The sequence below is a fragment of the Amycolatopsis sp. NPDC023774 genome, from assembly GCF_040639695.1.
In the GTDB taxonomy this organism is placed as follows: domain Bacteria; phylum Actinomycetota; class Actinomycetes; order Mycobacteriales; family Pseudonocardiaceae; genus Amycolatopsis.
Genome location: NZ_JBFAAJ010000025.1, coordinates 1 through 56,519, shown reverse-complemented (window position 1 = coordinate 56,519; position 56,519 = coordinate 1). Strand labels below are relative to the sequence as shown.

53 protein-coding genes and 3 pseudogenes (1 of these 56 running past the window's edge) are annotated in these 56,519 nt (G+C 70.3%); 29 read left to right on the top strand and 27 right to left on the bottom strand.

The features are described 5' to 3' along the window. Window positions 1-1,322: the 5' portion of a nitrilase-related carbon-nitrogen hydrolase gene (locus tag AB0F91_RS35500; protein WP_360604811.1), read on the bottom strand. The gene continues 121 nt to the left of window position 1, outside the view; only the first 1,322 of its 1,443 coding nucleotides appear in the window; it begins with the start codon at window positions 1,320-1,322; its stop codon lies beyond the left edge, outside the window. 323 nt (window positions 1,323-1,645) lie between these two features. Here AB0F91_RS35500 and AB0F91_RS35495 point away from each other — a divergent pair, with 323 nt between their 5' ends. Continuing rightward, the gene (locus tag AB0F91_RS35495; RefSeq protein ID WP_360604809.1) at window positions 1,646-2,776 is read left to right on the top strand and encodes an inorganic phosphate transporter; all 1,131 of its coding nucleotides are present in this window, start codon (window positions 1,646-1,648) and stop codon (window positions 2,774-2,776) included. A gap of 10 nt (window positions 2,777-2,786) precedes the next feature. Beyond that, entirely contained in the window at window positions 2,787-3,008 is a 222-nt protein-coding gene (locus AB0F91_RS35490; RefSeq protein ID WP_360604807.1) for a hypothetical protein, read from the top strand. Here the strand turns inward: AB0F91_RS35490 and AB0F91_RS35485 are convergent. Further along, window positions 2,990-3,718 carry a hypothetical protein gene (locus AB0F91_RS35485; RefSeq protein ID WP_360604805.1) on the bottom strand — a complete coding sequence of 243 codons (729 nt, stop codon included), beginning with the start codon at window positions 3,716-3,718 and terminating at the stop codon, window positions 2,990-2,992. The genes AB0F91_RS35490 and AB0F91_RS35485 overlap by 19 nt on opposite strands. Further along, window positions 3,715-3,924 carry a hypothetical protein gene (locus AB0F91_RS35480; protein ID WP_360604803.1) on the bottom strand — a complete coding sequence of 70 codons (210 nt, stop codon included), beginning with the start codon at window positions 3,922-3,924 and terminating at the stop codon, window positions 3,715-3,717. The genes AB0F91_RS35485 and AB0F91_RS35480 overlap by 4 nt, the downstream gene beginning before the upstream one ends. 213 nt (window positions 3,925-4,137) lie before the next feature. On the opposite strand from AB0F91_RS35480, the gene AB0F91_RS35475 reads away from it, so the two are divergent. After that, the gene (locus AB0F91_RS35475; RefSeq protein WP_360604801.1) at window positions 4,138-5,562 is read left to right on the top strand and encodes a histidine kinase; all 1,425 of its coding nucleotides are present in this window, start codon (window positions 4,138-4,140) and stop codon (window positions 5,560-5,562) included. Continuing rightward, on the top strand, window positions 5,559-6,233 hold the full coding sequence (locus AB0F91_RS35470; protein WP_360604799.1) for a response regulator transcription factor: 675 nt from the start codon (window positions 5,559-5,561) through the stop codon (window positions 6,231-6,233). Before AB0F91_RS35475 ends, AB0F91_RS35470 begins: the two co-directional genes overlap by 4 nt. Window positions 6,234-6,438: 205 nt before the next feature. On the opposite strand, the gene AB0F91_RS35465 is transcribed toward AB0F91_RS35470, so the two are convergent. Then, window positions 6,439-7,584 (bottom strand): FAD-dependent oxidoreductase, encoded by a 1,146-nt coding sequence (locus AB0F91_RS35465; RefSeq protein ID WP_360604797.1) that lies wholly within the window; start codon window positions 7,582-7,584, stop codon window positions 6,439-6,441. 50 nt (window positions 7,585-7,634) lie between these two features. Between AB0F91_RS35465 and AB0F91_RS35460 the strand changes: the two genes are divergently transcribed. Further along, entirely contained in the window at window positions 7,635-8,189 is a 555-nt protein-coding gene (locus AB0F91_RS35460; protein ID WP_360604795.1) for a TetR/AcrR family transcriptional regulator, read from the top strand. Between the two features lie 48 nt (window positions 8,190-8,237). Here the strand turns inward: AB0F91_RS35460 and AB0F91_RS35455 are convergent, their stop codons facing one another. The 4 genes from AB0F91_RS35455 to AB0F91_RS35440 all read right to left on the bottom strand — a co-directional run bounded on the left by AB0F91_RS35455 (window position 8,238) and on the right by AB0F91_RS35440 (window position 13,296). Continuing rightward, on the bottom strand, window positions 8,238-9,029 hold the full coding sequence (locus AB0F91_RS35455; protein ID WP_360604793.1) for an ABC transporter permease: 792 nt from the start codon (window positions 9,027-9,029) through the stop codon (window positions 8,238-8,240). Beyond that, entirely contained in the window at window positions 9,026-9,940 is a 915-nt protein-coding gene (locus tag AB0F91_RS35450; RefSeq protein ID WP_360604791.1) for an ATP-binding cassette domain-containing protein, read from the bottom strand. Before AB0F91_RS35450 ends, AB0F91_RS35455 begins: the two co-directional genes overlap by 4 nt. Window positions 9,941-10,045: 105 nt before the next feature. Continuing rightward, a complete protein-coding gene (gene hrpB / locus AB0F91_RS35445) occupies window positions 10,046-12,469 on the bottom strand; it encodes an ATP-dependent helicase HrpB (RefSeq protein ID WP_360604789.1) in 2,424 nt (807 codons plus the stop codon). Beyond that, window positions 12,466-13,296, bottom strand: coding sequence for a glutamate ABC transporter substrate-binding protein (locus tag AB0F91_RS35440; RefSeq protein ID WP_360604787.1), 831 nt, complete (start codon window positions 13,294-13,296; stop codon window positions 12,466-12,468). The genes hrpB and AB0F91_RS35440 overlap by 4 nt, the downstream gene beginning before the upstream one ends. 88 nt (window positions 13,297-13,384) lie before the next feature. Between AB0F91_RS35440 and AB0F91_RS35435 the strand changes: the two genes are divergently transcribed. From AB0F91_RS35435 to AB0F91_RS35425, 3 genes and pseudogenes are all read left to right on the top strand, one after another. Next, entirely contained in the window at window positions 13,385-13,921 is a 537-nt protein-coding gene (locus AB0F91_RS35435) for a MauE/DoxX family redox-associated membrane protein (protein WP_360604919.1), read from the top strand. A 5-nt stretch (window positions 13,922-13,926) separates the two neighbouring features. Continuing rightward, window positions 13,927-14,727 carry a thioredoxin domain-containing protein gene (locus AB0F91_RS35430; RefSeq protein WP_360604785.1) on the top strand — a complete coding sequence of 267 codons (801 nt, stop codon included), beginning with the start codon at window positions 13,927-13,929 and terminating at the stop codon, window positions 14,725-14,727. An 81-nt stretch (window positions 14,728-14,808) separates the two neighbouring features. Continuing rightward, window positions 14,809-14,988 (top strand): annotated as a pseudogene (locus AB0F91_RS35425) (hypothetical protein); the annotation flags it as partial. Between the two features lie 91 nt (window positions 14,989-15,079). Here AB0F91_RS35425 and AB0F91_RS35420 read toward each other — a convergent pair. Beyond that, window positions 15,080-15,874 (bottom strand): hypothetical protein, encoded by a 795-nt coding sequence (locus tag AB0F91_RS35420; RefSeq protein WP_360604925.1) that lies wholly within the window; start codon window positions 15,872-15,874, stop codon window positions 15,080-15,082. Window positions 15,875-16,041: 167 nt separating this feature from the next. Between AB0F91_RS35420 and AB0F91_RS35415 the strand changes: the two genes are divergently transcribed. Both AB0F91_RS35415 and AB0F91_RS35410 read left to right on the top strand, forming a co-directional pair. Next, on the top strand, window positions 16,042-17,886 hold the full coding sequence (locus AB0F91_RS35415) for a glycoside hydrolase family 3 N-terminal domain-containing protein (protein ID WP_360604917.1): 1,845 nt from the start codon (window positions 16,042-16,044) through the stop codon (window positions 17,884-17,886). Window positions 17,887-17,939: 53 nt separating this feature from the next. Then, entirely contained in the window at window positions 17,940-19,244 is a 1,305-nt protein-coding gene (locus tag AB0F91_RS35410) for an RICIN domain-containing protein (protein WP_360604783.1), read from the top strand. Window positions 19,245-19,330: 86 nt separating this feature from the next. On the opposite strand, the gene AB0F91_RS35405 is transcribed toward AB0F91_RS35410, so the two are convergent. The 5 genes from AB0F91_RS35405 to AB0F91_RS35385 form a co-directional block, all read right to left on the bottom strand. Next, on the bottom strand, window positions 19,331-19,570 hold the full coding sequence (locus tag AB0F91_RS35405; protein WP_360604781.1) for a hypothetical protein: 240 nt from the start codon (window positions 19,568-19,570) through the stop codon (window positions 19,331-19,333). Between the two features lie 242 nt (window positions 19,571-19,812). Continuing rightward, complete coding sequence (locus AB0F91_RS35400; RefSeq protein WP_360604779.1) at window positions 19,813-20,289, bottom strand: hypothetical protein; 477 nt, start codon at window positions 20,287-20,289, stop codon at window positions 19,813-19,815. A gap of 507 nt (window positions 20,290-20,796) precedes the next feature. Continuing rightward, a complete protein-coding gene (locus AB0F91_RS35395) occupies window positions 20,797-21,141 on the bottom strand; it encodes a helix-turn-helix transcriptional regulator (RefSeq protein ID WP_360604777.1) in 345 nt (114 codons plus the stop codon). A gap of 101 nt (window positions 21,142-21,242) precedes the next feature. After that, window positions 21,243-25,034 (bottom strand): DNA topoisomerase (ATP-hydrolyzing), encoded by a 3,792-nt coding sequence (locus AB0F91_RS35390; RefSeq protein ID WP_360604775.1) that lies wholly within the window; start codon window positions 25,032-25,034, stop codon window positions 21,243-21,245. A 28-nt stretch (window positions 25,035-25,062) separates the two neighbouring features. After that, on the bottom strand, window positions 25,063-27,114 hold the full coding sequence (locus AB0F91_RS35385; protein WP_360604773.1) for a DNA topoisomerase IV subunit B: 2,052 nt from the start codon (window positions 27,112-27,114) through the stop codon (window positions 25,063-25,065). A gap of 303 nt (window positions 27,115-27,417) precedes the next feature. Here AB0F91_RS35385 and AB0F91_RS35380 point away from each other — a divergent pair, with 303 nt between their 5' ends. Both AB0F91_RS35380 and AB0F91_RS35375 read left to right on the top strand, forming a co-directional pair. After that, entirely contained in the window at window positions 27,418-28,533 is a 1,116-nt protein-coding gene (locus AB0F91_RS35380) for an LLM class flavin-dependent oxidoreductase (RefSeq protein WP_360604771.1), read from the top strand. Between the two features lie 29 nt (window positions 28,534-28,562). Continuing rightward, window positions 28,563-29,171, top strand: coding sequence for an FMN reductase (locus tag AB0F91_RS35375; protein WP_360604769.1), 609 nt, complete (start codon window positions 28,563-28,565; stop codon window positions 29,169-29,171). A gap of 47 nt (window positions 29,172-29,218) precedes the next feature. Here the strand turns inward: AB0F91_RS35375 and AB0F91_RS35370 are convergent, their stop codons facing one another. Beyond that, entirely contained in the window at window positions 29,219-30,493 is a 1,275-nt protein-coding gene (locus AB0F91_RS35370) for an RNA polymerase sigma factor (protein ID WP_360604767.1), read from the bottom strand. Then, window positions 30,466-30,822, bottom strand: a complete 357-nt coding sequence (locus AB0F91_RS35365; protein ID WP_360604765.1) for a YciI family protein — start codon at window positions 30,820-30,822, stop codon at window positions 30,466-30,468. Before AB0F91_RS35365 ends, AB0F91_RS35370 begins: the two co-directional genes overlap by 28 nt. A gap of 165 nt (window positions 30,823-30,987) precedes the next feature. On the opposite strand from AB0F91_RS35365, the gene AB0F91_RS35360 reads away from it, so the two are divergent. The 7 genes and pseudogenes from AB0F91_RS35360 (at window position 30,988) to AB0F91_RS35330 (ending at window position 36,228) form a co-directional block, all read left to right on the top strand. Continuing rightward, complete coding sequence (locus tag AB0F91_RS35360; RefSeq protein ID WP_360604763.1) at window positions 30,988-31,326, top strand: metalloregulator ArsR/SmtB family transcription factor; 339 nt, start codon at window positions 30,988-30,990, stop codon at window positions 31,324-31,326. Continuing rightward, window positions 31,323-31,748: an SRPBCC domain-containing protein gene (locus AB0F91_RS35355; RefSeq protein ID WP_360604761.1), complete on the top strand. Its 426-nt coding sequence runs from the start codon at window positions 31,323-31,325 to the stop codon at window positions 31,746-31,748. Before AB0F91_RS35360 ends, AB0F91_RS35355 begins: the two co-directional genes overlap by 4 nt. Before the next feature lie 132 nt (window positions 31,749-31,880). Further along, window positions 31,881-32,273, top strand: a pseudogene (locus AB0F91_RS35350) (PGPGW domain-containing protein); the annotation flags it as partial. A gap of 543 nt (window positions 32,274-32,816) precedes the next feature. Beyond that, window positions 32,817-33,488, top strand: a complete 672-nt coding sequence (locus tag AB0F91_RS35345; protein ID WP_360604759.1) for a TetR family transcriptional regulator — start codon at window positions 32,817-32,819, stop codon at window positions 33,486-33,488. 58 nt (window positions 33,489-33,546) lie between these two features. Continuing rightward, window positions 33,547-34,290 carry a glycoside hydrolase family 95-like protein gene (locus tag AB0F91_RS35340; RefSeq protein WP_360604757.1) on the top strand — a complete coding sequence of 248 codons (744 nt, stop codon included), beginning with the start codon at window positions 33,547-33,549 and terminating at the stop codon, window positions 34,288-34,290. Window positions 34,291-34,312: 22 nt separating this feature from the next. Continuing rightward, complete coding sequence (locus tag AB0F91_RS35335) at window positions 34,313-35,524, top strand: acetylxylan esterase (RefSeq protein ID WP_360604755.1); 1,212 nt, start codon at window positions 34,313-34,315, stop codon at window positions 35,522-35,524. Next, window positions 35,524-36,228 carry an SDR family oxidoreductase gene (locus AB0F91_RS35330; RefSeq protein WP_360604753.1) on the top strand — a complete coding sequence of 235 codons (705 nt, stop codon included), beginning with the start codon at window positions 35,524-35,526 and terminating at the stop codon, window positions 36,226-36,228. The genes AB0F91_RS35335 and AB0F91_RS35330 overlap by 1 nt, the downstream gene beginning before the upstream one ends. Before the next feature lie 121 nt (window positions 36,229-36,349). On the opposite strand, the gene AB0F91_RS35325 is transcribed toward AB0F91_RS35330, so the two are convergent. From AB0F91_RS35325 to AB0F91_RS35315, 3 genes are read right to left on the bottom strand one after another with little or no spacing between them, the layout of a single operon-like run. Then, a complete protein-coding gene (locus AB0F91_RS35325) occupies window positions 36,350-38,920 on the bottom strand; it encodes a hypothetical protein (protein WP_360604751.1) in 2,571 nt (856 codons plus the stop codon). Continuing rightward, window positions 38,917-39,234, bottom strand: coding sequence for a type VII secretion target (locus tag AB0F91_RS35320; protein ID WP_360604749.1), 318 nt, complete (start codon window positions 39,232-39,234; stop codon window positions 38,917-38,919). Before AB0F91_RS35320 ends, AB0F91_RS35325 begins: the two co-directional genes overlap by 4 nt. A 16-nt stretch (window positions 39,235-39,250) precedes the next feature. Next, entirely contained in the window at window positions 39,251-39,874 is a 624-nt protein-coding gene (locus AB0F91_RS35315; protein ID WP_360604747.1) for a YbaB/EbfC family nucleoid-associated protein, read from the bottom strand. 116 nt (window positions 39,875-39,990) lie between these two features. On the opposite strand from AB0F91_RS35315, the gene AB0F91_RS35310 reads away from it, so the two are divergent. From AB0F91_RS35310 to AB0F91_RS35290, 5 genes are all read left to right on the top strand, one after another. Then, window positions 39,991-40,617 carry a TetR/AcrR family transcriptional regulator gene (locus AB0F91_RS35310; protein WP_360604745.1) on the top strand — a complete coding sequence of 209 codons (627 nt, stop codon included), beginning with the start codon at window positions 39,991-39,993 and terminating at the stop codon, window positions 40,615-40,617. A 154-nt stretch (window positions 40,618-40,771) separates the two neighbouring features. Beyond that, complete coding sequence (locus AB0F91_RS35305; protein WP_360604743.1) at window positions 40,772-42,010, top strand: cytochrome P450; 1,239 nt, start codon at window positions 40,772-40,774, stop codon at window positions 42,008-42,010. 24 nt (window positions 42,011-42,034) lie between these two features. Continuing rightward, complete coding sequence (locus AB0F91_RS35300; RefSeq protein ID WP_360604741.1) at window positions 42,035-42,229, top strand: ferredoxin; 195 nt, start codon at window positions 42,035-42,037, stop codon at window positions 42,227-42,229. A gap of 133 nt (window positions 42,230-42,362) precedes the next feature. Beyond that, a complete protein-coding gene (locus AB0F91_RS35295; protein ID WP_360604739.1) occupies window positions 42,363-42,884 on the top strand; it encodes a hypothetical protein in 522 nt (173 codons plus the stop codon). A gap of 45 nt (window positions 42,885-42,929) precedes the next feature. After that, window positions 42,930-43,715 carry a TetR/AcrR family transcriptional regulator C-terminal domain-containing protein gene (locus tag AB0F91_RS35290; protein ID WP_360604737.1) on the top strand — a complete coding sequence of 262 codons (786 nt, stop codon included), beginning with the start codon at window positions 42,930-42,932 and terminating at the stop codon, window positions 43,713-43,715. Between the two features lies 1 nt (window position 43,716). On the opposite strand, the pseudogene AB0F91_RS35285 reads toward AB0F91_RS35290, so the two are convergent. From AB0F91_RS35285 to AB0F91_RS35255, 7 genes and pseudogenes are all read right to left on the bottom strand, one after another. Further along, window positions 43,717-44,467, bottom strand: a pseudogene (locus AB0F91_RS35285) (class I SAM-dependent methyltransferase). A 10-nt stretch (window positions 44,468-44,477) separates the two neighbouring features. Next, the gene (locus AB0F91_RS35280) at window positions 44,478-44,714 is read right to left on the bottom strand and encodes a ferrous iron transport protein A (RefSeq protein ID WP_360604735.1); all 237 of its coding nucleotides are present in this window, start codon (window positions 44,712-44,714) and stop codon (window positions 44,478-44,480) included. Next, window positions 44,711-44,935, bottom strand: coding sequence for a glutaredoxin domain-containing protein (locus AB0F91_RS35275; protein WP_360604733.1), 225 nt, complete (start codon window positions 44,933-44,935; stop codon window positions 44,711-44,713). The genes AB0F91_RS35280 and AB0F91_RS35275 overlap by 4 nt, the downstream gene beginning before the upstream one ends. After that, complete coding sequence (locus AB0F91_RS35270; RefSeq protein ID WP_360604731.1) at window positions 44,932-47,052, bottom strand: phage holin family protein; 2,121 nt, start codon at window positions 47,050-47,052, stop codon at window positions 44,932-44,934. Before AB0F91_RS35270 ends, AB0F91_RS35275 begins: the two co-directional genes overlap by 4 nt. Continuing rightward, on the bottom strand, window positions 47,049-47,642 hold the full coding sequence (locus AB0F91_RS35265) for a VTT domain-containing protein (RefSeq protein WP_360604729.1): 594 nt from the start codon (window positions 47,640-47,642) through the stop codon (window positions 47,049-47,051). The genes AB0F91_RS35270 and AB0F91_RS35265 overlap by 4 nt, the downstream gene beginning before the upstream one ends. Then, on the bottom strand, window positions 47,639-48,427 hold the full coding sequence (locus AB0F91_RS35260) for an MBL fold metallo-hydrolase (protein WP_360604728.1): 789 nt from the start codon (window positions 48,425-48,427) through the stop codon (window positions 47,639-47,641). Before AB0F91_RS35260 ends, AB0F91_RS35265 begins: the two co-directional genes overlap by 4 nt. Window positions 48,428-49,154: 727 nt before the next feature. Then, window positions 49,155-51,389 (bottom strand): germacradienol/geosmin synthase, encoded by a 2,235-nt coding sequence (locus AB0F91_RS35255; RefSeq protein WP_360604726.1) that lies wholly within the window; start codon window positions 51,387-51,389, stop codon window positions 49,155-49,157. A gap of 253 nt (window positions 51,390-51,642) precedes the next feature. Between AB0F91_RS35255 and AB0F91_RS35250 the strand changes: the two genes are divergently transcribed. Then, window positions 51,643-51,954: a GNAT family N-acetyltransferase gene (locus tag AB0F91_RS35250; protein ID WP_360604724.1), complete on the top strand. Its 312-nt coding sequence runs from the start codon at window positions 51,643-51,645 to the stop codon at window positions 51,952-51,954. 13 nt (window positions 51,955-51,967) lie between these two features. Here the strand turns inward: AB0F91_RS35250 and AB0F91_RS35245 are convergent, their stop codons facing one another. Further along, window positions 51,968-52,402 (bottom strand): SRPBCC family protein, encoded by a 435-nt coding sequence (locus tag AB0F91_RS35245; RefSeq protein WP_360604722.1) that lies wholly within the window; start codon window positions 52,400-52,402, stop codon window positions 51,968-51,970. A gap of 273 nt (window positions 52,403-52,675) precedes the next feature. Between AB0F91_RS35245 and AB0F91_RS35240 the strand changes: the two genes are divergently transcribed. From AB0F91_RS35240 to AB0F91_RS35225, 4 genes are all read left to right on the top strand, one after another. Next, window positions 52,676-53,692: a S1 family peptidase gene (locus AB0F91_RS35240; protein ID WP_360604720.1), complete on the top strand. Its 1,017-nt coding sequence runs from the start codon at window positions 52,676-52,678 to the stop codon at window positions 53,690-53,692. Between the two features lie 70 nt (window positions 53,693-53,762). Further along, window positions 53,763-54,617 (top strand): hypothetical protein, encoded by an 855-nt coding sequence (locus tag AB0F91_RS35235; protein ID WP_360604718.1) that lies wholly within the window; start codon window positions 53,763-53,765, stop codon window positions 54,615-54,617. Between the two features lie 34 nt (window positions 54,618-54,651). Further along, window positions 54,652-55,620, top strand: a complete 969-nt coding sequence (locus AB0F91_RS35230; RefSeq protein WP_360604716.1) for a zinc-binding dehydrogenase — start codon at window positions 54,652-54,654, stop codon at window positions 55,618-55,620. Window positions 55,621-55,672: 52 nt separating this feature from the next. After that, the gene (locus AB0F91_RS35225; RefSeq protein WP_360604714.1) at window positions 55,673-56,428 is read left to right on the top strand and encodes an SDR family oxidoreductase; all 756 of its coding nucleotides are present in this window, start codon (window positions 55,673-55,675) and stop codon (window positions 56,426-56,428) included. Window positions 56,429-56,519: the final 91 nt, after the last annotated feature.

The window sequence follows — 56,519 nt, the reverse complement described above, 5'->3', positions numbered from 1 at the left end:
TCGGCGACGGTGGCGGCCATCGGGGCCGCACCAGTGCGCGTCTGGGCGAGGACGTGGCCGCGGGGGTCGCTGAGGATCGAGTTGCCGCGGGCGGCGCTCCAGGCCACCGACACGCCGTGCTCGACCCCACGGAGCAGGGCGGTGCGGCTGTGTTGCCAGCCGTCGACATCCTCGTCCGATGCGGGGATCAGGACCAGGCCGGTGCCGGCGCGGGCGTAGTCGCGGGTCGGGGGCGGGCCGTTGACGTCCATGCAGACCTCGAGGCCGATGGGCTGCCCCGCGAGGTGGGCGAGGTCATGGCCGGCCGTGAGGGGCGAGAAACCGTTGCGCCACTTGCGGTATTCGACGGTCGGGCCGGCCGGGGGCACGTCGAGGGCGGTGTTGTAGGCCGCGTGACCCGGATCCTTCACGATCGCGCCGGTCACGACGTGGAGATTCTTGGCGCGGGCGACGTCGGCCAACGGTCCGGTGAGGCCGGCCAGCCGGGCGCGCTCGGTGCCGAACGCGGCCTCCGGCAGCACGGCGACGCGGACGTCGGCCGGCAACGCGGTGAGAGCGTCTACATAGGACTTGAGAACGCGCCCGCCGGCAGGAGATTCCGGATCCGCCGCCCACGTCTGCTCACTGCGAGCCATCACGGCGACGCGCACCTGGCCCACGGAAGCCGCAGCGGGCGTCGCACCGAAAGCCGATGCGCCGCCGACCGCCGCGGCCGTCACCACTGTGATGCCGGCCCGTGCCGAAGGCCGGACACCGGGCGCGAGCACCGCGGCGAGCGCCGTCGGCGCCAGCAGCACGAGGTACTCCACACCCCACCCGCCGAGCACCGACGCGAGGCGTAGCACGTCGGGCTGGTCGCCCTGACTGGTCATGAACGTCCCCATCACGCCGAACGGGTTGGCCACTGAAACGCCGTAGAGCACCGCGGTCCAGACCGCGGGTGCCGCGACGGTCGCGAGCACCGGCCGGCCCATCCCTACGAGGCGGCGGAAGAGCGCCACCATCGCCGCGAACAGCACCGGCGACCCCAGCAGGATCGCCAGCGCGCCCGGCACCGGTACCGACTGCGAGTTCAGGAAGTAGTGCCAGCTGCCGGCGCTCCCGCCCAGGTAGGCGAGGAACGCTGCCGCGCCCGCCACCCACGCGCCCGTGCGCGGCGCGAGCAGAAGCACGGGCAGCGGCGCCAGCCACGCCAGCACGGCGGCAGGTTCGAACCCCAGCCCGAAGTGGATCAGCACGCCGGACGCGACAGCCGCGGCGAGCGCCCAGCCGAGGTGACGGTCCACGGTGCTGGAAGTGGAAGTGCTTGCTGTGGCGGTCATCCGGGCGGCCCCTATCGCCGTGTGACCACCACCGTCGCAGGCGGTCGCGGGCAGAAGCACTGGGCTGCACCGGAGTATTCATGGTAGGGCCGGCACCACCCCGAACCGCATAATTCCGGCACAAAGAATTAAAAGCGCAAACACGGATCCGCCCAACCTGGCTAGTCGATCCGTTGACCACCAGGTGAACGCGGGAAATGGACCTGCCCGCGCGCGCCCTCGTTTACGCAGAGTTCAACCGAAGGCCACTCGTACGAGATTAGGCCCCGCTCGGTTGATGGGTAGCTTTTGAACAGCACGACCACCGAGCCGGAGAAACGCCCATGGACTTTTCCCTCATTGTCCTGGTGGTGATCGTCGCGGCACTCGCCTTCGACTTCACCAACGGGTTCCACGACACGGCCAACGCCATGGCCACTTCCATTGCCACGGGAGCTCTCAAGCCCAGAATGGCGGTCGCCATTTCGGCCGTGCTGAACCTGGTCGGGGCGTTCCTGTCGATCGAGGTCGCGAAAACGATTTCCGGCGGCATCGTCGACGACACGAAGGTCACCCCGGTGGTGATTTTCGCGGGGCTCGTCGGCGCCATCATCTGGAACCTCGTCACGTGGCTCGTCGGCCTGCCCTCGAGCTCCTCGCACGCCCTGTTCGGCGGTCTGATCGGCGCGACGTGGATCGCTTCGGGCGCGGACGCCGTGCACTTCGGCAAGGTCGTCGAGAAGGTGCTGATCCCCGCGGTCGTGTCGCCGATCGTGGCCGGGATAGTGGCGCTCGTCGGCACGTTCCTGACCTACCGCATCACCGACAAGACCAAGGAAGACGTGGTGGGCAAGGGCTTCAAGACCGGCCAGGTCCTCTCAGCCAGCCTCGTCTCGCTCGCCCACGGCACCAACGACGCGCAGAAAACCATGGGTGTCATCACGCTGACGCTCATCGCCGGTGGCACGCTCGCGCCGGGTTCGAACCCGCCGCTGTGGGTCATCGGGGCGTGCGGCCTCGCGATCGCGGCCGGTACGTACCTCGGCGGCTGGCGCATCATCCAGACCATGGGCAAGAAGCTCACCGAGATCCAGACACCGCAGGGCTTCGCCGCGGAGACCAGTTCCGCGGCCGTGATCCTGGCGTCGTCGCACCTCGGCTTCGCGCTGTCGACGACCCACGTCACCTCGGGCGGCATCATCGGCTCGGGGCTCGGCCGCAAGCTCGCGGAGGTCCGCTGGGGCGTCGCGGGCAAGATGGTCATCGCGTGGGTGCTGACGCTGCCGGCGGCCGCCATCGTCGGCGCCATCGCGGCGGCGGTCTCGACCCGCGGTAGCTGGGGCACGATCCTCATGGGCGCTTTCGGGGTGCTCGTGGCGCTGGGCATCTGGCTCGCGTCACGCCGCAACCCGGTGAGCGCCAACACCGTCAACGACGAGCCGGACGCCGCCAAGGCCGCTCCGGTCGCGGCCTGAGGGAGCGGACATGGACATCGACTGGGGTGCCCTCGGCACCGTCTTCGTCGTCGCGCTGGCCGCGGCGGTGGTGCTCACCGTGCTGTTCGCCTACGGCGTCCGCGGGCTTTCGGCACGCGAAACGGCCCGCGAACAAGGCGGCTCCGGCGTCGCGCAGTTCACCGGCTCCATCGTGTGCTTCGTCGTCTGCACCGCGGTGGTCGCGTACGGGATCTATTTGATCGCGGCCTGAGCACGGCCGCGTAGTTCGTCCGGCAGCTCGTCGAGAAGCGGGAGTACCGTTTCCCGGCGAGCTTTTCCCAGGTTGGCCAACACGTCGAGCGCCGGCTCCCACAGCGATTCGTCGGCGCCGGCTGCGCGGATCAGCCGCGGTAGCCGGCCCTCGGGCAGCAGGCCCATCACGTGGTCGATGCGCGTTTTGTCGTCCAGCACGTACGCGGTGCGCAGCAGCGCGGCGTCTTCGAGCACGGCGAGGCTACGCCGGACGGTCGGGTCCGGCAGGTGCCCGACGAACCGGCCGAGTGTGATCCAGTCCTCCCGCCGAGTGAGCTCCGCGGCCACCGCGACCACGGTGTCGAGCGGGATGCGCGTGATGATCGACGTCGCTCGCCGCGGGTCCAGCTCCGCCGCCACCGACGCGAGGAACTTCGGCGGCAGGCGTTTCGCGACGTCCACGCCGCGCGAGACGTCCACCAGGCCGGCGATCCGAGCGCACAGCAGTGGTCCGAACACCTTCTCGGCGATCTTCGCGATCACGGGGGCGGGTAGCAGCCGGCTGGCCAGCGCCATGCGTTCGAGCACCACGAGGTTCGCGTCGAACAGCGTGGTCGTCACCTGTTCGCGGAACAGCTGCAGGTCGGCGACGTCCACGTCGGCGAGGTAGGCCAGCCGTTCGGGCTCGACGTCGAGCACGCGCGCCAGCTTGAGGATCTCCGGGTTCACAGCCCGACCGCCTTGCGGACGGCGCCGCGCAGGAGCGCCGGCACGTACTTGAGGCCGTCCTCGCCCGCCTGGGCGAGGGCCTTGGCCTGCCGGTGCCGCGCGGCGCGCAACGCGGCGGCGAGGTCCCGCCGCGCGTCTTCGGGCAGGGCTTCGATGCCTTCGGGCAGGGGGCCGCCGAGCTGCTCGGCGAGTGTGCGCTCAGCCATGGTGAGCCATCATGCCTCAGCGGTTGACTTTCGACAGTGGTGGCCGCCGCCGCGGGCCTTGCAGCGTCAGCGCCCATGTTGGAGGTGATTAGGCGCAGGTGGCGGGTGGTGCTCGACGTCCTGCTCTGATTCTTCCTGTCCGGTGTCGTCGCGATCGATGCCTCGAACAACCCCAACCCGTGGGAGCTGATCTCCGGGCTGGCCGCCACCACCGTGTCGGTCGCGGTGTGGCGCCGGCTGCCGGCGGTGTCGCTGATCGTCACGATGGCCACGGCCGTGGTGGTGGCGTTCGGCTGGGGCGGGCGCGTGGCCGTGTGGGAGGTCTTCCTCATGGTCACCCTGGGGTACCTCGCCGGCCTGCGGATGACGCAGGTCCGGGTGGCCGTGCTCACGTGTTCGGCCATCGCGCTGGCCGGGCTGCCCCTGGCGCTGGTGCTGCCCTCGGCCGGGTTCGGGGCGTGGGGCGCGATGCTCGGGGTGCTCGCGTTCGCGGGGGTGGCGCCGTGGCTGCTGGGGCGCCACGTGCGGCTGCGGCGCGAGCTGGCGCGCGCGGGGTGGCGGCGGGCGGAGGAGATGGAGAGCCGCCAGCAGCTCGTCGCCGACCAGGCCCGCCTGCGGGAACGTGCGCGGATCGCCAGCGACATGCACGATTCCCTGGGCCACGAGCTGAGCCTCATCGCCGTGCGCGCCGCGGCCCTCGAAGTGGCGGGTGGTCTCGACGACACGCAGCGCGCCGCGGCCGGCGACCTGCGTGCCAACGCCGCGACGGCGACCGAGCGGCTGCGCGAGATCATCGGCGTGCTGCGGGAGGACGCGGCGCCGATCGAGCCCGTGCAGGGTGACCTGGGGGAGCTGCTGGAGCGGGCCCGCGCGTCGGGGCTGCTGGTGGAGTCGCAAGTGGACAGTCTCGAGGCGGCGCCGCCGATGGTCGCGCGGGCGGCGTACCGCGTGGTGCAGGAGGCGGTGACGAACGTCGCCAAGCACGCGCCGGGCGCGGCCGTGACCGTGCGGGTGCTCAGCACCCCGGCGAGCACGGAGATCCGCGTGGTGAACGCGCGCCCGCCCGCGGGTCCGTTGCCGGGGACGTCGGGCAAGCGTGGACTGATCGGGCTGCGCGAACGGGTCCGGCTGGTCGGGGGTGCTCTGCGAGCGGGGCCTGATGCGGGCGGTGGCTTCGGGGTCGTGGCCACGCTGCCGCACGACGCCGCTCCGGGGCCCGCTTCCGAGGCCGGCGCCGACGTCGAGCAGTCCGAGTCGGCGCGCGAGTGGGAGCTGGCGCGGCGCGACGTGCGGCGCAGCCTGGTGCAGGCGATCGTGATCCCGCTGGCGTTGTTCGGCCTGGTGATCGGCGGCAGCGGCGTGGCGTTCCTCGTGCAGTGGTACGGCTCGCAGGTGTCGACTGGCGTCTACCAGCAGATCCAGCTGGGGTCGACGCGGGCGTCGCTGCAGCCGCTGCTGCCTTCGCAGCAACGGCTGTCGAAACCGCAGTACGGTAAGCCGCCGAAGCCTGCGGGCAGCACGTGCGAGTACTACGGCACTTCGCGCAGCTGGTGGAACGTGCGCTACGCGGCGGTCCGGCTCTGCTTCGAGGGCGACCGGCTCGTGACGAAGGATCTCTACAGTGAGGACGAACCGTGATCCGGGTGCTGCTGGCCGACGACGAGGCCATGATCCGCGCGGGCGTCGCGGCGATCCTGGCGGCTGACGCCGGCATCGAGGTCGTCGCCGAGGCCGCGGACGGCCGCGAAGCCGTCGCCCAGGCGCTGGCCACCCGCCCTGACGTGGTGCTGCTCGACATCCGCATGCCGGTGCTCGACGGCCTCGCCGCGGGCGCCGAGATCCGCCGCGTGCTGCCGGAGGTCGGCGTGATCATCCTGACGACGTTCGGCGAAGACGCCTACATCGAACGCGCGCTGGGCTTCGGCGCCAGCGGGTTTTTGCTGAAGGCCGGCGACCCCCGCGAGCTGCTCTCCGGCATCCACGCCGTCGCGGACGGCGCCGCGTTCCTCTCCCCGAAAGTCGCGTCCCGCGTCATCGCCCGCCTCTCCGGCGGCGCCCTCACCCGCGGCGCGGCGGCCCGCGACCGCATCGCCGCTCTGACGGCCCGCGAACGCGAAGTCCTCACGCACTTGGCGACCGGACTGTCCAACGCGGACATCGCTTCGCGGATGTTCGTCGTCGAGGGCACGGTCAAAGCCCACGTCAGCACGATCCTCACCCGCCTGGGTGCCCGCAACCGCGTCCAGGCGGCGATCACGGCTTACGAGGCCGGGTTGGTCGGGGGAGAATCCGAGGAGCCGAGCCGCTGATCGCCCGGCCGGTCGGCGAGACGCGGCTCCGCGTCCCCGCACCGGCCACTCGCACCGCCCCCATGTGGCGTTGGTTGCGTTGAGCGCACCCAACGCGGCATTCGGTGCGTTGAGCGCACCGAACGCCACATGCGGGCGGTTCAGCTGCCCCCCACCGCCGGCCGACGGGGGCGTGAGCAATGTGGCGCCCAGGAGCGCCCGCATCTCACGAGTGACCGGAGGCAGTGGTGGTCCGGGGCAGGCGCGGCGGCCGCCAGTCGTTGATCCAGCTCTCCGCCCGCGCCATCACAGACGGCGGGGCCAGCCGCAGCACCGCGGTGCGCACGGCGGCGCCGACGGGGTTACGCAGCAGTGGCCCCATTGACCCCGCCCGAATCGACGTCCGCCAGACGCGCTGGCTCCGCGGGCGGCGCAACGCGTCGTACTCACGCACGCCCGCGGCCACGTCGTCGCCGGCGGCCAAACAGGCCGCCAGCACGACCGCGTCCTCGATGCCCTGGCAGCCGCCCTGGCCGAGGTAGGGCGGCATGGCGTGGGCGGCGTCGCCGAGGAGGGCGAGGCGGTTGTGGGCGTAGGAGGGCAGCGGGGCGGCCAGGTGGCGCAGGTCGTGGTGCAGCACCTCGGGTGAGGAGGCGATGAGGGTCGGGATCGGGACGTGCCAGGAGCCGTAGCGCGAGAGCAGGTAGGCGCGTGGGTCGGCGTGGCGGATGCCTTCCTGACGGGCCTCGGCGATCCACCAGTAGACACGGCCGTCGCGCAGGGGGAGGGCGCCGATTTCGGTGCCGCGGCCCCACTGCAGACTCAGCTCGGTGCCGGGCAGTTCGGCAACGCCGCGGAAGGCCGTGCCGCGGCTGTAGGCCACGTGCGGCCGGGGGTACAGCGAGGTGCGGATCGGGCTGTGGATGCCGTCGGCGGCGACCACCAGGTCCGCGCGCACGGCGCCGGACGCGTGCGTCACCAGGCCGCCCGGAGTCGCCGAGAGCACGTCGACACCTGTGTGCAGGCTTGACGAAGGCAGCTGGGTGCACAGCGCGGCAATCAGGTCCGCGCGGTGGATCGCGGCGAGTGGCAGGCCGTAGCGCCGCACGTAGGCGTCCTGACTCCACGTCGCCAGCCGGCGGCCGTGCTGGTCGAACAGGGTGCCGTCGCGCTGGGGTTGCAGCGGCGCGTCCACGCCCAGCTCTGCCAGCGCCCGCTGCGCGTTGGGCCAGATCGAGATCCCCGCGCCGATGGCCGAGAACTCCGGCGCCCGCTCGTAGACCGTCACCCGCCAGCCGGTGCGGTGCAGCCCGACGGCCGCGCTCAGCCCCACGATGCCCCCGCCGATCACGACTGCGTGCCGTTGCCCCATGACCGCTCCTCTACGTTTGTAGAGGACTCTACACCTGTAGTGTGATGATCGTGGACAGGATTTCGGCGATCGGCGACGCGGCCATCGAGGTGATCGCGGCCGACGGCATGCGGGGGCTCACCCACCGGGCCGTCGACCGGGCCGCGGGGCTGCCGGCAGGCTCGACGTCGTACTACGCCCGCACCCGGGCCGCGCTGCTGGAGCTCGCGATCAAACGCATAGTGGAGCTCGACCAGTCGGACATCGATCCGGCAGCGAAGGACATCGCCGAGGTCCTCGCCTCGACCATCCACGCCGCCATCACCGTCGGCCGCTCCCGCATGCTCGCCCGTTACGAGTTCGCTCTCGAAGCCACCCGCCGCCCGGAGCTGCGCGCGGCCTACGACGCCGGCGGCCTCGAAATTCGCGAGCTCTGCGTCGCGCTCCTCGGCGCCGCCGGGTCGACGAACCCGCAGCGCCACGCTCGCGTGCTCCTCAACTGGCTCGACGGCTCGATCTTCGACGCCCTCGCGGGCACCGGATCGACAAATCCGCCGGACAAGGAGGAGCTCGCCGAAGGCGCCCGCGCCGTCCTCAACGGGCTCGGCATCCCCAGCGTGCAGTGAAGGGGCCCTCGAAAGAGGCCCCTGCACGAAACCGAACGCGAACCCGAATCAGGCGTCCCGCCGCTTCAGCACCGAAGTGCCCAGGAACAACCCCGCCGCCGCCCACGCCAGGCAGATCAGCACCCCCACCCACGGCGAGTACGGCGAAATCCCACCCAGCAACGGGTTCGTCTCCCCCGCGGGCACCATTCCGTTGAGGCCCGCGAACGCCGGGGAGTAGTTCATGATCTCCGGCGCCACGTAGGCGGAAAGCAGCATCGGCAACGGCAGCAGCAGCACCATCGTCACCACGATCGTTCCCGCCGCGCTGCGCAGCGCGAACCCGATGCCCGCGCACAGCACTCCCAGCAGCGCGAAGAACGCCCCCATGCCCGCGGCCGCCGCGAACCCTTCGCCGAACGTCGTCGTCAGGGCCGCGCCCGGCATCGGCACCGCCGCGGTCGCCATGCCGAGCAGCGCCACCACCACGCCGTACGCGAACAGCACCGGTAACAGCACGGCCGCCTTCGCGAGTGTCACGGTCGAGCGCACCGGCACCCACTGCAGCGTCGAGCGGATGCTGCCGCTGGCGTACTCGCTCGTCACGAACAACGTGGCCACCGCGATCACGCAGAACTCGGTGAGGTAGATCGAGCCGTTGACCACGATGTCGTGCGGGCCCTGTGGTGGCTCGGTGTCGCCGAACCGTTGTGACAGACCGGAAACTCCGCTGTAGAAGAGCATCACCAGCACGCCGCCGGCGAGGCTCCACCACGTGCTGCGCACCGACCAGAACTTCGTCCACTCCGCCGCGACGGCCCCCGAAAGTTCGCCGCCCGCGCGTACCTGCGTGGTCGTCATGCCGGCCCCCCGTATTCCACCGACGAAGCGGTCAGTTCCAGGTAGGCCTGCTCCAGCGAAGCCGTTCGCTCACCGAGGCCGTGCAGCCGCACGCCCAGCTCGTGGGCGAGGTCGCCGACCGCCCCGACGTCGGTGCCGGTCACCACCAGCTCGTCGGCCTCACCGGGTTCCACCGCAGCACCGCGCGTGAGCAGGTGCCGCGCCAGCGTGTCCCGCTCGACCGGCGTCGGCACGCGCACCGAAACCGAGCTGAGCGAGTTGCCGGCGATGAACTCGTCGACGGGCGCGTCGGCCAGCAGCTTTCCCTTGCCGATCACCACGAGGTGGTCGGCCGTCAGCTGCATCTCGCTCATCAGGTGGCTCGACACGAACACCGTGCGGCCCTCCGCGGCGAGCGAGCGCATGAGCTGGCGCACCCAGCGCACGCCGTCGGGGTCGAGGCCGTTCACCGGCTCATCGAACATCAGCACGCCGGGGTCGCCGAGCAGCGCCGCCGCGATCCCCAGCCGCTGCCCCATGCCGAGCGAGAACTGCCCGGCCCGCTTGCCCGCCACGTCGGTGAGCCCGACCGTCGCGAGCACCTCCTCGACGCGCGAAGCGGGAATGCCGTTGCTGTGCGCCATCGCGAGCAGGTGGCGCCCGGCGCTGCGGCCCGGGTGCAGCGCCTTCGCTTCGAGCAGCGCGCCGCCCTCGCGCAGCGGGTGCTTGAGCTCGGCGTACGGCTTGCCGTGCACCAGCACGCTGCCTGCCGTGGGCCGGTCGAGGCCCACCGTCATGCGCATCGTGGTCGACTTGCCCGAACCGTTGGGCCCGAGGAACCCCGTGACGCTGCCGGGAGCGACGACGCACGTGAGCCCGTCGACGACCGTCTTCTCCCCGTAGCGCTTCGTCAGTCCGCGAAGCGTGATCATGTGCCCTCCCCTGGGTTCGATCCCTTGGGGAGGAAGTCTGCGGTCCGCGGGGCACGGCGGACATCGGACTTCCGGCTCGCGCTACCCCCGACCTTCGACCGGGGGTCAGCGCGACCGGCGGGTGGTGTGGCGCGTCGGCGTGGCCGTCGCCGGGTCCTCGGGCCAGGGGTGCTTCGGGTAACGGCCGCGCAGGTCGGCGCGCACGGCCGCGTACCCGGTGCGCCAGAACGACTCCAGGTCGGCCGTCACGGCGGCGGGCCGGCCGGCGGGGGAGAGCAGGTGCAGCAGCACGGGCACCCGGCCGTCGGCGACGGTCGGGGTGGCGGTCCAGCCGAACGTTTCCTGCAGCTTCACCGCGAGCACGGGCTGGTCGCCGGTGTAGTCCACGCGGTAGTGCGAGCCGGACGGGACTTCGAGCCGGTCGGGTGCCAGCTCGTCGAGGCGCGCGGCTTCGGGCCAGGGCAGCAGGCCGCGCAGGGCGCCGCCGGCGTCGACCGCACCGAGGTCCGCGCGGCGGCGGGCACGGGAGAGGTCGAGCCAGACGTCCACTTCGGACAACAGGGTGTCGTCGTCCACGGCCGGCCACGGGGCGCCGAGCGCGCGGTGCAGGAACGCCATCCGCTCACGCAGGCGCCGGCCGTCTTCGCTCCAGCGCAGCAGGCCGAGGCCTTCGGCGCGCAGGCCGGTGACCAGGGCTTCGTGCACGAGTCCGGGTTGCGGTGAGCGCAGCGGACGTTCGGCGAGCACGATCGCGCCGAGGCGGCGGACGTGCCGGGCCACCACGTCGCCGTCCCAACGGACTTCGTCCACTTCGGACACCAGGGCGGGCGCGGCTCGCACGGCAAGGGTTTCGTCGGCGACAGCGGCGAGCCGGATCGTGCCCTGCACACGGCCGGGGTCGCGCGTGGCCTCGCCGACGGCCAGCCACTCTGCGTCGCCGAGGCCGCTGCCCGCGGGCAGTTCCACCGCGGTGCCGCCGGCCATCAGGTACACGGGCTCGCTGCCCGCCCGACGTCTCGCGAGCCGTTCGGGGTGGGCCAGGGCGACGACCAGCGCGGCGTCGGGTTTGCCGGCACTGCCCGGGGACTTGACCAGGCCCGACAGTCGCCGGGCCTCCGTTTTCCACCGCCGGGCCGCGTCGTCCGTGCCGCTGCGCAGGCGGCGCAGCTCGGCCTCGACGTCGGTGAGCTGCGCGCCCGCGTCGAGCAGGGCCACGACCTCGGCGGCCGCGCGCGCACCCACCGCGGCCGATCCGTCGAGCAGCGCGCGGGCGAGCCGCGGGTGCAGGCCGAGGTCGGCCATCCGGCGACCGCGTGGGGTGATGGTGCCGTCGGCGGTCGTCGCCCCCAGCGTGACCAGCAACGTGCGCGCGGCGGCCAGCGCGCCCTCGCCCGGCGGGTCCCACCACGCCAGGCCACTGCCGTCCGGGGTGGACCAGCACGCGAGCTCCAGCGCGAACCGCGCGAGCTCGGCCGTGCGGATCTCCGGCTCCGGGTACGCGGGCAGCGTCGCCTGCTCGTGCTCCGGCCAGCAGCGGTACGCGCGGCCGGGTGCTTCGCGGCCCGCGCGTCCGGCGCGTTGCTCGGCGACGGCCGCGGACACGCGCACGGTCGCCAGCCCGGCCAGGCCGCGCCGGTGGTCCACTCGCGGCACGCGGGCGAGCCCGGAGTCCACAACGGACCGCACGCCGGGCACGGTCAGGCTCGACTCCGCGACGGCCGTCGCCAGGACCACGCGCCTGCGGTCGCGGGGCCGCAGCGCTTCGTCCTGCCGGGCGGCGGTGAGGCGGCCGTGCAGCGGCAGCACGTCGGCGTTGAGTGAATGCAGCTGGGCGGCTGTACGCGCGATTTCCCCTGCCCCGGGCAGGAACGCGAGCACGTCACCGTCCCCTTCGGACAGTGCCAGCCGGATTGCGGACGCCACCGCCGCCTCGATCCGCGCGCCGCGGGCGGGCGCGCGGTAGGTGAGCTCGACGGGGTAGGTGCGGGCGTGCGCGGTCACCACCGGCGCGTCGCCGAGCAGCTCGGCGAGCCGGCCCGCGGCGACGGTCGCCGAGGTCGCGAGCAGGCGCAGGTCTTCGCGCAGGCCGGCGCGGACGTCGAGCAGGAGGGCGAGCAGCAGGTCGGCGTCGAGATGGCGTTCGTGGCACTCGTCGAGCAGCACCGTCGACACGCCGCCCAGCTCGGGGTCGTTCTGCACGCGCCGCACGAGCAGGCCCGACGTCACGACCTCGATCCGCGTGCGCGGAGACACCTTCCGATCGCCGCGCACGGAGTATCCGACCGTCTCGCCCACCGGTTCACCCAGCAGCGCGGCCATCCGCGAAGCCGCGGCGCGGGCGGCCAGGCGGCGCGGTTCGGCGACCACGACGCGGCCGCCGCCGTTCTCCAGCGCGAGCGGCACGAGCGTGGTCTTGCCGGTGCCGGGCGGTGCGACCAGCACGGCGGTGCCGTGGTCCGCGAGCGCCGCCAGCACATCGGGCAGCACCGCGCGAACGGGCAGGTCGGGCAGGTTCTCCAGGTGGTTCACTGCTCGGTGATCTCCGGCGGCTTCGGCAGCGGGTAGTTCGACGGGCCGATGTTGGCCTGCAGCGACCGCAGCCAGTCGCCGTCCGAGACCATCTTGCGGATGGCGTCGCCCACGGCGTGCCGGCCCTCGGTGTCGCCCTTGCGCAGGCCGACGCCGTAGCGCTCGGTCGAGAACGGGTGCCCGACCACGCGCAGCAGCTCGGGGTCCTGCGCGACGTAGCCGGCGAGGATCACCGCGTCGGTGGTCACGGCGTCGACCTGGCCGGCGAGCAGGGCCGTGACGCAGTCGGGGTAACGCGGGTACTCGACGAGCTGCACGGCCTGCGCGAACTTGTCCCGCACCTGCTGCGCCGGCGTCGAGCCGGTGACCGAGCACAGCCGTCGGCCGTTGAGGCTCTCCGGTCCGGTGATGTCCGACGACGTGAGCCGCACCAGCAGGTCCTGGCCGGTGACGAAGTACGGCCCCGCGAACGACACGAGCTGCTTGCGTTTGTCGGTGATCGAGTACGTGGCCACCACGAGGTCGACGCTGCCGGAGGTGAGGTCGGACTCGCGCGTGGCCGGCGTGGTCTCGTGCCACGTGATGTGGGCCGGGTCCACGCCCAGCTCACCGGCCACGAACTTGGCGACGTCCACGTCGAAGCCCACGAACCGGCCGTCGATCGTGCGCTGCGAAAGGCCGGGTTGGTCGAAGCGGATCCCGATCGTGAGGTGGTCACCGTCACGCGCGCGTTTGACCAGCGAATCGCCGGGCGAGACCGTTCCCGGACCGCAGGCCACGCACGTGACCAGCAGTAACAGGGCGGTGAACACCGCGCGAGCCCGCATGTCCGCCTCCGGTCGGTGGGTGTTGACAACTCACGAAGTTCTCAGGTCCGGCGGCTAGCCTAGGCGTGTGCGACGACTGCCCCAACCCGTGCTCGACACGATCGGCACCCTGGCCCGGCTCGGGCTGGCGGCCGTGTGGCTGATTTCGGGTGCCATAAAACTGGCCGCTCCGGGGCAGACGTTCATCGCCGTGCAGGCCTACGACGTGCTGCCGAGCGCGCTGGTCCGCCCGGTCGCGACCGCATTGCCGCTGGTCGAGCTGGTGCTGGGCCTGCTGCTGCTGTTCGGCCTGGCCACACGCTGGGTCGCCACCGCGGCGCTGGTCATGCTGGCCGTGCTCGTGGCGGGCATCGCGCAGTCCTGGGCGCGCGGCCTGAGCATCGACTGCGGCTGCTTCGGCGGCGGCGGGCACGTGGCCGCCGGCCAGACCGAGTACCCGCAGGAAATCCTGCGCGACACCGGGTTCGCGGTGCTGGCCGTGTGGTTGATGGTTCGTCCGCGCTCGTTCTTCTCGGTCGACGGCTGGCTCGGCTGGGGACGGCGGCGCTCGGCTGTGGAGGATTCCGCGGAGACCGGGAGCTCCGCGTCGCTCGCGACCAACGCGGGCATCGCTGAAGGGAAATAGGAACCGTGGGTGAAGCAGCGCGGAAGCGCCAACGCCAGGCGCAGGCCGCGAAGTCGGTCGCGCAGGCGAGGGGCGCCTCGAGCGACCGGAACAAGATCATCGCCGTCGTCGTGGCGGTCGTGGTCGTCGCCGCGGTGGTGATCGGCGGCGTGGTGTGGATCAACTCGAACAAGAACTCCACCGAGGGCACGGCCATCGCGCCGACCACGTCCACGACGCTCGGCCCCGGCGTGGTCGAGGAGCTCGACGGCGTGGTCGTCTCCGTCGGCAAGCCCGGTGCGCCGAAGACGATCGACCTCTACGCCGACTTCCTGTGCCCGTACTGCAAGCAGCTGCAGGACACCTACGGTCCGAAGATGGAGCAGGCGATCAACAGCGGCCAGCTGACTGTCCGGTACCACATGGTGACGCTGCTCAACGACCGTTCCGACCCCCCGGGCTACTCGCTCGACTCGGCCAATGCGGCGCTCGCCGCCGTCGCCTCGCAGAAGTTCACCGCGTTCCACGACGCGCTGTTCAAGAGCCAGCCGGAAGAGGGCGGCCGTGGCTACGACAAGGCGCAGCTGATCAAGCTCGGCCACGACCTGGGGATCAGCGACCCGAAGTTCGACCAGACGGTGAACGCCGGGACGTACGACCAGCAGATCCAGGCGGCTTTCCAGCAGATCGAGAACGACAAGAACCTCGCGCAGGACTTCGGCGGCGGCAACGTCGGCTTCGGCACCCCGACCGTCGCGGTCAACGGCAAGGCCATCTCGACCCAGGGCGACTGGCTCACCGGTGTGCTGAACGGCACCGGCAGCTGACAGCCTGATCCGGTCATTTCTCCTGTCCGGGCACAACCCGTCCGTTTATCTGGCCCTCTCGGCTCAGGGGCGGGGCGGGTTGTGTCCGGTTTTCATTCTGGTTTTCACGCCGCCGAAGGCGCCTGCGAGACGTACGCGCGCGAGGTCGATCCCCTCGGCGACGACGTCCGGCAGGCGGCCGCCCGGCACGTTGCCCCGCACGTGACGGTCGGCTTCTCCGACCTGGGCCACGAGTCCGGCTTCTCCGGCGCGTACAGCGCGCACGCTCGCAACGGCTGGCCCGGCCCACCCGACGGCCCGCCGCCTCCGCCGAAGACGACGCCTACTTCGACAACGCGTCCCCTTGGTCCGACTAACGGCGCGGCGGCAACTTCTCGCACAACGCCTGGGGAAACTCCGGCAGCGCGGCACGGATTTCTTGGCAGGTCCCGGTTTTCGTGCCGTTCTCCTGCTTCCAGCCCCGCGCGTCCCACGAGTAGACGACACGCTGCACCGGCCCGGCCGGGGGGACGCAGCTCGTGTTGCCGACCGGGCAATCTCCGACGTGCCGGTTGACGTCGAGCACCAGCCACCGCCCGTCACACGCGAGCACGTCGCGCACCCCGTGCAGGTGCTTCACCGGCACGTCCAGGTCGAACACCGCGCGGTCGACCCACGCGCCGGCGCAGTGATCGGTAGGGGGCGTGCAGCCGAGGAACTCGTCGCAGCGGGCGAACGTGGCGCCGGTGCGGTGCCAGGCCTCGGTGTTCAGCACCAGCGCTCGGTTGCCGATGGGGGCCGCCGCGATGAACGGGATCTCTGCGGGTTGCTTGGTGGGGCAACCGCCGTAGGCCGAGTTGGCCGATTCGAAGACCACGTTGGCGTGGATGGCGGTGGCCAGCTCGTCCGGTGTTTCGGACATCGTCTCGACGCGCGGTGAACGCGAGCAGCCGGGCCCGCCGCCGGGAAGCGTCACGTGGATCATGACCGAGGCGGGGTCCGGGCCGGGGCGGATGCCGTCGACCGGTGCGGTGACCGTGACCCAGTCGTGCGGCCCGGTCGAGGTGGCCGGCGCGGCCGGTCTGCTGCGGGCGAACCCGTAGACGAGCGTGCCGATCGCCAGCACGGCGAGGACGATGAGCGCGGGCGCGACCAACTTGCGAGGCATGTTCCCTCCCCAGGCCGAGGTCCAGATTACCCGGTGCAGCCGCATTGTTCGCCCTTTCGGCGGTCCCGGTCATCGGCAACCGGTTTGTCCTCAAGGTCTGGACCACCCACGAAACCTGTGTATTAATTCAAGGCGTGAAGTTTGGTCTCTCGACGAGGAGTAGCCACATGCGCGTCGGTCGTTCGATCACGCTGGGGGTGCTCGCCGCGGCGCTGACGGTGAGCGCGCACGCGCCCGCGCTGGCCGGAAACCAGCCCGCCTACAAGGATGCGAAGCGACCCGTTTCGGTGCGCGTCGCGGATCTGATGAAGCGCATGACGCTCGACGACAAGCTCGGACAGATGATGCAGGCCGAGCGGCTGGGCGTGAAATCACCGGCGGACGTGACGACGGGGCGGCTGGGGTCGCTGCTGTCGGGCGGCAGCTCGCAGCCCACGCCGAACACGCCGGCCACCTGGGCCGACATGTACGACGGGTTCCAGAAAGCCGCCCTGGCGACGCCGCTGGGCATCCCCCTGATCTACGGCGTCGACGCGGTGCACGGCCACAACGGCGTGTACGGCGCCACCGTGTTCCCGCACAACATCGGGCTCGGCGCGTCACGCGATCCGAAGCTGGTGGAGAAGATCGGCCGCGCCACGGCGGAAGAAGTGTCCGGCACGGGCATCGACTGGGACTTCGCACCGTGCCTGTGCGTGGCTCGCAACGACCGCTGGGGGCGGACGTACGAGTCGTTCGGCGAGGTGCCGCAGCTCGCTACGGAGATGACGTCGATCATCACCGGGCTGCAGGGCCGTTCGCTGGGCGGGCCGGCGTCGGTGCTGGCGACGGCGAAGCACTACGTCGGCGACGGCGGCACCACCGGCGGCGTCAACGAGGGCAACACGCAGCTCAGCGAGCAGGAGCTGCGCGCGATCCACCTGCCGCCGTTCAAGGAGGCGGTGAAGCGCGGCGTCGGCTCGGTGATGGTGAGCTACTCGAGCTGGAACGACGTGAAGCTGCACGCCAACAAATACCTCGTCACCGACGTCCTCAAAAAGGAGCTCGGTTTCGACGGCATCGTCGTCTCGGACTACAACGGCGTCGACAAGATCGACGGCCAGACCGGATTCACGCCCGACGAGGTCGAGGCGTCGATCAACGCCGGCATCGACATGGTGATGGTGCCGTACGACTGGCAGAAGTTCATCGACACCCTGCGCACCCTCGTGCAGGACGGCAAGGTGCCGATGTCGCGCATCGACGACGCCAACCGCCGCATCCTCACGAAGAAGTTCCAGCTGGGTCTCTTCGAACACCCGCTCACCGACCGGCGTTACCTCAGCACCATCGGAAGTCAGGAACACCGCGAGCTCGCCCGCCAGGCGGTGCGGGAGTCACAGGTGTTGTTGAAGAACGAACACAACGTGTTGCCGCTCGACAAGAGCCGCACCAAGATCTTCGTGGCGGGCAAGAGCGCCGACGACATGGGCAACCAGGCCGGCGGCTGGACCGTCGGCTGGCAGGGCACGTCAGGACCGGTCATCCCGGGGACGACGATCCTGCAGGGCATCGAGAAGACCGTGAAGCCCTCGTCCACGGTCACCTTCAGCAAGGACGGCAGCGGGATCGACAAGTCCTACGACGTGGCCGTCGCCGTGCTCGGGGAGACGCCGTACGCGGAGAGCAAGGGCGACCGGCCGGGGGACATGGGCCTCGACGCCACCGATCTCGCGACGCTGCAGAAGCTGCACGACTCGGGCGTGCCGACGGTGGTCGTGCTCGTCTCGGGCCGGCCCCTGGACATCGCCCAGCAGCTGCCGGACTGGGCCGGTCTCATCGAATCGTGGCTGCCGGGCAGCGAAGGCCAGGGCGTGGCCGACGTGCTCTTCGGCGACTACAACCCGACCGGCAAGCTGCCGGTCACTTGGATGCGCAGCGCCGACCAGCAGCCGATCAACGTCGGCGACGGGAAGCCCGCGCTGTTCCCCTTCGGCTACGGGCTGCACTACCACCAGCGTTTCCCGTGGTGATGCACCAGAAGTAACCCTTCCTCCTCTCCCCATCCCCACCGGAAGGATCGCCCATGTTCGCCAAACGACGCCCGTTCGGGCTGGTCGGGAAAGCGCTGGTGTTCTTCGCCGCGTGCGTCGGCCTCGCGTACGGTTCCCCCGCCCTCACACCGCACGCCGCCGCGGCGACGCCGTTCAAAGTGCTCGCGTTCTACAGCGGCACGTACGACGCGGCGCACATCAGCTTCGAGAACGAAGCGCGCCCGTGGTTCCAGCAGCAGGCGGCGGCCAACGGCTACACGTTCACGGCCACCAACAACTGGAACCAGCTCACCTCGCTGACCACCTCGCAGGCCGCGGTGGTGATGTTTCTCGACGATCAGCCGCAGTCGCAGGCGCAGTTCGACGGGTTCAAGCGCTACATGGACTCCGGCGGCGGGTTCTTCGGCTTCCACGTCACGGCGTACAACGACAGCTCGACCCCGTCGTACGCGAACTGGTTCCACAACGACTTCCTCGGCACCGGCCGGTTCGTCTCCAACTCGTGGGGCCCGACCGGTGAGACGCTGAAGATCGAGAACCGCACGCACCCGTCCACGGTGAACCTGCCGGCGACCATCCAGTCTTCGGTGAGCGAGTGGTACTCCTGGCAGCAGGATCTGCGACAGAACCCGAACATCTCGATCCTCGCCTCGCTCGACCCGGGCACGTTCCCGGTCGGCGACGACCCGTCGCAGACTTGGTACAGCGGGTACTACCCGATCATGTGGACGAACAAGAACTACAAGATGATCTACGCCAACTTCGGCCACAACAAGATGAACTACGACACGAACACCGCGTTGTCGTCGACGTTCGCCAGCCCCGACCAGAACCGCTTCGTGCTCGACGGCCTGCGCTGGCTCGGCGGCGCCACCGGCGACGGCGGCACCACACCGCCGACCGGCGGGATCTCGTCCACCGCGTGGTACCCGGTGGTGAACAAGGCCACCGGCAAGTGCGTCGACGCGGCCGCGGCGGGCACGACCAACGGAACCGTGGTGCAGCAGTACACCTGCAACGCCACCAACGCGCAGCAGTACCAGTTCCAGCCGACCAGCGACGGGTACGTGCGCGTGAACAACCGCGGCAACGCGGCGGAAGTGCTCGACGTCACCGATGTGTCCACTGCGGACAACGCCGGCATTCAGCTGTGGTCCTACAGCAACGGCGCGAACCAGCAGTGGCTGCCGGTGTCCGAGGGCGGCGGCTACTACCACCTGACCGCCCGGCACAGCGGCAAGTGCCTGACGGTGCCGGGTGGCTCGACGGCCGACTCCGTGCAGCTCGTGCAGTCTGCTTGCACCGGCGGGGCGGCGCAGTCGTTCAAGATCGCCTGAGTTTTCGTTCGTGCTGGGCCCGCCTTGACGCGGCGGCCGGCCCGGCTCGGGGCCGCCTCGGGGTTTCTGCCCCGGGGCGGCCGTTTTCATGCCGGTCGCCAGGTGGTTTCGGCGCGGACCACGACGACGGCGAGCGCGAGAAGCGCGACGGTGATGACGACGGCGCCCCAGCGGCCGTCTTCGCCGGCGGACCACACCGTGGCGGTGGGGAGCAGGACGAGGGACGTCGCGAGGTAGGCGAGGTGGCTGCCGAGCTCGGCCGGGCGGTATCCGGTGAGGGCCGGTGACGTCCGCGATGGCCTGGACGACCAGGGCCAGCTCCACAACGGCGAGGGCTGGGAGGGTCCTGCCGCGGCGGTAGCGGCCGGCGAGCCCGGTGTCGAGCACGGCGAGCCCGCCGGCCACGCAGACCACCGTGGTGGCGAAGGCAAGTGTTTCGATCACGCCGTTGCCTGGTGTGGTCCTGTGTGCGCTGGTGTTGCGCGTGGTGACTCCCGCTGTGCCCGGGCTTTGCGTCGGCGGCGTTTCGAGCCGGAGCGGAACAGCCAGGTCGAAATCCCCGTGAGCATCAACGCCAGCGGCGCGAGGCCGAGGACGAACCAGACGGTCCACCACCAGCCGCCGACGAGCCAGCCGAAGTGAGCGGGCCCGAAGAACCTGTCGTAGAAGAAGTTCGCGCCCCGCTCGGGTTGGCGTCCACATCGGACACGTGGGTGGCGTCGTGGCTGTCGACGTACACGGTGTGGTCGCCGCCGAAGAACGCGCGGGCGCCGTAGGGCTGGTAGCCCTCGCCGGCGATGGAGACGCTGTAGTAGCCGCCCTGCGGCGTGGTCAGGTACCGGATTTCGCCGGGAGTTTGGGCGAGCGCCGCCGCAGCGGCTTGGTCGATGCCGATTTCCGGGTCGCCGGGCGCGGCGTCGTGGGTGGTGACCGAGTACTTTTGCGGGTCGGCGGCCGCCCCGCCGGTGACCGCGAGCCACGCGTCCTTGACCGGCGGTAGGTAGAAGGCGGCTCCCGTGACACCCCACATCAGCGCGAACGGCACGCTGGGGATCGAGGTCCAGGGCGGGGGCTGGGTACTCGGTCGGGTTGGTTGTGTCGGCGGCGGTGGGGGAGGATGGTGGCGTTTGGTGTGTGGCTCGGCTGTTCGGGCGAGGTGGGAGACACTGCCCGTTCAGGGCGCGGCCGGTGGCCGGTAAGCGCTGCGCCGCTTGGTTTTGGTGCGACGCTCAGCTGTTGGCGATGCGCGGCCGCCGTCTCCCGCCAGGCGCGCGGCTGGCGGTCGGCGAATGTTGCGCCCATGGCTGCTGGTTGGGTCTCTGGTGATCGGGCGGCATGGTTGCGCGGGCTCGGCGCAGCGCTGCTTCGGTCGAGGGGCGCGGCTGCGCGCTGGTATTTGGTTGCCTGGTGGCGGCGGTCATGCGGGCTGGGCGTGTATGTAGCCGCCCGACGCTCCGTGGCTGGCTAGGGCGTTCGAGCCTGGTCATTCCCCACTCCGTCCCGGCCCCGGCGGCGGAGGTGTGGCGCCGGCGAGCCGCTCGGGCGTGCCCGTTCACGACGACCCCTCCCCGGCGAGGTCCAGCCCCAAACGTCGGTGCGCGACCCGGGCGTTCGCGGCCTGTCGCTCGGCCTCCAGCGCCAGAGCGATCCGCCCATCGGGAGTCAGCCGGTAGTAGCGGCGCAACCGCCCGTTGATCACCTCGTCGTGGTCCGGTTTCACGAGGCCCTCGGTGGTCAGCCGGTCGAGGGCGCCGTACAGGGTGCCCACGCGCAGGGTGAGGCGGCCGGAAGACAGGCTCTTCACCTCGCCGACGATGCCGTACCCGTGGAGAGGGGCGTCGACGAGTGCGGTGAGGATGAAAAACGCCTGTTCGGACATGCCGCGCGTACTGACCATGACTTCAATATATCGAAGGGCGATATATAACGCGTCGCACGATCGAGGGACACGAAAAGCGGGGCACCCGCCACCTGGCAAGTGCCCCGCCGGAAGAGAGCTCAGTCTCGCTCGATGGTGTGGCCCACGACGTCCGGACCGGGGTGGGCGTGGCCGGAGCCGTCGCGGCGGAGATCGACCTCGGGCAGCTCCACGGGGTCGCCGTTGCGGGCCGCGCCGGCGGGGCGGGGGCCGACCCACGCGACGGACACCGAATCCTCGCCCTTGAGGAAGCGGTGGGCGCGCACGCCGCCCGTGGCGCGGCCCTTCGCCGGGTACTCGCTGAACGGCGTGACCTTCACCGACTGGCCCGTGGCCGTGACGACCATGGGCTCGCCGTGGTCGTCGTCATCGGTGCGGACGGCACCGAAGAACACCACCGAGGCGCCGGCGCCCAGGTTGATACCGGCCATGCCGCCGCCCTTCAGGCCCTGCGGCCGCACCAGGGACGCGGCGAAGCGCAGCAGCGAGGCTTCGGACGACACGAACGCCAGCGTTTCCTCACCATCGGTGAGCCAGGTGGCGCCGACGATCTCGTCACCGGCCTTGAGCGTGATGATCTCGAACTCGTCGGACCGCACGGGCCACTCCGGCGCGACCACCTTCACCACGCCGCCGCGGGTGCCGATCGCCAGGCCCGGTGAACCCGTCGCCTGCTCGCCCAGCGGGGCGACGCCGACCACCGTCTCGCCCTTCTCCAACGGCACCAGCTCGCGAGCCGCCATGCCGCCGCGCAGCGAAACCGTGCCGGCTTGCTCCGGGAGCACCGGCAACGGCAGCACGTCCGTCTTGAACGCGCGCCCACGGCTGGTGACCAGCAGCACCTGGCCGCGCGCGGTTGTGTGCACGATGGCGGACACTGCGTCGTGCTTCACGCGGCCGTTGCGCCGCCTGACCTCCGACGCCTCCTCCGACTCCGCCGCCGTCCGCGCGACGAGGCCGGTGGCCGACAGGATGACCTGGCACGGATCGTCGGCGACCTCCAACGGCCCGGACGGCTTCGACGCCGCCAGCACCTCCTTGAGGTCACCGTCGATCAGCGCGGTGCGCCGCTCGGTCGGGAAGTCCTTCGCGATCTTCGCCAGCTCCGACGACACGAGCTTCTTCAGCACCGAGTCGTCCTCGAGGATCTTCGTGAGCTCCGCGATCTCCTCGCGCAGCCGCTCCTGCTCCGACTCCAGCTCCAGCCGGTCGTACTTGGTGAGCCGCCGCAGCGGCGTGTCCAGGATATAAGTGGCCTGGACCTCGGAGAGCTTGAAGCGCGTCATCAGCCCGTCCTTGGCCGCCTGCGCGTTCTCGCTCTCGCGGATGAGCTTGATGACCTTGTCGATGTTCAGCAGCGCGATCAGCAGGCCGTCGACGAGGTGCAGCCGCTCTTCGCGCTTGCGGCGGCGGAACTTGGTGCGCCGCGTGACCACGTCGTACCGGTGGCGGAGGAAGACCTCCAGCAACTCCTTGAGACCGAGCGTCTGCGGCTGGCCGTCGACGAGCACCAGGTTGTTGATACCGAACGACTGCTCCAGCGGCGTCAGCCGGTAGAGGTCCGCCAGCAGTGCCTGCGGGTTCACGCCGACCTTGCACTCGATCACGAGCCGCGTGCCGTTCTCGCGGTCGGTGAGGTCCTTGACGTCGGCGATGCCCGTGAGCCGCTTGGACTTGTTGACCTCGTCGGTGATCTTCTCGATCACCTTCTCCGGGCCCACCCCGTAGGGCAGCTCGACGACCGTGATCGCCTGCCGCCCGCGGCTGCCCTCCAGCGGCCCGGTCTCGACGTTCGCGCGCATCCGCACCACGCCGCGCCCCGTCTCGTACGCGCGGCGCACCTCGTCCAGGCCGAGCAGCTTGCCGCCCGTCGGCAGGTCGGGACCGGGTACGAACTCCATCAGCTTGTCGAGCGTCGCCGTCGGATGCGTGATCAGCCACCGCGCCGCGGCGATGACCTCGCCGAGGTTGTGCGGGATCATGTTGGTCGCCATGCCGACCGCGATCCCGGACGTGCCGTTGACCAGCAGGTTCGGGAACGCGGCGGGCAGCACCGAGGGTTCTTCGAGGGAACCGTCGTAGTTGGGCCGGAAGGCGACGGTGTCCTCACCGAGCTCGCCGACGAGCTGCATGGCTTCGGGGGACATGCGGGCTTCGGTGTACCGCGAAGCAGCGGGGCCATCGTCCGGGGAACCAAAATTTCCATGCCCGTCGATCAAGGGCGCATTCAGGGAGAAATCCTGAGCCAGTCGAACCATGGCATCGTAAATCGCGGTATCGCCGTGCGGGTGGTATTTGCCCATGCAGTTGTGTACGACGAATCCTTCGGCCACGAATTCGTGTTCGTCCGTGCCGACTTGGATGTCGTAGGTGGTGTCCGGTGCTACTGGCTCGACCGACACCACCTCCAGGAACGAGAACCCGTTCAGCGCGTCGAGTCGTTCGGCGAGCGGGGATCCGATGCGGCGCAGCTTCTCGATCCACCCGTCCTGGCGCGCCCGCGCGAGCGGGAACGAGCGCTCGGCCAGTGCGGTGCCGTGCCGGTCCTTGCCGTAGCGGACTTTGGCTCCGCTCGCTGCCGACAAAGAGGCGCGGAATGCGATTCCCTCGGTGTCGCGGAACCAGCCGCCGTCGATGTGAGCGGCGGAGAACTCGGCCGTGACTGCTTTGTTCGGCAGCCGGTCGTTACCCTGCTTGCCGCCGTAGCCGTAGGTGATTTCGGTGAGCTTTTCGAGAGCGCTCTTCTTGTACCCGATTTTGATCCACGGCAACAGAATGGATGCCAAGGCGGCGGCATCGGATCCGCTGATGGAAAGGCCCAGCAGCGTTTTGTGGCCGTCCGACATCGGGTTGGTCCAGTGGTGACCGTGGATGCCCGAGTCCGCGAGCATCGCGTAGACCTGCCGGATGAGAGCTTCGCTTGTGCTGACGTAGACGAGCTCCCGCTGGTTCTTGCGGATGTAACCGTCGCCGTCGAAGATGCCGGCCAGGAACGGCGCCCACGCCGACCGATCGGCGAGAACCTCCGCCGGAACGGCTTTCGCATGGCTGAGGGGGCTCCCCGCGGCGAGGAGGCCTTCGTGCCGGGAGAATGTGAGGATGTGCTGGTCGCGCCATCCCGGCTTCGCGGCGACACGCTTGCCGCGGGACACGCCCAGTCCGCGGTTCTTCGCCCACTGGTAGACGGCGTCGAGCGGCTCGGAGTCGCACATGTGGATGCGCACCCGGCCGCCGGCCTCGCGGCTCCGGTCGACGGCGAACCCCTCCGCGGTGATCAGACCGAGGAGGTAGGCGTAGAGATCGCCGCCCGCGGGCTCGTCCGCCCGGCGTGCGCTTCCATAGGCCACAGCGAGCCGTCCGGTGAGGTCGCGGGCGTCGGTCCAGGTCAACGTGGAGTCTTCCGCCACTGTCCGGAACCGCTGGCCGGGGGTGACAGTCATCGTGTGCCCGTTCGACCAGGTGACGCGAACGAGTTCGGACACCGGGTTCGCGTAGACCTCAGTGACCGGAACAGCCTTGCCGCGACTGTCGAGCACGAGCTCGCCGATTTCGATGTCCTCGACCGGACGCAAGCCGTCCGGGGTCGACACCAAAGCGCCGCGGACGAAGCAGTCGCCGACCACGCGGGACGACTTCACGTAGGCGTGTGTCGGCCGGTACCCCTGCTCGTGCATAGAGAACAAGATCCGCCGGTGCACCGGCTTCAACCCGTCCCGCGCGTCGGGCAGGGCGCGCGAGTGGATGACCGAGTACGCGTACTCCAGGTAGGAGTCTTCGATCTCGGTCTTGAGCGAGTTGTCGAAGACGTTGGCCCCGGCGGAGTCAAACGCGCTGGGATCGACCTTGGTGGTGGTGCCCTTGCGGCGTGCCACGGTAGAACTCCTTGGTAGCTAAGGAAACTCAGACGTCGATGGCGTCGCGGTCGACGCGGTCGGAGGAGGCGACGAGCCAGTTGCGGCGGGGCTCGACCTTCTCGCCCATCAGCAGTTCGAGCGCGCTCTCGGCGGCTTCGGCGTCGTCCATGGTGATGCGGCGGACGGAGCGCGTGGAGGGGTTCATCGTGGTTTCCCACAGCTCGTCGGCGTCCATCTCGCCGAGGCCCTTGAACCGCGGCACCGGCGTGACGATGTTCTTGCCCGCCCTTTCCAGCTCGGCGAACTTCTGTTCCATCTCGCGCTGCGTGAAGGTGAAGTGCGTCTCCGGGTTGCGGCCCTTCGTGACGAGCTTGTGCAACGGCGGCATCGCCGCGTACAGCCGGCCGTCCTCGATCACGGGGCGCATGTACTTCGCGAACAGCGTGATCAGCAGGGTGCGGATGTGCGAGCCGTCGACGTCGGCGTCGGCCATCAGGATCACGCGGCCGTAGCGCATCGTCGCGAGGTCGAACGTGCGCCCGGTGCCCGCGCCGAGCACCTGCACGATCGACGCGATCTCGGCGTTCTTCAGCGTGTCGCCGAGCGACGCCTTCTGCACGTTGAGGATCTTGCCCCGCAACGGCAGCAGCGCCTGGTACTCCGACACGCGCGCCATGCGGGCCGACCCGAGCGCGCTGTCGCCCTCGACGAGGAACAGCTCGCTGCGGGAGACGCCCGTGGTGCGGCAGTCGACCAGCTTCGGCGGCATCGCCGCGCCCTCGAGCGCGGTCTTGCGCCGCGCGGCGTCCTTCTGCTGCTTCTGGGTGAGCCGCACGCGCGCGGCGTCGACCACCTTCTGCAGCACGACCTTCGCCTCGGACTTGGTCTTGCGGTCCTCGACCCACGCCTTCACGTGCTTGTCGACGATGCCCTGGATCACGCGCGTGATGCCGGCCGTGGACAGCTCGTCCTTGGTCTGCGACGTGAACTGCGGCTCGGGCAGTCGCACGTGGATCACGGCGGTCATGCCCTCGAGCACGTCTTCGAGCGTCGGCGGGTCCTCCTTCGGCTTGAGCAGGCCGCGGGTCTTGCTGATCGCGTCCTGCAGCGCGCGCGTGACGGCACGGTCGAAGCCGCGGCGGTGCGTGCCGCCGTGCACGTTGCGGATGGTGTTGGTGAAGCACTCCACGGTGCGCTCGTAGCCGGTGCCCCAGCGCAGCGCGACCTCCACCTCGGCGTGGCGCTCCACATTGGACTGCATCACGCCGTTGGCGTCGGCCGCGTTCTCCTTGTACGTGCCTTCGCCGGTGATCACGAGGGTGCCGCACACCGGCTTCTCGCCCGACGGCGTGAGGAAGTCGACCATGTCCACCAGCCCGTGGGGGTAGTGGAACGTCTCCTCGTTGATGGCGTCCTCGATGGCCGTGCGCAGCACGTACGTGACGCCGGGCACCAGGAACGCGGTGTTGCGCAGCTTCGCGCGCACGCCCTCGACGTCGAGCGCCGCGCCCGTCTCGAAGTAGCGCGCGTCGTACCAGTACCGGATCGACGTGCCGCTGCGCTCGCCGCGCTTCATCTTGCCGACGAGGTTCAGGCCGGAGCGCCGCGTGAACTTCGCTTTCGGTCCGGGCGCGTCGAACGTGCCGGGCACGCCGTGCGCGAACGACATCTGGTGCACCTTGCCGTCCTGCTTCACGGTGACGTCGAAGCGGTGCGACAACGCGTTGACCGCCGATGCGCCCACGCCGTGGAGACCGCCGGAGGTCTTGTAGCCCGAACCGCCGAACTTGCCGCCGGCGTGCAGCCGCGTGAGCACCAGTTCGACGCCGGAAAGGCCCGATTTCGCGTGGACGCCGGTGGGGATGCCGCGGCCGTCGTCGTCGACCTGCACGCTGCCGTCGGCGTGGAGGGTCACGACGACGCGCGTGGCGTGGCCCGCCACGCCCTCGTCGGTGGAGTTGTCGATGATCTCCGAGAACAAGTGGTTGATGCCACGGCTGTCGGTCGAGCCGATGTACATCCCGGGGCGCTTGCGGACGGCTTCGAGGCCCTCGAGGTGCGTGAGGTCGTCGGCCCCGTACAGAGTCTCAGCAGTCACGAGGTCGCTCTCCCGGATCTTGGCTCGCTGTACGGCGTTGTTCAGGCTGGTTGAGGCACGCGGGGTGCCTGCGGACGGCGGCGTCCCGGGCAGGCCCCGAGCCGACACCGTACTGCAGGATATCCGCACACCCCGACAGCTTCCGCGCGCTCGGGCCCCGGTGTGGCGAGGGCCCGTGGGTCAGGGGCGCCGGCAGGGGAGTGCGCCAGGTCACCCGCATTGTCACTGTGGAATACTTCTTCCCCGCGAGCAGTTGTGCAGGCAAGGAAGCAGAACCACGAACTACCCGGCTGAGGAGCGGTCATGCAGTTCGGAATCTTCTCGGTGGGCGACGTCACGACCGACCCCACCAACGGCACCACGCCGTCGGAGCACGAGCGCATCAAGGCGATGGTCCGGATCGCCCTCAAGGCCGAAGAGGTCGGCCTCGACGTGTTCGCGACGGGTGAGCACCACAACCCGCCGTTCGTCCCCTCGTCGCCGACGACGATGCTCGGCTACATCGCCGCGCAGACGAAGACGATCACGCTGTCGACGTCCACGACGCTGATCACCACCAGTGACCCGGTGAAGATCGCCGAGGACTTCGCGATGCTGCAGCACCTGGCCGACGGCCGCGTGGACCTGATGCTGGGCCGCGGCAACACCGGCCCCGTGTACCCGTGGTTCGGGCAGGACATCCGCCAGGGCATCCCGCTCACCATCGAGAACTACGCGCTGCTGCGCCGCCTCTGGCGCGAAGAGGTCGTCGACTGGGAAGGCAAGTTCCGCACCCCGCTGCAGGGCTTCACCTCCACCCCGCGCCCGCTGGACGACGTGCCGCCCTTCGTGTGGCACGGGTCCATCCGCAGCCCGGAGATCGCCGAGCTCGCCGCGTACTACGGCGACGGGTTCTTCGCCAACCACATCTTCTGGCCGACGTCGCACTACCAGCAGCTGATCGGCTTCTACCGCCAGCGCTACGAGCACTACGGCCACGGCAAGGCCGACCAGGCCATCGTCGGCCTCGGCGGGCAGGCCTTCATCCGGCCGAAGTCGCAGGACGCGTGGAACGAGTTCCGGCCGTACTTCGACAACGCGCCGGTGTACGGGCACGGCCCCTCGATGGAGGACTTCACGTCGCAGACGCCGCTGACCGTCGGCAGCCCGCAGGAGGTCATCGACAAGACGCTGACCTTCCGCGAGCACTTCGGCGACTACCAGCGCCAGCTGTTCCTCATGGACCACGCCGGCCTGCCGCTGAAGACCGTGCTGGAGCAGCTCGACCTGCTCGGCGAGCAGGTGGTGCCGGTGCTGCGCAAGGAGCTCGAGTCGATGCGCCCGGCGCACGTGCCGGACGCGCCGACCCACGAGTCGTTGAAGGCCGCCCGCGACGCCGAAGCAGCCGTCGAAGAACCCGCTGAAGAAGCCCGCGTCTGAACCCCTTACCCGGAAAGAAGAAGGCAGAAATGACCGCACGCACCATCGCCGTGGTCACCGCCGGGCTGAGCCAGCCGTCGTCGACGCGGCTGCTGGCCGACCGGCTGGCGGACGCGACGCGCACCGCGCTGGGCCCCGACACCGTGGTCGAGGTGATCGAGCTGCGCGACACCGCCGTGGACGTCACCAACAACCTGCTCACCGGTTTCCCCGGCCCGAAGCTGAAGGAAGTCATCGACACGGTGACCCACGCCGACGGTCTCATCGCCGTCACGCCGGTCTTCACCGCCTCCTACAGCGGGATGTTCAAGTCCTTCTTCGACGTCCTGGACAAGGAAGCGCTCGACGGCAAGCCGGTGCTGATCGCCGCGACCGGTGGCACGGAACGGCATTCGCTCGTGCTGGACTTCGCGTTGCGCCCGCTCTTCGCTTACCTGCGCGCGCTTCCCGTGGCGACGGGCGTGTACGCGGCATCGTCGGACTGGGGCAGCGCGAGCGCGACCGGCACGCTGCAGCGGCGCGTCGAGCGTGCGGCGGGTGAGCTGGCGGCGGCGGTTTCGGCCGCGCCCGAGGCGAAGGCTTCGGACGAGCTGACGTCGTTGCCGTTCGAGCAACTGCTCGCCGGCGAGGGCTTCTGACCGACGGTCCGTGACGGGCACCTGGAGGACTTCCCTCCAGGTGCCCGTCACGGCGTTTCGGAGGAGATTTCGCTCAGGCGGCGGCGCAGGAAGCGGCGGTCGGCTTCGTTGCCGGCCAACGCGAGTGCCGCGCGGTACGCGTCCGCGGCTTCCTCGTGACGGCCGAGGCGGCGCAGCAGATCGGCGCGCGTGGCCGGCAGCAGGTGGTAGCCGTCGAGGTCGCCCGCCATCGTGTCGACGTGCGCCAGGCCGGCGGCCGGTCCGTCGGCCATCGCGACGGCCACCGCGCGGTTGAGCTGCACCACCGGTGACGGCACGCGCTTCGCGAGTTCCCCGTACAGCGCGGCGATCTGCGGCCAGTCCGTGTCCGAAGCGGCAGGCGCGGCCGCGTGGCAGGCCGCGATGGCCGCTTGGAGCTGGTACGGGCCGGGGGAGCCGCGGTGCAGTGCGGTGTCCACGAGGGCGAGTCCTTCGCCGATCGCCGCCGCGTCCCAGCGTGAGCGATCCTGGTCTGCCAACGTCACGAGCTCGCCGTCGGCGTCGAGCCGCGCGCCGCGGCGGGAGTGCTGGAGCAGCAGCAACGCCAGCAGGCCTTCGATCTCGGGCTCGTCGGGCATGAGCGTCAGCAGCGTCCGGGTCAGGCGGATGGCCTCGGTGCAGAGGTCGTGGCGCGCGGGCTCGTCGCCGGCGGTCGCGGCATAACCCTCGTTGAACAGCAGGTACAGCACGCCGAGCACGGCCGCCGTGCGTTCCGGCAGCAGGTGTGCGGGCGGCACGCGGTAGGGGATGCCGGCTTCGCGGATCTTGCGTTTCGTGCGAACCAGCCGTTGCGACATCGTCGGCTCGCTCACGAGGAACGCTCGCGCGATCTCCGCCGTCGTCAGGCCGGCGAGCGTCCGCAGCGTGAGCGCGACGCGGCCGTCGAGCGGCAACGCCGGGTGGCAGCAGGTGAACATCAGTCGCAGCCGGTCGTCCTGCACGCCGCTGGGGTCGGCTTCGGGCTCCTCCGTCGGCGCCAGGGCGGCGACTTCACGCAGCTTCGCGGCTTCCGTTGTGCTGCGCTTGAGTCGGGTCAGGGCGTGGTTGCGCGCGGTGGTGGTGAGCCACGCCGCCGGCCGCCGGGGCACGCCGTCGCGCGGCCAGCGTTCCAGGGCCCGGGCCAGAGCCTCCTGCACGCACTCCTCGGCCAGGTCCCAGTCGCCCGTCAGCCGGATCAGCGTGGCCACCACGCGGCCGCCCTCCTCTCGGAAGGCGGCCGTGACCGCGGCCTCGACGGCTTCGGCGGGCTTCGAGTTCAGCTTTCTTCCCCGGCGAAGGGCCACAGCGGCCGGACCTCGATCGCCCCGTGCCGCGCGGACGGGTGCTTCGCCGCGACCTCGAGGGCCTCGTCGAGGTTCGCGCACTCCAGCAGGTCGAACCCGAGGATCTGCTCCTTCGTCTCGGCGAACGGCCCGTCGGTCAGCAGCACCTCATCGTCGTTCACGCGGACGGTGGTCGCCATGCTCGCGGGTCGCAGGCGCTGGCCCATCAGGCGCACGCCGCGGCCGTCCATCTCCTTCACCCACGCTTCGGTGGCCGTGTCCATCGGCTCCGACGGCAGCGGTTTCGACTCGTCGTGGCTCGTGCCGCAGATCAGCATTAGGTAGCGCATCGGTTCGCTCCTTCTCTCTGGTTGTTTCCTACCGCGCCGTGGGCGCGGGAGTCGACCTGTTTCGTCTCTGCGACCACCGGGGACTGCTCGGACCGACAGCGCGCCGAGAATTTTTAGTTAACCATCTACTTGACTAATAGCCGAGGCGGGCGCATGGTTAAGCACATGGTTGACCATCAGCTCGACCGGGTTTTCCAGGCACTCGCCGACGCGACCCGGCGCGAGCTCGTGGCGCGGCTGGTCACCGGACCCGCCGCGGTGAAGGAGCTGGCGCAACCGTTTGCGATGTCACTGCCCGCCGTGATGCAGCACCTGCGGGTGCTCGAGTCGTGTGGGTTGGTGGCTTCGGAGAAGGCCGGCCGTGTCCGCACGTACCGGCTGGAGCCGGCGGGCCTGCGCCTGGCCGAACAGTGGCTGGGCGAGCAGCGCACCGGCTGGGAGCACCGGCTCGACCGTCTCGGTGGCTTTCTGGCCGCCGACCGACAGGAAGGGACCACGTCATGACCGACGTCAAACATGCCACGTTCACTCTCGAGCGCCGTTACCCCGCGCCGCCTGCGCGTGTGTTCGCCGCGTGGGCTGATCCGGCCGCGAAGGCGAGCTGGTTCGGCGCAGCCGACCACTCGCTGGATTTCCGCGTCGGCGGCCGGGAGACCAACCGCAGCGGCGACCTCAGTTTCACGGCCGACTACCACGACATCGTCGACGGCGAGCGCATCGTCTACTCCGGGGCGCTGAGCGGCGCCGCCGGCCTCGCGACGGTCTCGGTCACCACGGTCGAGCTGGTCCCGGACGGCACGGGCACCCGGTTGGTGCTCACCGAACAGGGCACGTTCCTCGACGGACACGAGGAGCCGGCGTGGCGCGAGCAGGGTACGGGTGACTGGCTCGACAAGCTCGGCGCACACCTCGGCACTCAGGCCTGAGATCGGTTCCGGCCACTGCCGGGCCCACGGTCGGTCCACTTCGGACGCGTGCGCCCGGGGGCCGTCCGGAGTTTCTCCGGGCGCCCGGTCCGTGAGCCAGGCACACTGGCTGAAACGGACAGGAGGGGTCGCGTGGAACTCGGCAGACCGGTGAAGCAGGCGATCGCCGCGGTGGTGGGCGGCTTGCTGTTCCTCGTCGGGGTCGCATTGCTGGTGTTGCCGGGACCAGGGTTACTGCTGGTGCTCGCGGGACTGGTGGTGCTGGCCTCGCAGTTTCCCGCGCTGGAACGGTTCGTCGACCCGGTGCGCACCCGCGCGATGAAGGCCGCCGAAGACAGCGTGGCCTCGCCGCTGCGGATCGCAGGTTCGGTGCTCGCCGGCCTGGCGCTCTTCGCCGCCGGCATCGTGTGGGGCACGGTCGACTGGCTGCCGTTCAGTGGCTGGAGCACCGGGTCGAGCATCATCCTCTCCGGGGTCATCCTGTTCGCACTGCTGCTCTGGAGCTACCGGAGGGTCAAGTCCCGTGAGGGGGAGGCGCGTTCGGCGCCCGCCGGGCAGAATCCAGGTATGACCACTTCGGACTCCTCGCAGGTGCCGGCCTCGATCCAGCAGTTCGTGGACGCCACCAACAAGGCCGACGCCGAGAGCTTCGTCGACGCCTTCACCTCCGACGCGTTCCTCGAGGACTGGGGACGCAAGTTCCACGGCCACGAAGGCGTGCTGAGCTGGAACGAAACCGACAACATCGGGGTCGGGGCGAACTTCACCGTGAAGGGCATCAAGCCCGGCAAGGGCGCGGACAACTACGTCCTCACGCTCGGGGTGACGAGCAACCGCTTCAACGGCACCGGCACGATGACGATCGACCTGCGCGACGGCAAGATCGCCAGTCTCGTCATCTCCTGACCCGTTTTCACCCTGGGCTCGCGGCCGTTCGGGAAGCCGCACGTCCGCGTGTTCGGGGGAGGTGGGCCACAGCCTCCGGCTCAAGCGGCCGCCGGCTATCCGCCGCCTGGCGTGGGCCTTCTCGGCGGGTTAACAGACTGCTGGGCTGCTAACCTCAGGCCCGTGAGCACCGGTTTCCAGCGCGCCCGTCGCCCTGAGCAGGTCGAGGCCCGGCGCGCCACGATCCTTGCGACGGCCACGGCGATGCTGCGCGAACGGCCGGTCGCCGACATCAGCCTGCGCGAACTCAGCGACCGCGTCGGGCTCGCGAAGTCCAACGTGCTGCGCTACTTCGACAGCCGGGAAGCGATCTTCCTCGAGGTGCTCGACGAGGTGTGGCGGCGGTGGCTGGACGTCGCCGCGCGGGCGCTCACCGCGGGGTCGGCCGACGGCCCCGGCTTCGTGCGCGAGGAACGCGTGGCCGCGACGATCGCCCGAGCACTGCAGGAAGATCGGCTGCTGTGCGAGCTGATCAGCTCCATGGCGTCGGTGCTGGAGCGCAACATCTCCGTGGACACCGCGCGCCGCTTCAAACACCGCGCGGCCGCCAACCTCGACCGGCTGGCCGGGCTGGTGCGCGACGAGGTCCCGGAACTCTCACCCGCCGGCGCCGCGCACTTCGCGGGCGCGCTGCTCGTGATCGTCGCCGGCCTGTGGCCCTACGCCAACCCGACCGAGGCCGTCGCCACGGCCAGCGCGGAAATGGGCGTGGCGACGGGCGCCGACCTGTTCGCCGAGAACCTCAGCGAGAGCCTGGCGAACCTCCTGGCCGGTCTGGTCGCCCGACGTCGTTGAGGTCGCGCGACTCCAGGATCCGCCGAGGGTTCCTGCGGGCCGGTGGCCAGGGCGTCCGTTGATCCGCGCGGTCTTCTCACGCACGCTCGCGGTGGCCGAAGTGCTCGGCATCGAGCACCCGGTGACGACCGAGATCACCGCCGCGCTGCCACGCCTGCGTTCGTTGCGCGTGGCAGACGGCGGCTGGCTCGCGGAGTGGGCCGAGGATTTGTCCGAGCAGGACCCGAAGCACCGGCACATGTCGCAGATGATCGCCGTCTACCCGCTCGGCCAGATCACCGCCGGCACGGAACTCGGCGCGGCCGCGACCACGTTGATGGACCGCCGCGGCCCGGGCGCGATGGGCTGGTCGTGGGCGTGGAAGATCGCGCTGCGCGCGCGCCTCGGCGATGGCGACGCCGCACGTTCGCTGCTGTCGGAGGCGACGCAGCCCTTCACCGGTGACCGCCACCGCGACGCGCCCGTGGACGGCTCCGAGTGGGGCGGGCTGCTGCCCAACCTGTTCAGCACTCACCCGCCGTTCCAGATCGACGGCAACTACGGCTTCCCGGCCGGGCTGGCGGAGCTCGTGGTGCAGAGCCACGCGGGTGCGATCGACCTGCTGCCCGCGCTTCCGTCGGCTTGGCCGGACGGTGCCGCGCGGGGGCTGCGGGCCCGCGGCGGGCTGGCGGTGGACGTCGTCTGGCAGGCCGGGAAGGTCGTCTCGGCGAGTGTGACCCGGCTGTCCGGCGAGGCCGGCGACGACGTCGTGATTCGGTGGCCGGCGGCAGCACGGTGCGCAAGGTCGCCGTCGGTGAAGTGACCGAACTGGACGGTGAGTTCTGATGTTGACCGACCTGCCGCTGGCGCAGCTGCGTACCTACACCAGCGCGCACCAAGCCCCGGGAGACTTCGACGACTTCTGGCGGGAGACGCTCGCGGAAGCGGCGAAGTTCGAGCTCGACGTGACCGTGACGCCGGTCGAGACGGCACTGCGGACACTCGACGTGTTCGAGGTGACCTACGCCGGCTTCGGCGGCCACCCCATCCACGCCTGGCTGCGCGTGCCCAGGCACCAGCCCCGTCCGTTGCCCGCCGTCGTGCAGTTCCACGGCTACGGCAGCGGTCGTGGTAGCGCGCTCGAAGAGCTGATCTGGGCTTCCTCGGGTTACGCGCAGCTGCAGGTCGACGTCCGCGGCCAGGGCGGCGCCCACGCGGGCGGCACGACCGGGGACCCGGTGGGCAGCGGGCCGTCGTTCCCGGGCTTCCTGACCCGCGGAATCGAAAGCCGTGAAACGTACTTCTACCGCCGCGTGTTCACCGACGCGGCCCGAGCGGTGCAGGCCGCGCGGGCGCTCGGCGTCGTGGACCCGGACCGGGTCGCGGTGGCGGGCAACAGCCAGGGCGGCGGGATCGCGCTGGCCGCGGCGGCACTCGTGCCGGACGTCGCGGCGCTCTACGCGCAGGCGCCGTTCCTGTGCGACCTCCGGCGGGCCTCGCTGATCGCGGGCAAACCGCCGTACACCGAGCTCGCCGGTTACCTGGCCGCACAACGGCACGAGGTCGAGCGGACGTTCGAGGTCCTGTCCTATTTCGATGGGGTCGGCTTCGCGAGCCGCGCCACCGCCCCGGCGCACTTCTCGATCGGGCTGATGGACGACATCGTCCCGCCCTCGACGGTTTTCGGCGCCTACAACGCTTATCGGGGCCGCAAGAACCTCGACGTGTGGGAGTACAACGGGCACGAAGCCGGCGGGGGCCAAGACCTGGAGAACGTGCTCGCCACGTTCGCGCCGCTGCTCAACCCGGGCAGTTGGAATCACCCTTTTCGAGTCCCGATTTTCGGCATCCATAGTTTTTCGGCATCCACAGTGGAGTGGAGAAGCGTCCCGAGTGGCGCGGAAGCGAGGAACCCCATGAAGATCCGCACTTGGGCCGCCACCGGACTGGCGGCGGTGCTCGGAGCAGTGCTGGCCGGCTGCGGCGGTGGCTCGGCCGATGCCGGAGGCAACACCGTGAACTGGATGACAAGCCAGGTGTGTTGGGAGTGGTTTTGATGGAGATCAAGGGTGCTGTCGCGCTGGTGACGGGCGCGAACCGCGGACTGGGCCGGGAGCTGGCCGCCGCCTTGCTGGAGCGCGGCGCGGCGAAGGTCTACGCCGCGGTGCGCCGTCCGGAATTGGTCGACCTGCCGGGTGTCGTGCCGATTGCGGTGGACGTCACAGACCCGGCCTCGATCCGGGCGGCCGCCGAAGCGGCCGGCGACGTGACGCTCCTGATCAACAACGCAGGCGTCTCCACGGGCGCGTCGTTCCTCGACGGTTCGCTCGACGACGTCCGGTTGGAGATGGAGACGCACTACTTCGGCCCGCTGGAGACGGCGCGCGCCTTCGCGCCAGTGCTGGCCCGCAACGGCGGCGGCACGATCCTGAACGTCCTCTCGGTGCTGTCGTGGTTCACCGCTCCCCACGTCAACGCGTACTCCGCGGGCAAAGCGGCGGGCCTCCAGCTGACCAACGGCCTGCGCCTGGCCCTGAACGACCAGGGCACCCTGGTGACGGCCCTGCACGTCGGGTACATGGACACGGACATGGCGGCGGACATCACGACCCCCAAGTCGGACCCGGCGTCGATCGCCGCGCTTGCCCTGGACGGCCTCGAAAAGGGCGACTTCGAGATCGTCGCGGACGATGTCAGCCGTGCCGTGCGCGCGAGCCTGTCGGGCGACATCGCGGGGCAGTACCCGCAGCTGGTTTCCTGACGTTCGTCGGGTTGTCGGCTCGCCGGCTTCTCAGTGCCCGATGCCGGGCAACTCGCCTTTCACAACACCACGCCCCTGGCCGCCTTGTGGGCTGCCGGGGGCGCGGTGGTTTCGTGGCGGGCTAGTGGCCGCCGTCTGCGGGGGGCTGGCCGCCGCTGGAGTCGCCGCCGGCGTTGGCGTTGGCCCAGCCGGTTTCGGCTGTTTTCTGGATGTCGAGCATCTGCTTCATGATCTCCTGGCCGCCCTTGACCGGCCACGCCCACATTTCCTTGGCGCTGTCGGAGTCGGCGACCCACTGCTTCAGGATCGAGAAGGCCTGCGGGTGGTTCGCCTTCAGCTGGTTCTCGAGGTACTTGTACTTGGCGTAGGCGTCCGGCTGGTGCTGCTTCAGCCAGTCCTCGTGCGCCTTCGTCCACGGTGTCTTGGGCGGCTGGTTGGCCGGGGGCGCGGCGTCGTCGCCGGGGTGGCTGGCGGACGGCGGGGTGCCGTCGTCGCCGGGGTGGCTGCCCTGGGTGCCGCCCTGGTTGCTGTCGGACGTGGCGTCGTCGCCGGGGTGGCCGCCCTGGGTGCCGCCGTGGCTGCTGTCGGAGGCGGCGTCGTCGCCATGGTGGCCGCCCTGGGTGCCGGCCGTCGAAGCTGCGTCGTCGCCGGAGTGGGTGCCCGGCGGGGGCGCGTTGTCCTTGGGCGGGACGGGCGGCGGCACGTCGTCGCCCGAGTGGCTGCTCGGCGGAGGCGGCGCGGCGTCGTCCCCGGCGTGCGAGGCCGGAGGTGGGGTCGCGCTGTCGTAGCCGGAGTGGGTTCCCGGGGGTGCAACGTCGTCCTTGGGCGGCACGGGCGGCGGGACATCGTCGCCCGCGTGGCCGGCGGGTGGCGGGGTGGCCGCGTCGTCGGTGTGGCTTGACGGCGGGGGAACGTTGTCCTTGGGCGGGACCGGCGGCGGCACGTCGTCGCCGACGTGTGAAGCCGGGGGAGGCGTGCCGACGTCGTCGCCCGCGTGGCCGGCGGGCGGAGGCGTGGCGGCGTCGTCGCTGGAGTGGGTCGCCGCGGGTGGGACGTTGTCCTTGGGCGGGACCGGCGGCGGCACGTCGTCGCCGACGTGTGAAGCCGGGGGTGGGGTGGTGGCGTCGTCGCCGCTGTGGGTCGGGGGCGGAGGTGTGGCTGCGTCATCGCCGGCGTGCGTGCCGCTGCCGGAGCCGTTGCCAGATCCGGATTCTGTGCCCGAGCCGCTGCTGCCGGCCGGAGGGGGAACATCGTCCTTCGGGGGCACGGGCGGCGGCACGTCGTCGCCGGAGTGGGAGGCCGGGGGTGGGGTGGTGGCGTCGTCGCCGCTGTGGGTCGGGGGCGGAGGTGTTGCGGCGTCATCGCCGGCGTGCGTGCCGCTGCCCGAACCCGAGCCAGAGCCACCGCCCGAACTCGCGCCGCTGCCCGAGCCCGAGCCGCTGCCCGAACCTGAGCCAGAGCCACCGCCCGAGCCAGAGCCACCGCCCGAGGCAGAGCCACCGCCCGAGCCAGAGCCACCGCCCGAGCCAGAGCCACCGCCCGAGGCAGAGCCACCGCCCGAGGCAGAGCCACCGCCCGAGCCAGAGCCACCGCCCGAGGCAGAGCCACCGCCCGAGCCCAAGCCACCGCCCGAGCCCAAGCCACCGCCCGAGCCAGAACCACTGCCCGAACCCGAACCCGAACCCGAGCCACTGCCCGAGCCCGAGCCAGAACCACTGCCAGAACCGCTGCCACTCGCAGGCGGAGGCACCTCATCCTTCGACGGCACCGGCGGCGGACCCGCCGCATCGTCACCACTGTGCGCACCGGAAGACCCAGCGCTGCCGCCCGGGCCGCCGCGGGTGGGGACCGGGCCCAGTGGGATGTCGTCGCCGGAGTGGGCGCCGCCGGCGCCCGGGCGGGTCTTGAGGCCCTTGACGATGTTGCCGATGCGCGCGGCCGAGCGGGTGGCCTGCGCGACGACCGCCGCCAGCTTCGCGCCGAGCGAGGTGGCGGTGAGCGTCGCCTGCGTGACGCACCAGCCGACGCCCGCGACGATGGACGCGCCGAACGTCGGGATAGCCGCCGCCAACGCGATCAGCATCGTGGAGATCATGTCGCCCAGCACCGTGGTGATGAGGTCGCGGAACAGACCCCGCACGGCGGCGATGATGGCCATGTTCGTCTGGATCAGGTACGCCACGATGTCGGTGCCGTGGGCCTTGCTGTCCAGGTCGGCGGCGAGCTCCTGCATGCGCTGCCGGAACGTGTCGGCGGCGTTGCCCTGCCACCCCTTGATGTCACCGTCCAAAGAGGACTTCTGGTCCTCGCCGATCTGCCGGATGGTCTCGGCGATCGTGTGCACTTCCTGGCTCAGCAGCTGGATCTGGTCCGGGTCGCCCATCAGCATGTCGAGTGGCTCGCGCAGGAAGCTCACGTGCTCGATCAGCCAACCGAGCCCGGCGGAGATCAGGCTGCCCAGCGGGTTGAGCGCGAACTTCACCGTGTCCACGGCCGACGCCACCACGCCGAGCCCGATCGAGACGCCCAGGGCCGCCTTGTCGGAGTCGTCGGCGGTCTTCATGTCTTCGCAGCTCTTGATGAGGAACGAGTACGAGTCGAGGAAACCTGCGCCGGAGAACTTGTTGGAGTCGGTGATCACCACCCCGGCGCCGAAGTCGGGCTTGGCGTTCGGGTCGAACGTCGTGGTCACGTCGGGGTCCCCGCTGTCGTGATGGCCTGCGCGTGGTTGGTCTCCGTGGTGCGGTACTGGTCCGCGGCCGTACGAGTGTTGCCGGCCTGGTCCGTGATCGCCTTCGCGGCGCCGTTGACCTGGTCGTGCAGCACCCCGAGCGCGATGCGCGTCGGGATCCCCAGCACCTGGCCGACGACCACGCCGAACGCGTTGATGTCGCCCCCGTTGACCTCTTGGATGCGGTTGGCCGCGGCCGTCACCTTGCCGCCGCGGTCATCCAGACCACTCGCGTACTTCGTCAGCACGTCGGGATCGACGGTGTACCCGTCCATCAGCGCATCTCCCTCGTCACCACGGCTGCATCTCGTCGTCGTCGCCGTCCATGCGGCGGCGGTGCGGGCCCGGCTGCGGCCTCGGCTGCTGGTCCGGCCGCGGCGGCACGGGCGGTCCCGGCTGCGGAGCCGGCGGAACGGGGGGAGCGGGTGGCATCCGGGGCGGCATTCCGGGCCGCGCGGGCGGCATACCCCCGGCGACCGGCATCCGCGGCGGTGCGGGCGCCGGCGGAGTGCGGTCCTCGGCCTCGGGCTCACCGGGTTGACGTGGCGCGTCCTGCACATCGTCGTCCTCGGGTTCCGGCGCGGGCAGGAAGGACCGGACCACGTCCATCATCTCGGTGCCGCCGGCCAATGGCTCGAGCGCGTCGGCGACCTCGCGCGACACCTGTCGCTGGGCCTTGCCGTAGGTCTCCATGATGGCGGCGGTGAGCTGCGCCCCGCCTGACGAACGCAGAGCCCGGTCGTCGATGTGCAGGTTCTTCAGCGCGCCGCTGGGGGTGACGGTGATCGTGACCAGGCCGTCCGACGAGCGGGCCTTGCCTTCGGCCTCGGTGAGCTTTTCTTGCAACGCAACGCTTTTCGCGCGCATGTCGTCCACGCGCCGCTGGAAGTCGTCCAGCCACTCCTGCTCGTCCACCGGGAGAAAAATATCGAGATGTCCGGCCTGCCGGGGTGAACCACAGATGACGGGTCGACGACGAAACGAGGCGACCCGTCCGACGCCCGGGCAGGTCAAGCGGTAAGAATGGGCATGTGGCGGAAGAAGTCGAGGTCAGCGCCGGGCGCACCCGGAACAGGTGGGGGGAGGGCGACCGGCTGCGCGGGGAGATCCTCGACGCGGCCAGCCGGCTGCTGTCCGAGCTCGGCGGTGAAGACGGTCTGACGATCCGCGGCGTCGCCCGCGCGGTCGGCATCGCGCCGGCCAGCATCTACCAGCACTTCGCGGACCGCGCGGCGCTCGTCGCGGGCTTGCTCGACTACGAGTTCGCGCGGCTGCGCGCCGCGATGGAGGCGGCCGAGGCGAGCGAGGATCCGGCGGACGTCGTCGGCCGCGTGCGCGCGCTGATCCACGCGTACTGCCGCTTCGCCATGGACAACCCCGGCCACCACCGGCTGATGATGGCCAACGGAGCCACCCGCGCGACTCCCGACGCGTACCCGAAGGGACCGTTGCCCGACCTCATCGGACTGCTCACCGCGGGCTTCGCGCGGTGCGACGCCGCGGGCTTCTCGCTCAGAGTGCCCGCCGAGCGGGCCGGCGTGATCGCGTTCGTCGGCGCCCACGGCCGCGTCGCGCTGTTCCACAACTCCCCCGCGCGGGGCGGGGCCGACTCTGTCATGCCGTTCGTCGACGAGCTCATTTCGCTCGTTTTCGCCTGAGTCACGGGCGTTTTCTCCCGTTTCCCCCCGGCTGTTCTCGGCCGTCCCGGTGATCTTGTCCTCCAAGTTGGCCAACTCTTCACCAGATTGCCTAACATGTGTTCAGTAAGTAGCCGAACAATCGTTTGGTAGCTCTCCGTAGGAGGGATTGTCGATGACGGAGGCCCTCTCGTCCTCGTCGCAAGCCGTGTCCGACGCCCGTGAGCCCGAGTTCCCGATGTCGCGCGGGCGCTGCCCGTTCGACCCGCCGCCCGAGCTCGAACGGCGGCTGCACGACGAGCCGGTGTCCCGCGTCCGGATCTGGGACGGCAGCGAGCCCTGGCTGTTCACGCGGTTCGAAGACGTCCGCGCGCTGCTACGCGACTCGCGCGTCAGCGCCGACACCGACCTGCCGGGCTATCCGCCGCAGGCGCCGGGCGTCGCGGCCCGGCGCAAGCGCGCCAAGGCGTTCATCAGCATGGACGACCCCGACCACGCCCGTCAGCGGCGGATGCTGACCGCCGACTTCATGGTCAAGAAGGTGGAGCGCCTGCGCCCGCGCATCCAGAAGATCGTCGACGAGCTGATCGACGACATGCTGGCCGGGCCGAAGCCTGCGGACCTCGTGCAGGCCTTCGCGCTGCCCCTGCCGTCGCTGGTGATCTGCGAGCTGCTCGGCGTGCCGTACGCCGACCGCGCGCTGTTCCACCGCCTCAGCAAGGTGCTGATCTCGCGGGAGGCGACGCCACAGCAGTCGCTCGACGCGATCGAGGAACTGCTGGCCTACCTCAGCCGGCTGGTGGAGCAGAAGCTGAAGGAACCGGGTGACGACGTGCTGAGCCGTCTCGCGACCGAGCAGGTGGCCACCGGGACCATGACGGCAGACGATGTCGCGGCGATGGGCCAGCTGCTGCTCGTGGCCGGCCACGAGACCACGGCCAACATGATCGCGCTCGGCACCGTGGCGCTGCTGGAGCACCCGGACCAGCTCGACCTCGTGCGCGACGGTGACCCGGCGTTGATCGCCAACGCCGTGGAGGAGCTTCTGCGCTACCTCACGATCGTCCACACGGGACGCCGGCGCGTCGCGCTGGAGGACATGGAGGTCGCCGGGCAGCGGATCCGCAAGGGCGACGGCCTCATCGCCGCTTCGGACGCCGCCAACCGCGATGCCGAGGCCTTCCCCGAGCCGGACAAACTCGACGTGACGCGCAAGGCGCGCCACCACGTTGCGTTCGGCTACGGCGTGCACCAGTGCCTCGGCCAGCCGCTCGCGCGGGTGGAGCTGCAGGTGGTCTACAGCACGCTCTACCGGCGGATCCCGACGCTGAAGCTGGCGGCGCCGTTGGCGGAGCTGGACTTCAAGCACGACATGCTGGTCTACGGCGTGCACTCGCTGCCGGTGACCTGGTGAAACGCTCGCGAAAGGACTGTTGAGATGAAGGTGGTCATCGACCAGGACCGGTGCGTCGGGGCGGGCCAGTGCGTGCTCGCGGCGCCGGAGGTGTTCGACCAGCGCGAGGACGACGGCATCGTCGTGCTGCTGGATGAGAACCCGCCCGAGGACCTGCACGACCAGGTCCGCGAGGCGGCACAGATCTGTCCCGCGCTGGCGATCGAGCTGGCGGGCTAGTTCCGCCCTGGAAGTCCATTGTGGAATCGGTCGGGCGCCACACGGTGGTGTGACGCCCGACCGGGGAATGTCGTGGTCGGCGGGGCGCTGGCTAGGGTGACTCGTCCTGGTTGCCGGGGAAGGGAAACCCGCCGTGTCGCTCCGCCGTTTCGTGTCCGTGCTGATCGCCGCGCCGGCCCTGCTCGCGGCGGCCGCCGTGCCCGCGTCGGCGTCCACCGTGCCGATGCCGCCGTCGCCGCTGCGGTGCGCCGCGGTCGGTGAGGTCGCGGCGGCGCTGGACTCCCGCGTCGAGGCCATCGTCGCAGGGATGGGCGCCAACCCGAACGCCTCGGCGAACCCGGTGGCCACGGCGTTCAACGACGCCACCGCCGGCCTGCCCGCCGCGCCGGCCACGGGCTGCGCGACCGACTCGGCCGCGGCCGACACCGTCGTGCACTCGGTCTTCACGTACGTGCGCGCCGTGAACCGCTTCTCACCCACGCTGACGCCGACGATCAGCCTCGTCGTGGACCCGAGCGTGAGCAACTTCGTGTACGCCGTGCAGACCGCGTCTCCGGGCACCTACACCGACACGTCGCGCGCCATCACGCCGGAAATGCGCGGCGAGCTGCTGCAGGGCAAATACGTGCTGACGGCCACCGCGCTCGGTTTCTGACCCGGGCTTTATGCTGTAAGGAGTCGCCGTCACAGGGGGTTCCACGTGGTCGTCTTCGCCGGGCAAGGGGACGCCCGCCGCTCGATGGAGCTCTTGTGGCGCAAGGACGTCGCGTCTCGTGGCGGCGGACCGGGGCCCAAGCCCGGGCTGAGCGTGGACGCCATCGTGGCGGCGGCCGTGGAAATCGCGGACGCTTCGGGGATGGGCGCGCTGTCCATGCGGGCGGTGGGGGAGCGGCTGGGCCGCACGGCGATGGCGCTGTACACATACGTGCCGGGCAAGACCGAGCTCATCGACCTCATGTACGACCAGACGCTGACCGAGCTGCGCGACGACCACGACCTGTCCGGCGGCTGGCGCCCGGCGGTGGTCGCTCTGGCGCGGGAGCTCTGGGACTTCCACCTGCGGCACCCCTGGTTGCTGCAGGTTTCCCACGCCCGGCCGGTGCTGGGGCCGGGGGAGTTCCGCATGCAGCAGCTGGTGTTGCGGGTTCTCTTCGCGACCGGTCTGCCTGCCTCGCGGGTGCGGTGGATCGTCGGCGTCTTGCTCAACACGGTGCGCGGTTCGGTGCAGATCGCCGCCGAATCGCGGCAGGCCGTCCGCGAGACAGGACTGTCCGAAGAGGACTGGTGGTTCTCGCGGGCCGCGGTGCTGAGGGAGCTGGTACCGGATTTGGTCTCGCGGTATCCGTTGGTGGGCCGGTTGGGTTCGGAGCAGCCGCCGGTTCCTTCGGACGAGCCGTACCTCGAACGAGAGGCCCGGCTGAGCCTGGAGTCGGGCCTGGACCTCCTCCTGGACGGCATCGAGGCGGCTATCGCCCGAGAGGGCTGATTCAGGGTTTGCGAGCTTCGATCAGGAACCGCGTGGTGGTGGCGACGAAGGGGCCGTCCTGCAGGCGGCCGTGGAGGGCGCGCAGCCGGGGCAGGTAGGCCTCGACCGTGAAGCCCGGGACCATCCAGATCACCTTGCGCAGGAAGTAGATCACCGCGCCGATGTCGAAGAACTCGGTGCGTAGTTCTTCGAAGCGCAGGTCGACGACGTCCAGGTCGGCGCGTGCGGCGGCGGCGCGGGCGAGGTCGGGGTGGCGCCCGCGCCGGAGGGGAAGGCGGCTGGGGGCCCAGGAAGTGTTCGACGAGCTCGAAGACGCTGGCCGGGCCGACTTGCTGCGCCAGGTACGTGCCGCCGGGGCGCAGGACGCGGGCGATCTCGTCCCACCACACGGTGACGGGGTGGCGGCTGATGACCAGGTCGAACGAATCGGTGAGGAACGGCAGAGGCGGCTCGTCGGTGTCGGCGACGACGGTCGCGCCACGGGGGTGCCACAAGGTGGCCGCTTTGGTCAGGTTCGGGGGCCACGATTCCGTGGCGACGGTGAGCGGCGGCAGCGCAGAAACTCCGGCGAGGACTTCGCCGCCGCCGGTTTGGATGTCCAAAGCGGACTGCGCGGCGGCGAGCCGGGTGCCGATCAGGCGTTGGTAGCCCGACGACGGGCGTTGCTCGGTGGCGCGGCCATCGAGCCAGGAGAAATCCCAGCCCGCCACGGAAACGGAGGTTGCCTCAGCCACCACCTCGTCGAAAGACACGCGCCGATCGTCACGAATCCCCGGGCGGCGGGCCACTCGATTTCGGACGACGGCGCGCTGGCGCCGGTGGCACGGGCTTGGCGGCGACCACCGCCTCCAGTGGCACCACCACGAGGCCGCGCTTCGTTTCCACCGTGCAGGAAGAAGAATCCCGGTCCCGCAGCTCACCGAGGGCGTCCGTGAAGCCGCCCTCGACGCGGTAGCGGACCACGACGCGGGTGCCCAGCGGCAGGTCCAGCAGGATCACAGGCGTGCCGCGAGTTCGTCGTCCGACGGTTCCACGAGGTGGGTGCCGTCGGCGAAGACGATGGTCGGGATGCGGCGCGTGCCTTCCTGCAGGGAGCGCACCAGTTCCTCGGCGGCGGGGTCCGCCTCGACGTCCACGTAGTCGTACGCCACGCCGCGGGAGTCGAGCAGCGCACGGCTGCGTTTGACGTCCGGGCACCAGCTCGCGCCGTACACGATCATGAAGCCACCTCCGAAACCACCGAAGTCTTTTCCTCCGCAGGCACCCCGTGGCCGAGGAACGTCAGCCAGCCGCGGAACACGTGGTGGACCGCTTCCGCGCCGACCGGCTCGCCGGGCGCCGGGAACGAGCGCGGGTGGAGGATGAAGCCGCGCTGCTGCGGGCCGCCGAGGGCGCCGTGCGACCCGACGTGCCGCTCGAAGGGCGACGACTGGTCCGATTCCGGGTCGTAGCGGCTGTTGATCATGATGTCCGCGCAGTGCGGGAAGGTGTCGACGCGCTTCACCAGCTCGTCGGCGTACGGGCCGTAGTCCGCCAGCGGGTCTTGGCCGATGACGACGCCCGTCGCGAGCCGCTTCAAGCCGTCGCGCCCGAGGACGACGGGGCCGAACTCCGAGCTGTGCACCAGCATGAACCCGACGCCGTCGTGGTCGACCAGCGTCGGCAGCAGGTCCGGGTACTCGCGCTCGATCGTCTCCAGGTTCACGCGGCCCTCGTGCTCGGTGAACGACACCATCGCCAGGTGCCCGGACACCACGCAGACCACACCGGGCGCCACGCGCGTGACCTCGCCGGGCGAGCCGCTCGTGGTGCGCGGCCGGTTCTCGGCGCACTCGGCGTCTTCGACGCGAGAGCGCAGCCGGCGCGCGATCAGGCCGCCGGTGATGGTCGCCTCGGCGAGCGCTGCGTTGACCTGCCAGCTCTCGGCCTGCCGCCGTTTGCCGTGCTCGGCCACGGGCGCGCCGCCGCACAGCCGGCCGACCAGGGCTTCCATGGTTTCGCCGAACCGGTCGACGAACGCCTGGCCCTGGGTCTGGCCGTGGTCCGACAGCCCGACGATGTGGTAGCGCCGCGGCGCGATGCGGCTCGTGCGCAGCAGCCGCGCGAACTGCTGGTCGATCGAGCGCAGCACCTCCAGCGTGTCGAAGCGCTCGATGCCGGAGTGGTGCGCGACCTCGTCGTAGCCGAGGAAGTCCGCGTACACCACGGGCCGGCCTGCGAGCATGTCGCCGATGATCGCGGAGACGACCACGTCGCGCGCGATCACCGTGGTGCCCGGGCGCGCGAGCGGGTAGAAGCCGCCGCGCGGGATCCGCGGCACCACGCCGGCACGCCGCTGCTTCGCCGCCGCCGACAGCTCGCGGAACACGTCGATGAGCGCGACGCCGAACGTCCGCAGCACGTTGACCGGGTTCGCGAAGTAGGCGCGGTAGCCGGCGCCGACGGAGTCGTGGCGCGGGCCGCGGACCTTGCGCGGCACGAGGACCGGGATGGAGCTCATCGTGAGGCTCACGTGCTCGGCGTCGCCGGAGAACAGGTTGCCGTGGCTGGCGCCGTCTCCCGCGAGCAGGCCGCGCCCGTTGGTGTGGCGGCGCTCGATCTCGGCGGCGTCGCTCGGGTGTGCGCACGCCATCACGTGGTCGCGGTCCTTCTCGTACCAGCGGAACCCGAGGATGTCGTGGTTGGAGCCGTGGAGGATGCCGCACACGCTCGCGCCGGTCTGCGAGCTCCAGTCGGTGTGCCAGCGCGTGAGCGAATGCGTGCCCTCCGACAGCCACGAGGCGAACGTCGGCATGTCCCCGTCCCGGACGGCGCGGCGCACGGTGTCGTAGCCCAGGCCGTCGATCTGGAGGAAGACGACGCCGGGTGGTTCCTCGGCGAGGTGCTCGCCGGGCGCGTGCTTGCGCCGGCGGCGCGCCGCGCGGCGGAAGAAGATCTCGTCCTCGTCCACGGCGAGCGCGCTCGAGATGAGCGCGCCGACGGCCGACATCACCACCGTGATGATCACCGCCGTCCCGAACCCGGACAGCTCGACGCCGGGCACGGCCTGCAGGATCGCCAACGTCGCCGCGCCCAGCAGCAGGTACGTGCCCACGCCGAGCGTGAAATACGCGATCGGCCACGCGACCCGCACCACCCACGGCCACACCACGGACGTGAGTAGGCCGAGGATCAGCGCGCACACCGTGGGCTGCCACCACGACCGCATGCTGAACCCGTCGAGCCACATGTCGAGCAGCCGCAACGCGCCCGTCACCGCGGCCCACACCAGCACCACGCGGGCGACGACCCGGCCGCCGCCCAGCAGGCGCCCCTTCGACGGAGCGGGTGTCGTCACTGATGTCCTCCAGTCCGTTCGGCCGCCCGCGCGCGCAACTTGCTGATCACCGTCAACAACACGGTCACCAGCAGCACGAGCACGGTGGCCAGCAGCGTGGCGATCAACGGCGAATCGAAGATGCCGCCGCTCAGGATGCCGAGCAGAGAATAGGCAATGGCCCACAACACGCAGGCCACGAACCCCGCCGGCAGCAGCTTGCGCCACGGGTAGCCCAGCGTGCCGGCGGCCAGCAGCACCGGGATGCGCCCGGCCGGCACGAGCCTTCCGATGACGACGAGCTGCCAGCCCCGGCGCGCGAACTGCTCCCGCCCCTTGGCCAGCCGTTCGGCCTGCTGGCGCTTCTCCACCCACCGCAGCAGCGGTTCGCTCCCGAACCGGGGCACGGCGAACGTCAGCACGTCCCCGAGATACGCGCCCGCGATCGCCAGCAGAATGACCAGGGGCAGCGACAGGTGATCCGTCGTCGTCGCGACGGCCGCCCCCGCACCCACCAACGCTCCCGTCGGCACGATCGGGATCACCGACCCCAGCAGGACCCCGCCGAACAGCGCCGGGTAGCCGATCGCCGACGGGTCCGACCAGTTCACGCCCGTTCCTCGGGGGCGGGCAAGGTCACTTCGGCGCCGGGCCGCGTGATCAGGACGTCCGTCGGCAGGCCCGCTTCGACCACGTGCTCGTTGAACGTTTCCGGTGGTTCCAGGAGGAGCTTCTTCATCTGCTTCGTCAGGTGGATTCCGGGCACGGCCAGCGTGCCCCAATGGACGGGAACGACCGCCGCGGCCTTGACCAGCCCCGCTGCGACGGCGGCCCGCTCGGGGGTGAGGTGCCCGGGGCCGAGGTTGGGACCCCATCCCCAGACAGGGAGCAGGGCCACGTCCACCGGGCCGAGTTGCTTCATGCCTTCGAAGAGGTCCGTGTCTCCGGCCGAGTAGACCCTGGTGCCGCCCGCTTCGAGGAGGTGGCCGAGCGCTGGGCTCTGCGGCCCGTGGGTGAGCCGTGGTCCCCAACGGTGCCCGGAGTGGACCGCTTCCGTCGCGGTGATCCGGAGGTCACCGTCGTGGACGGTTTCTCCGGGGGCGATTTCTTCGACGTTGTGGACTCCGTGCTTCGTGAGCCACCAACCCGCGCCTCTCGGGACGACGATCCGCGCCTTGCTGAGCAGTCGCAGAGAGGGAAGATGCAGGTGGTCGCCATGCAGGTGAGAGATGAGGACGGTGTCCACTTCGGCCCAGGCGGACGAATCGGGCAGCGGGACCACCCGCGTCAACGGCCCGACACGTTTTGTGAGTACCGGGTCCGTCAGCACCACCCGTCCACCGAGCTCCACTCGCGTCGTCGCGTGGCCGAGGAAGTGCAGGTTCAAGCCTCTCACGCCTCGAGTATCACCTGAGGAGGGCGAAAACGCCCGGAGGAGTGGTGGGTCGCACCCTGATCGGGTCGATCTTGGGCACTGTTGCTGCCTGGCGCGACTTCGCTATACAGCTCGTCCACCTGCGCAGACGCCCGGAGGGACGGGGTTCCCATCCGGCCAACGGTCACCTTCCCAACCGTCACGCAGCCCAACCATCCACCGGGCGCACCGGCACGACGGCCAACCATCTGCCCAATGGTCACCGATCGGCAGACACGACTCCCAACCCAACCGCCTGACAAAGCCGTCGGTTTCTCCGGCTGACCTTCCCCCGGCCGGCCCCCGGCGAAGCACTTTCTTCTACGGGACTTGCTTTGTGTCAAGGTACTCTTTCCGGCCTTGACGCAAAGCAAGTCCCGTAGAACCATTGAGCGCAGCGGGGCTAGCCATCTGCATCGTATTTTAATATTTTCCGTTTAAAAGGCCAAAAGGTCAAAAGATTAATTGCACATGGCTCCCCGAAGTTTCAATTGTCACGACGGCTCGGGGTAGCTTGTCAAGGCGGGAAAGAGTACCTTGACAAGCTACCCCGAGCCGTGTTGGTTCACCTTCGTCGGGGGCCGGCCGGGGAAAGGTCGGGGGTTGGTTGGAGAGATCTTGGGTTGCGGGGACCCGCCGTCTGTTGGGGAGATGGGGTTGGCCGTCGGATAGTGGGGGGGTTGGCAGTAGGTGGTTGGCCTGGGGTGGGTTACCTGGCGGCTGGGAGGATGGAAGGAATCCGCAGTGCGCCTGTGCCGGGGCCTGTCGGGCCTGTCGAGAAGGCAGGTGTGGCGGGCGCTTCCTCCGGCACGCCGGGGCGGCGGCGGATTTCTTCTTCCGTGTACCTGGCGCAACGTTCGTGCCAGTTCAAGATCCCTGCCATCCAGTCCTTCAGTTCGTCCGTGTAAGCCGTCAGTGCGGCCCGGATGTCGTTGTCGAGGGAGAAGTCCGAGAACAGGCCTGGCAGCCCGACCTCGACGGCGTGCTCGAATTCCTTCATGCGGGCGGTCATCAGATCATTGACAATGTCAAACGCCGTCTGCTCGTCCACGTCCAGGAAGTTGCGTACCACCAGTACCGAGTTGTGGAGCTCGCCTTCGTACTGGATTTCCTTCTTGTACGAGAAAACATCGTTCAGCAGGCAAGCGTAATCCATGGCCGAGTGTTCGATGGCCTGGATGGTCCGGGTTCGGTAGATCTTCGGCGGTACCAAGCGCCCGTGGGAAATGCGGGACAGGCTCATCGTCAGGTCCGAGCCGAAAGTCTTGCGCCGCATCTCGACGTAGTCGATCGGGTCCGGAATTCGGTTCTCGGCCTGGTTGGCCAGTTCCCAGAGCCAGCTCTCGCACATGTCGACAACTGACTTGCGGAAGGCGTGGCGCGATTCCAGGCTCATCGGCCCGGCGGTCCGCAGCCAGAGGTCGGCGAGGCCGGTCTCCAACGCACCGTCGGCAACGGGCATGGGCTCGTCCTCGAGGGGCATGAAGAGCTTGAAGCGTTCCGTCGCCACCTTCGCCGCAGCGAGGTTCCGGGTGGCCCCGAAGACCACCGGGTAGTAGTCGTCCCCGTAGGTGCCCCAGGCGAGCCAAGCGCTGGTCAGGTCCAGTTCCTCGGGGGAAGCGTCCGGGTGGATGCCGGCCGCGCACAGGGGGAGGTCCATGGCCCGCATCTTGTGGTCGTCCCAGACCACGCCGTCGAGGAAGCCCATGCAGGTGCACCACTCGGCCAGGTGGTCGCGGGCGGCGGCCAGGTGGGGGCTCAGGCGGAGCTTGAACGGCATGTGGATCTCGGGCCGGACGATCGGGCCCACGATCTCGTGCGGCTGGTGGGAGAAGGAGCGCAATCGCTGGGGAGTGGTGCCCACCAGCGAGGAGAAGATCCGCGCGGCCGAGGTGCCCAAGCCGGTCGGGCCGCGCAGCAGTTCAGGTCCGCCGCGCGAGTCGAGGGCGCCTTCGTTCATGTAGCGGCTGGAGCGCAGGTGCCATTCGTGGCCGCCGGACTGCCAGTCCTGAAGGCCCTTGACGTAGGCGAAGGTCTCGGCGCGGCCGGACGGATCGACTGCGTGTTCGTCGAAGAGGGCCGGCACCTCGGTGAGGGCGGTGTGTTCGAACTGGTGCAGCCGGGACGTGAGGAGGTCGTTGACGGCGTCGGCCGCCTCCTGGGTGGTGCAGCCGAGGAACTTCTCGAAGACGAGCACGCCGTTGGAAAGCTCGCCTTCGTCTTCGACCTCGCGTTGGTAGGAGAACAGGTCGTTGCGGAGGTGGACGGCGTCGGCGAAACAGTCGCGCAGGACTTCCATGGGGCGGGAGGCGGCGATGGCGTCGGGGACTTCGGCGTGGACCGAGTGCTCGATGAGGTTCGCGGACCAGGGCGCACCGCCGACTTTGCGCCGCATTTCGATGTACTCGATGGGGTTGGAGACGCGGCCTTCGTTGATGTTGGCGAGTTCCCACAGGGACTCGTCCAGCAGGTTGCGCGTGCTTTCGACGAACCTGCGGCGCCAGCCCTGCGAGCGATGCGGGACGGTGCGGTTCCACAGGTCCTCGAGCCCGCGCTCCACGGGGTTCTCCGCGGTCGCCGTGATGGCGCCCGTGACCGGCATGAACAGGGCGATGCGGTCGAGGTAGGCGCGGGCGCTGTCGATGTCGCCGGTGCGCTTGAACAGCTCCAGGAAGTGGTCGTCGAAGTAGAAGACCCAGACGTACCAGTCGGTGATGAGGTCGAGCTCCGTCGCGCCGGCGTCCGGGTGGGTGTAGGCGCACAACAGCGCGTAGTCGTGGGAGTCGAAGTCGTGTTCGTCCCAGATCACGGTGCCGTGCTGGGGGACGTCGATCATGTCCATCGTGTACGCCCACGCCTTGCTGTGCTCCCGCGCACCTTCGATGTGCGGGTTCAGCCGGGCCGGGTAGGGCATGTAGAACTCGGGCAGAGCGAACGGCTGCACAGCGCGGTCCTGGCCTTCCCAGTGGTGGTCACCGACCCGGAGAATCAACCAAACGCGCCCGGCGTCCCGGAAGGTCCGCGCAGGCGTTCCACCCGATCGCTCGCACCGTGTAGCCCGGGCGGCCCAGCCCGGATCACGCCTGAGTCGTTTCTCTGGCCGCCGCGTCATTCTTCGGTGAAGATCAACGGGCGTCGGGGAAGTACGGCAAGCTGTCCGACGTTGACCTGAACGCCCAGACTTCGAGGAGCGACGAATGAGCGACGAGACCCGCGTGGTCCGCAACGACGAGAAGCACCGTTACGAGGTGTACGCGGACGACCAGCTGGCCGGCTTCACGCAGTACCTCCTGCGCGGCGACCAGACGGTGTTCACCCACACCGAGATCGACAAGGCCTTCGGCGGCCGCGGCCTGGGCACCACGCTGGCCACGTACGCGCTCGACGACGTCGTGGCCAACGGTGGGGTGATCGTGCCGGTTTGCCCGTTCATCGCGGCGTTCCTGCGCAAGCACACCGGCTACGAGGACCACGTCCAGTGGCCGGAAGGCACTTCCGCCGCGCAGTAAGTCCTTTGTGGACTTAGCCGAGCCGCTCGGCGAGGACGCCCGCGCGGGCGAGCTGCACCGCGCGGGCCCGTGAAGTGGCGAAGCGAAGCAGGCCCGGCGGCGTGTGCAGCCGCAGCGTATCGGTGACGCGCGTGCCGCCGCCGTCGGGCTCGAGGTCGAACCGGTAACCCATCCGCACGCCGCCGGGCGACACCACGTCGCCGTGGACGGCCGCCGAGCCGGTGGTGCGGAGCGTGACGACGATCGGGTTGTCGTGGCGCAGAAAACCGAAGAAGCGGAACCGCTCCACCGCGGTGTACCGCGTCAGCCCCTCTTCCTGTGCGACGTCGCGCACCGCCACCACCAGCGGTGACAAGCCGACGTAGTTCGAAGGCTCCGCCAGGTGGGCGACGACGTCCGCGGGCGGTGCGGCCACGGTGAACGTGTGGCTCAGCTCGGTGTCGGGCACGCGCCGACCTTAACCGGGAGCTCCGCCCCGCGATGGTCTCGTGGCGTCCAATGGGCGACCGGTCCCGGTGAACGGTGCGGTCACACGGCTGTTTGGCCTACTGTGCCTGCGCCGAACGGGTGTGTCCAGTCCGATTTGCCCGGCTGGCTTGGTTATTAACCAACCTTCGTCGGTAGCGCGTTGGTTTCCTGGAAACAAAAGTGAGGGAAGTCGCACCGTGGTCGCGCGAGCCGTTCGCGCAGGATCCGTCCAGCTCAACTGGAGGAAGAGTCGATGACTTCCCGGAAAACGTTCGTCGCCGGTTTCACCGTGTTCTCGGCGGCGGCGCTCACCGCCGGCCTTTGCGTGAACGCCGCTTCGGCCAGCCCGCTCGCCTTCGCGCAGATGCAGGCCCAGGCCATCACGCAGGCGACGCAGGTCGTCGACAGCCTCGGACTGTCGGGCGGTGGCATCTACCTCGACAACGGCAAGGCCATCGTCAACGTCACCGACGCGGCCGCCCAGCAGAAGGCCGAGGCTGCCGGCTTCGCCACGAAGCTGGTGAAGCACAGCTTCGCCGCGCTGACCAACGCCAAGAACTCCCTCGACGCCGTGCAGAACGTGCCGCAGACCGCGTGGGGCATCGACACCAAGAACAACCAGGTCGTCGTGAAGATCTACGACGCGGCCTCGAAGGCCACCGTCGACAAGGTCACCGCGGCCGCCGCGAAGCTGGGCGACTCCGCCCGCATCGAGCACCGCGCCGGCAAGCTGTCGACCTACATCGCCGACGGCGACTCGATCAACAACGGCCAATTCACCTGCTCCCTCGGCTTCAACGTCACCCGTGGCGGCGAGCCGATGATGCTCACGGCCGGCCACTGCACCAACGAGGGCGGCACCTGGTCGGGCGGCGACGTCTCCGGCGCCCGCGTGGTCGAGAGCGACTGCCCGGGTGCGGACTCCGGCCTGCTGACCCGCCCGAACGGCTCGGGTGACGGTGCCATCAACACCGGCCAGATCATCAGCAGCGCCGGCACGCCGACCGTCGGCGAGCAGATCCAGAAGCAGGGCCAGACCACCGGGGGCGGCAGCGGCGAGGTCACCTCGGTCGACGAGTCCGTGAACTTCGACGTGGGCGTGCTCAACCACGAGTTCGGCACCACCGCGCACACCGACCACGGTGACTCGGGCGGCCCGGCGTACGACGGCTCGAAGGGCCTCGGCACCCTGTCCGGCGGCGACACCGTGACCAGCTACTTCTACCCGCTCACCCTCGAGCTGCAGTCCTACGGGCTCGAGCTCGCCTGACAATCGAGCTACGGAAGGCCCCTCCACTCATCGGGTGGAGGGGCCTTCTGGCGTGCGTACGCTGATCGCCATGGAGCCGAATTCGAGCCTGGCCAGGCGGTTCTGGGTCGCGCTGGAGCCGCTGCACGCCGTCGTCTACTTCGCGCCGGAACCCGCCGCAGCGGCCAAGGAAGTGGGCCTGCGCGGCTGGTGGATGGGGTACTTCGCGGGCCGCGCGGCGCCACTGGGCCCGATCGGCCCGGGGCCGGTCACGTCGATGTTCTACGGCTTCGCACCCGGGATGGTGGCGCGCGCCCTGCCCGACGCGTGGACGTTCGCGAAGCCGGAAGACGTGCTGCAGAGCCGGATTCTCGCGGTGGAAACCGCTCTGGCGCGGTTGCTGCCGCCGGGTTCCGCGGTCGACGAACTGACCGGGCTGCTCGAACGCGCCGTCGCCGGCTGCCGGTTCGACGGCCGGCCGCTCGCCGCCGCGTGGGCCTCGGCCGACCGTCCCGATCGTCCGCTCGCCCGCCTCTGGCTCGCCACCTGTGCCCTGCGGGAACACCGCGGCGACGGCCACGTGCTCGCCGGCGTCTCCTCCGGGCTGTCCGGCCTCGACGCGAGCCTCACCCACATCGCCGCCGGCGCCACGACGCGCGAGCTCGTCCAGCGCGCCCGCGGCTGGACCGACGAAGAGTGGGCCGACTCGGCAGCCCGCCTGCTTTCTCGCGGCCTGCTCGATTCCGCCGGCCGCCTCACGGCGAGCGGCGCCGCCGTCCGCCGTGACGTCGAGGAGATGACCGACCGCCTGGCCACCGACCCGCTCGACGCACTCGGCCCGGACGCCGTGGACCGCGTCCTGGAGCTGGCCGAACCCCTCAGCCGCGCGATCGTCGACGCGGGTGGCCTGCCGATCCCGAACCCGATGGGTGCCGTCCGGCCCTGAAAACCGGGGTCGGACCGCTGGTAGCTTCGCGTGGGTGAAGGCTGCGTTCGTCGAGAAGCCCGGCCCGGTCGAGCAAATCCGCTTCGGCGAGCTCCCCGATCCCGTGCCGGCGCTCGGTGAGGTGCTTGTCGACGTCGTCGCGAGCAGTGTGAATCCGGTGGACACGTTTGTGCGCAACGGGATGTGGCCGGTGCCGGGGCCGTGGCCGCTCGTGCTGGGGCGCGATTTCGTCGGCCACGTCGTGGACTCGGCGAACGGCTTCGCGGCCGGGGAAACGGTGTGGGGCAACAGCCTCGGCCACGGCGGGCGGCAGGGCGCGGCGGCCGAGCGGGTTGCCGTCGCGGCGGATCGGTTGTACCGGCTGCCCGCCGGAGTGGATCCGTTCGACGCTGTCGCCACGGTGCACCCCGCGGCCACGGCGTATCTGGCGTTGTTCACGCACGGTGGGCTGCGCGCCGGGCAGACCGTGCTGGTCGTCGGTGGTGGCGGCAACGTCGGGACCGCGTTGATCGAGCTCGCCGCCGCGGCGGGTGCGCGCGTGGTGGCCACGGCGTCGGCGGCGGATCTGGACCACTGCGTGACTCGCGGGGCCGATGTGGCTCTGGACTACCGCAAGACCGAGCTGCCGGACGGCATCGACCTCTACGTGGACACCTCCGGCACCAACGACCTCGAGACCGCCGTGGCGCACCTGGCGTTCCGTGGCCGGATCGTGCTGCTCGCGGGACCGCGCAGCCGGCCGGTGCTGCCCGCGGGCGAGCTGTACCTCAACGACCAGTCCGTGGTCGGGTTCGTCATCTCCCGGGCGACGGCCGCCGAACTGGCCGACGCGGCGGTGGCGCTGAACGAGCGCTTCGGCGCCGGCGGTCTGCGCCCGCGCGCGGTGGAGCGGGTGCCGCTGGCCGAAGCCGCCGACGCGCACGGCCGCATGGAACGTGGTGAGCTGCACGGGCGCCGGATCGTGCTCGTCGTGCGAAACGTCGGAGATCCTGTCGATTCCTGAGCACCTCGTTCGACGCACGGGTGGAAGCAGAAGCCCGACGAACGGAGAGCCCATGCTGCTCGAAGGAAAGAACGCAGTGGTCTACGGCGGTGGCGGAGCGATCGGTGGCGCCATCGCGCGCGCGTTCGCCGACGAGGGCGCACGCGTCTTCCTCGCCGGCCGCACCCGCGCCAAGCTCGACAAGGTCGCCGACGAGATCCGCGCGGCGGGCGGGCGCGCCGACGTCGAAGAGCTCGATGCCCTGGACGAGCAGGCCGTCGACGAGCACGCCGACGCCGTGGTCGCCGCCGGCGGCAGCCTCGACATCTCGGTCAACGTCATCACCCACGGCGACGTGCAGGGCACCCCGCTGCTCGAGATGTCCCTGGCCGACTACGAACAACCCGTGGTCACCGCGGTGCGCACGACGTTTCTCACCATGCGCGCGGCCGGCCGCCACATGAAGCGCCAGCGCGGCGGCGTCGTGCTCGTCTTCGGCGGCGACGGGGATCCGGTGCGCACCCACCCGGTCGGCGGCCTGCAGGTGGCGTTCGCCGCGCTCGAGGCCATGCGCCGGCAACTCGCCGCGGAGCTGGGCGGCTACGGCGTCCGCACCGTCACGCTGCGGTCCGGTGGCGTGCCCGAATCGCTCCCCGCGGATTTCGCGCACGCCGAGGCGGTCACGGATGAGATCGCGAAGACCACCATGCTCGGCCGGCCCGCGACGCTCGCCGACGTCGGCGCGGTGGCCGCGTTCGTGGCCTCCGATCGCGCCCGCACCATGACCGCCGCGACGGCCAACATCAGCTGCGGCGCACTCGTGGACTAGTGGTCGCGCCTGTTAGTTGGTCGGGGGTTCGATCCAGGCGGTGTGGTCGTTGAGGTAGAGGCCGCAGGCACAGTCGAGGGCTTCCTCGGGT

Bases quoted from the DNA above. Each gene is read 5' to 3' on its own strand.
- AB0F91_RS35495 (WP_360604809.1), top strand. From the start codon at position 1,646: ATGGACTTTTCCCTCATTGTCCTGGTGGTGATCGTCGCGGCACTCGCC.
- AB0F91_RS35490 (WP_360604807.1), top strand. From the start codon at position 2,787: ATGGACATCGACTGGGGTGCCCTCGGCACCGTCTTCGTCGTCGCGCTG.
- AB0F91_RS35480 (WP_360604803.1), bottom strand. From the start codon at position 3,924: ATGGCTGAGCGCACACTCGCCGAGCAGCTCGGCGGCCCCCTGCCCGAA.
- AB0F91_RS35465 (WP_360604797.1), bottom strand. From the start codon at position 7,584: ATGGGGCAACGGCACGCAGTCGTGATCGGCGGGGGCATCGTGGGGCTG.
- AB0F91_RS35455 (WP_360604793.1), bottom strand. From the start codon at position 9,029: ATGACGACCACGCAGGTACGCGCGGGCGGCGAACTTTCGGGGGCCGTC.
- AB0F91_RS35450 (WP_360604791.1), bottom strand. From the start codon at position 9,940: ATGATCACGCTTCGCGGACTGACGAAGCGCTACGGGGAGAAGACGGTC.
- AB0F91_RS35440 (WP_360604787.1), bottom strand. From the start codon at position 13,296: ATGCGGGCTCGCGCGGTGTTCACCGCCCTGTTACTGCTGGTCACGTGC.
- AB0F91_RS35420 (WP_360604925.1), bottom strand. From the start codon at position 15,874: ATGCCTCGCAAGTTGGTCGCGCCCGCGCTCATCGTCCTCGCCGTGCTG.
- AB0F91_RS35415 (WP_360604917.1), top strand. From the start codon at position 16,042: ATGCGCGTCGGTCGTTCGATCACGCTGGGGGTGCTCGCCGCGGCGCTG.
- AB0F91_RS35410 (WP_360604783.1), top strand. From the start codon at position 17,940: ATGTTCGCCAAACGACGCCCGTTCGGGCTGGTCGGGAAAGCGCTGGTG.
- AB0F91_RS35395 (WP_360604777.1), bottom strand. From the start codon at position 21,141: ATGGTCAGTACGCGCGGCATGTCCGAACAGGCGTTTTTCATCCTCACC.
- AB0F91_RS35380 (WP_360604771.1), top strand. From the start codon at position 27,418: ATGCAGTTCGGAATCTTCTCGGTGGGCGACGTCACGACCGACCCCACC.
- AB0F91_RS35375 (WP_360604769.1), top strand. From the start codon at position 28,563: ATGACCGCACGCACCATCGCCGTGGTCACCGCCGGGCTGAGCCAGCCG.
- AB0F91_RS35365 (WP_360604765.1), bottom strand. From the start codon at position 30,822: ATGCGCTACCTAATGCTGATCTGCGGCACGAGCCACGACGAGTCGAAA.
- AB0F91_RS35360 (WP_360604763.1), top strand. From the start codon at position 30,988: ATGGTTGACCATCAGCTCGACCGGGTTTTCCAGGCACTCGCCGACGCG.
- AB0F91_RS35355 (WP_360604761.1), top strand. From the start codon at position 31,323: ATGACCGACGTCAAACATGCCACGTTCACTCTCGAGCGCCGTTACCCC.
- AB0F91_RS35335 (WP_360604755.1), top strand. From the start codon at position 34,313: ATGTTGACCGACCTGCCGCTGGCGCAGCTGCGTACCTACACCAGCGCG.
- AB0F91_RS35330 (WP_360604753.1), top strand. From the start codon at position 35,524: ATGGAGATCAAGGGTGCTGTCGCGCTGGTGACGGGCGCGAACCGCGGA.
- AB0F91_RS35320 (WP_360604749.1), bottom strand. From the start codon at position 39,234: ATGGACGGGTACACCGTCGATCCCGACGTGCTGACGAAGTACGCGAGT.
- AB0F91_RS35305 (WP_360604743.1), top strand. From the start codon at position 40,772: ATGACGGAGGCCCTCTCGTCCTCGTCGCAAGCCGTGTCCGACGCCCGT.
- AB0F91_RS35300 (WP_360604741.1), top strand. From the start codon at position 42,035: ATGAAGGTGGTCATCGACCAGGACCGGTGCGTCGGGGCGGGCCAGTGC.
- AB0F91_RS35275 (WP_360604733.1), bottom strand. From the start codon at position 44,935: ATGATCGTGTACGGCGCGAGCTGGTGCCCGGACGTCAAACGCAGCCGT.
- AB0F91_RS35250 (WP_360604724.1), top strand. From the start codon at position 51,643: ATGAGCGACGAGACCCGCGTGGTCCGCAACGACGAGAAGCACCGTTAC.
- AB0F91_RS35240 (WP_360604720.1), top strand. From the start codon at position 52,676: ATGACTTCCCGGAAAACGTTCGTCGCCGGTTTCACCGTGTTCTCGGCG.
- AB0F91_RS35235 (WP_360604718.1), top strand. From the start codon at position 53,763: ATGGAGCCGAATTCGAGCCTGGCCAGGCGGTTCTGGGTCGCGCTGGAG.
- AB0F91_RS35225 (WP_360604714.1), top strand. From the start codon at position 55,673: ATGCTGCTCGAAGGAAAGAACGCAGTGGTCTACGGCGGTGGCGGAGCG.